The 53,924-nt window shown below is 45.0% G+C and carries 69 protein-coding genes, 2 tRNA genes and 7 pseudogenes; 42 read left to right on the forward strand and 36 right to left on the reverse strand.

Annotated elements, in window-relative coordinates:
• Window positions 1-3,011: 3,011 nt before the first annotated feature.
• Window positions 3,012-3,203 carry a chromatin protein Cren7 gene (locus JCM16161_RS06875; protein WP_054855400.1) on the reverse strand — a complete coding sequence of 64 codons (192 nt, stop codon included), beginning with the start codon at window positions 3,201-3,203 and terminating at the stop codon, window positions 3,012-3,014.
• Between the two features lie 156 nt (window positions 3,204-3,359).
• On the opposite strand from JCM16161_RS06875, the gene JCM16161_RS06880 reads away from it, so the two are divergent.
• The 3 genes from JCM16161_RS06880 (at window position 3,360) to JCM16161_RS16555 (ending at window position 4,918) form a co-directional block, all read left to right on the forward strand.
• Window positions 3,360-3,435: transfer RNA gene (locus JCM16161_RS06880), tRNA-Gln, on the forward strand.
• 135 nt (window positions 3,436-3,570) lie between these two features.
• Window positions 3,571-4,461, forward strand: a complete 891-nt coding sequence (locus JCM16161_RS06885; RefSeq protein ID WP_243670273.1) for an MFS transporter — start codon at window positions 3,571-3,573, stop codon at window positions 4,459-4,461.
• Between the two features lie 49 nt (window positions 4,462-4,510).
• On the forward strand, window positions 4,511-4,918 hold the full coding sequence (locus tag JCM16161_RS16555; RefSeq protein WP_243670274.1) for a hypothetical protein: 408 nt from the start codon (window positions 4,511-4,513) through the stop codon (window positions 4,916-4,918).
• Between the two features lie 269 nt (window positions 4,919-5,187).
• Here the strand turns inward: JCM16161_RS16555 and JCM16161_RS16560 are convergent, their stop codons facing one another.
• Both JCM16161_RS16560 and iorA read right to left on the reverse strand, forming a co-directional pair.
• On the reverse strand, window positions 5,188-5,544 hold the full coding sequence (locus tag JCM16161_RS16560; RefSeq protein ID WP_243670275.1) for a 2-oxoacid:acceptor oxidoreductase family protein: 357 nt from the start codon (window positions 5,542-5,544) through the stop codon (window positions 5,188-5,190).
• Between the two features lie 4 nt (window positions 5,545-5,548).
• A pseudogene (gene iorA / locus JCM16161_RS06895) lies at window positions 5,549-7,397 on the reverse strand (indolepyruvate ferredoxin oxidoreductase subunit alpha).
• Window positions 7,398-7,676: 279 nt separating this feature from the next.
• Between iorA and JCM16161_RS16565 the strand changes: the two are divergent.
• From JCM16161_RS16565 to JCM16161_RS16580, 4 genes are all read left to right on the forward strand, one after another.
• Complete coding sequence (locus tag JCM16161_RS16565; RefSeq protein ID WP_243670276.1) at window positions 7,677-8,066, forward strand: hypothetical protein; 390 nt, start codon at window positions 7,677-7,679, stop codon at window positions 8,064-8,066.
• A gap of 14 nt (window positions 8,067-8,080) precedes the next feature.
• Window positions 8,081-8,335, forward strand: coding sequence for a hypothetical protein (locus tag JCM16161_RS16570; RefSeq protein WP_243670277.1), 255 nt, complete (start codon window positions 8,081-8,083; stop codon window positions 8,333-8,335).
• Window positions 8,336-8,510: 175 nt separating this feature from the next.
• The gene (locus JCM16161_RS16575) at window positions 8,511-9,002 is read left to right on the forward strand and encodes a hypothetical protein (protein WP_243670278.1); all 492 of its coding nucleotides are present in this window, start codon (window positions 8,511-8,513) and stop codon (window positions 9,000-9,002) included.
• A complete protein-coding gene (locus tag JCM16161_RS16580) occupies window positions 8,945-9,676 on the forward strand; it encodes a hypothetical protein (protein WP_243670279.1) in 732 nt (243 codons plus the stop codon). Before JCM16161_RS16575 ends, JCM16161_RS16580 begins: the two co-directional genes overlap by 58 nt.
• Window positions 9,677-9,727: 51 nt before the next feature.
• Here the strand turns inward: JCM16161_RS16580 and JCM16161_RS16585 are convergent, their stop codons facing one another.
• The 3 genes from JCM16161_RS16585 to JCM16161_RS06910 are packed head-to-tail and all read right to left on the reverse strand — an operon-like array spanning window position 9,728 to window position 10,568.
• A complete protein-coding gene (locus tag JCM16161_RS16585) occupies window positions 9,728-9,967 on the reverse strand; it encodes a hypothetical protein (RefSeq protein ID WP_243670280.1) in 240 nt (79 codons plus the stop codon).
• Entirely contained in the window at window positions 9,964-10,221 is a 258-nt protein-coding gene (locus tag JCM16161_RS16590) for a hypothetical protein (RefSeq protein WP_243670281.1), read from the reverse strand. Before JCM16161_RS16590 ends, JCM16161_RS16585 begins: the two co-directional genes overlap by 4 nt.
• Window positions 10,218-10,568, reverse strand: coding sequence for a hypothetical protein (locus tag JCM16161_RS06910; protein ID WP_054855401.1), 351 nt, complete (start codon window positions 10,566-10,568; stop codon window positions 10,218-10,220). The genes JCM16161_RS16590 and JCM16161_RS06910 overlap by 4 nt, the downstream gene beginning before the upstream one ends.
• Before the next feature lie 87 nt (window positions 10,569-10,655).
• On the opposite strand from JCM16161_RS06910, the gene JCM16161_RS16595 reads away from it, so the two are divergent.
• The 3 genes from JCM16161_RS16595 to JCM16161_RS06920 all read left to right on the forward strand — a co-directional run bounded on the left by JCM16161_RS16595 (window position 10,656) and on the right by JCM16161_RS06920 (window position 11,946).
• Entirely contained in the window at window positions 10,656-10,814 is a 159-nt protein-coding gene (locus JCM16161_RS16595) for a hypothetical protein (protein WP_243670282.1), read from the forward strand.
• A 109-nt stretch (window positions 10,815-10,923) separates the two neighbouring features.
• The gene (locus JCM16161_RS16600) at window positions 10,924-11,109 is read left to right on the forward strand and encodes a hypothetical protein (RefSeq protein WP_243670283.1); all 186 of its coding nucleotides are present in this window, start codon (window positions 10,924-10,926) and stop codon (window positions 11,107-11,109) included.
• Window positions 11,110-11,223: 114 nt separating this feature from the next.
• Window positions 11,224-11,946: a Gfo/Idh/MocA family oxidoreductase gene (locus JCM16161_RS06920; protein WP_054855402.1), complete on the forward strand. Its 723-nt coding sequence runs from the start codon at window positions 11,224-11,226 to the stop codon at window positions 11,944-11,946.
• 104 nt (window positions 11,947-12,050) lie between these two features.
• On the opposite strand, the gene JCM16161_RS06925 is transcribed toward JCM16161_RS06920, so the two are convergent.
• Together JCM16161_RS06925 and JCM16161_RS06930 are read right to left on the reverse strand one after the other, a co-directional pair.
• On the reverse strand, window positions 12,051-12,410 hold the full coding sequence (locus JCM16161_RS06925; RefSeq protein WP_054855403.1) for a hypothetical protein: 360 nt from the start codon (window positions 12,408-12,410) through the stop codon (window positions 12,051-12,053).
• Window positions 12,411-12,565: 155 nt separating this feature from the next.
• Window positions 12,566-12,658, reverse strand: a tRNA-Val gene (locus JCM16161_RS06930).
• A gap of 195 nt (window positions 12,659-12,853) precedes the next feature.
• On the opposite strand from JCM16161_RS06930, the gene JCM16161_RS06935 reads away from it, so the two are divergent.
• Window positions 12,854-13,180 carry a hypothetical protein gene (locus JCM16161_RS06935; RefSeq protein ID WP_054855553.1) on the forward strand — a complete coding sequence of 109 codons (327 nt, stop codon included), beginning with the start codon at window positions 12,854-12,856 and terminating at the stop codon, window positions 13,178-13,180.
• On the opposite strand, the gene JCM16161_RS06940 is transcribed toward JCM16161_RS06935, so the two are convergent.
• Genes JCM16161_RS06940 through JCM16161_RS06950 form a run of 5 tightly spaced genes read right to left on the reverse strand, consistent with a single transcriptional unit; the run spans window position 13,169 to window position 16,652 of the window.
• Window positions 13,169-13,630 carry a hypothetical protein gene (locus tag JCM16161_RS06940; protein WP_054855404.1) on the reverse strand — a complete coding sequence of 154 codons (462 nt, stop codon included), beginning with the start codon at window positions 13,628-13,630 and terminating at the stop codon, window positions 13,169-13,171. The genes JCM16161_RS06935 and JCM16161_RS06940 overlap by 12 nt on opposite strands.
• A gap of 40 nt (window positions 13,631-13,670) precedes the next feature.
• Window positions 13,671-13,859 (reverse strand): hypothetical protein, encoded by a 189-nt coding sequence (locus JCM16161_RS16605; RefSeq protein ID WP_243670284.1) that lies wholly within the window; start codon window positions 13,857-13,859, stop codon window positions 13,671-13,673.
• Window positions 13,847-14,128 carry a hypothetical protein gene (locus tag JCM16161_RS16610; RefSeq protein WP_243670285.1) on the reverse strand — a complete coding sequence of 94 codons (282 nt, stop codon included), beginning with the start codon at window positions 14,126-14,128 and terminating at the stop codon, window positions 13,847-13,849. Before JCM16161_RS16610 ends, JCM16161_RS16605 begins: the two co-directional genes overlap by 13 nt.
• A gap of 8 nt (window positions 14,129-14,136) precedes the next feature.
• Window positions 14,137-14,781: an NAD(P)-binding domain-containing protein gene (locus JCM16161_RS16615; protein WP_243670286.1), complete on the reverse strand. Its 645-nt coding sequence runs from the start codon at window positions 14,779-14,781 to the stop codon at window positions 14,137-14,139.
• Window positions 14,782-14,819: 38 nt separating this feature from the next.
• The gene (locus tag JCM16161_RS06950; protein ID WP_054855405.1) at window positions 14,820-16,652 is read right to left on the reverse strand and encodes a ribosome biogenesis/translation initiation ATPase RLI; all 1,833 of its coding nucleotides are present in this window, start codon (window positions 16,650-16,652) and stop codon (window positions 14,820-14,822) included.
• A 97-nt stretch (window positions 16,653-16,749) separates the two neighbouring features.
• On the opposite strand from JCM16161_RS06950, the gene JCM16161_RS06955 reads away from it, so the two are divergent.
• Window positions 16,750-17,430, forward strand: a complete 681-nt coding sequence (locus JCM16161_RS06955) for a phosphatase PAP2 family protein (RefSeq protein ID WP_054855406.1) — start codon at window positions 16,750-16,752, stop codon at window positions 17,428-17,430.
• Here JCM16161_RS06955 and JCM16161_RS06960 read toward each other — a convergent pair.
• From JCM16161_RS06960 to psmA, 3 genes are read right to left on the reverse strand one after another with little or no spacing between them, the layout of a single operon-like run.
• On the reverse strand, window positions 17,383-18,147 hold the full coding sequence (locus JCM16161_RS06960; RefSeq protein WP_243670287.1) for a tRNA (adenine-N1)-methyltransferase: 765 nt from the start codon (window positions 18,145-18,147) through the stop codon (window positions 17,383-17,385). The two genes, JCM16161_RS06955 and JCM16161_RS06960, sit on opposite strands and share 48 nt — an antisense overlap.
• Window positions 18,148-18,196: 49 nt before the next feature.
• Window positions 18,197-18,808, reverse strand: a complete 612-nt coding sequence (locus JCM16161_RS06965; RefSeq protein ID WP_243670288.1) for a YkgJ family cysteine cluster protein — start codon at window positions 18,806-18,808, stop codon at window positions 18,197-18,199.
• 34 nt (window positions 18,809-18,842) lie between these two features.
• Window positions 18,843-19,586: an archaeal proteasome endopeptidase complex subunit alpha gene (psmA, locus tag JCM16161_RS06970; protein WP_054855408.1), complete on the reverse strand. Its 744-nt coding sequence runs from the start codon at window positions 19,584-19,586 to the stop codon at window positions 18,843-18,845.
• Window positions 19,587-19,706: 120 nt separating this feature from the next.
• Between psmA and JCM16161_RS06975 the strand changes: the two genes are divergently transcribed.
• The 4 genes from JCM16161_RS06975 (at window position 19,707) to JCM16161_RS06985 (ending at window position 22,025) form a co-directional block, all read left to right on the forward strand.
• Window positions 19,707-20,576, forward strand: coding sequence for a methyltransferase domain-containing protein (locus JCM16161_RS06975; protein WP_054855409.1), 870 nt, complete (start codon window positions 19,707-19,709; stop codon window positions 20,574-20,576).
• Window positions 20,577-20,699: 123 nt separating this feature from the next.
• Complete coding sequence (locus JCM16161_RS06980) at window positions 20,700-21,308, forward strand: hypothetical protein (protein ID WP_243670289.1); 609 nt, start codon at window positions 20,700-20,702, stop codon at window positions 21,306-21,308.
• A gap of 35 nt (window positions 21,309-21,343) precedes the next feature.
• Window positions 21,344-21,484 (forward strand): hypothetical protein, encoded by a 141-nt coding sequence (locus tag JCM16161_RS16620; protein ID WP_243670290.1) that lies wholly within the window; start codon window positions 21,344-21,346, stop codon window positions 21,482-21,484.
• 208 nt (window positions 21,485-21,692) lie between these two features.
• The gene (locus JCM16161_RS06985) at window positions 21,693-22,025 is read left to right on the forward strand and encodes an HAD hydrolase family protein (RefSeq protein ID WP_054855411.1); all 333 of its coding nucleotides are present in this window, start codon (window positions 21,693-21,695) and stop codon (window positions 22,023-22,025) included.
• Between the two features lie 16 nt (window positions 22,026-22,041).
• On the opposite strand, the gene JCM16161_RS06990 is transcribed toward JCM16161_RS06985, so the two are convergent.
• Window positions 22,042-22,698 (reverse strand): hypothetical protein, encoded by a 657-nt coding sequence (locus JCM16161_RS06990; protein WP_243670291.1) that lies wholly within the window; start codon window positions 22,696-22,698, stop codon window positions 22,042-22,044.
• 176 nt (window positions 22,699-22,874) lie between these two features.
• Between JCM16161_RS06990 and JCM16161_RS06995 the strand changes: the two are divergent.
• A pseudogene (locus tag JCM16161_RS06995) lies at window positions 22,875-24,508 on the forward strand (B12-binding domain-containing radical SAM protein).
• 11 nt (window positions 24,509-24,519) lie between these two features.
• On the opposite strand, the gene JCM16161_RS07000 reads toward JCM16161_RS06995, so the two are convergent.
• Complete coding sequence (locus tag JCM16161_RS07000) at window positions 24,520-25,062, reverse strand: phosphoribosyltransferase (protein WP_054855413.1); 543 nt, start codon at window positions 25,060-25,062, stop codon at window positions 24,520-24,522.
• Window positions 25,063-25,438: 376 nt separating this feature from the next.
• Here JCM16161_RS07000 and JCM16161_RS07005 point away from each other — a divergent pair, with 376 nt between their 5' ends.
• The 6 genes and pseudogenes from JCM16161_RS07005 (at window position 25,439) to JCM16161_RS07030 (ending at window position 30,274) form a co-directional block, all read left to right on the forward strand.
• Window positions 25,439-25,699 (forward strand): hypothetical protein, encoded by a 261-nt coding sequence (locus tag JCM16161_RS07005; protein ID WP_243670292.1) that lies wholly within the window; start codon window positions 25,439-25,441, stop codon window positions 25,697-25,699.
• Between the two features lie 74 nt (window positions 25,700-25,773).
• A complete protein-coding gene (locus tag JCM16161_RS07010) occupies window positions 25,774-26,601 on the forward strand; it encodes a slipin family protein (protein ID WP_054855415.1) in 828 nt (275 codons plus the stop codon).
• 60 nt (window positions 26,602-26,661) lie between these two features.
• Complete coding sequence (locus tag JCM16161_RS07015) at window positions 26,662-27,930, forward strand: ATP-dependent Clp protease proteolytic subunit (RefSeq protein WP_243670293.1); 1,269 nt, start codon at window positions 26,662-26,664, stop codon at window positions 27,928-27,930.
• Window positions 27,931-27,982: 52 nt separating this feature from the next.
• Window positions 27,983-28,714: a DUF1614 domain-containing protein gene (locus tag JCM16161_RS07020; RefSeq protein ID WP_054855416.1), complete on the forward strand. Its 732-nt coding sequence runs from the start codon at window positions 27,983-27,985 to the stop codon at window positions 28,712-28,714.
• A 138-nt stretch (window positions 28,715-28,852) separates the two neighbouring features.
• Window positions 28,853-29,442 (forward strand): annotated as a pseudogene (locus tag JCM16161_RS07025) (HAD family hydrolase).
• Between the two features lie 31 nt (window positions 29,443-29,473).
• Window positions 29,474-30,274 carry a hypothetical protein gene (locus JCM16161_RS07030; protein WP_054855417.1) on the forward strand — a complete coding sequence of 267 codons (801 nt, stop codon included), beginning with the start codon at window positions 29,474-29,476 and terminating at the stop codon, window positions 30,272-30,274.
• On the opposite strand, the gene JCM16161_RS07035 is transcribed toward JCM16161_RS07030, so the two are convergent.
• From JCM16161_RS07035 to JCM16161_RS07055, 5 genes are read right to left on the reverse strand one after another with little or no spacing between them, the layout of a single operon-like run.
• On the reverse strand, window positions 30,258-30,956 hold the full coding sequence (locus JCM16161_RS07035; RefSeq protein ID WP_243670294.1) for a PHP domain-containing protein: 699 nt from the start codon (window positions 30,954-30,956) through the stop codon (window positions 30,258-30,260). The two genes, JCM16161_RS07030 and JCM16161_RS07035, sit on opposite strands and share 17 nt — an antisense overlap.
• The gene (locus tag JCM16161_RS07040) at window positions 30,934-31,605 is read right to left on the reverse strand and encodes a TIGR00296 family protein (protein ID WP_054855419.1); all 672 of its coding nucleotides are present in this window, start codon (window positions 31,603-31,605) and stop codon (window positions 30,934-30,936) included. Before JCM16161_RS07040 ends, JCM16161_RS07035 begins: the two co-directional genes overlap by 23 nt.
• Window positions 31,583-31,816, reverse strand: coding sequence for a hypothetical protein (locus JCM16161_RS07045; protein WP_054855420.1), 234 nt, complete (start codon window positions 31,814-31,816; stop codon window positions 31,583-31,585). Before JCM16161_RS07045 ends, JCM16161_RS07040 begins: the two co-directional genes overlap by 23 nt.
• Window positions 31,817-31,867: 51 nt before the next feature.
• Window positions 31,868-32,125, reverse strand: a complete 258-nt coding sequence (locus JCM16161_RS07050) for a hypothetical protein (protein WP_054855421.1) — start codon at window positions 32,123-32,125, stop codon at window positions 31,868-31,870.
• Window positions 32,126-32,142: 17 nt separating this feature from the next.
• Entirely contained in the window at window positions 32,143-32,427 is a 285-nt protein-coding gene (locus tag JCM16161_RS07055) for a hypothetical protein (RefSeq protein ID WP_054855422.1), read from the reverse strand.
• Between the two features lie 144 nt (window positions 32,428-32,571).
• Here JCM16161_RS07055 and JCM16161_RS07060 point away from each other — a divergent pair, with 144 nt between their 5' ends.
• The 7 genes from JCM16161_RS07060 to JCM16161_RS07080 all read left to right on the forward strand — a co-directional run bounded on the left by JCM16161_RS07060 (window position 32,572) and on the right by JCM16161_RS07080 (window position 37,484).
• The gene (locus tag JCM16161_RS07060) at window positions 32,572-32,760 is read left to right on the forward strand and encodes a hypothetical protein (RefSeq protein ID WP_243670295.1); all 189 of its coding nucleotides are present in this window, start codon (window positions 32,572-32,574) and stop codon (window positions 32,758-32,760) included.
• Window positions 32,761-32,802: 42 nt separating this feature from the next.
• Window positions 32,803-33,849 carry an FAD-dependent oxidoreductase gene (locus JCM16161_RS16625; protein WP_243670296.1) on the forward strand — a complete coding sequence of 349 codons (1,047 nt, stop codon included), beginning with the start codon at window positions 32,803-32,805 and terminating at the stop codon, window positions 33,847-33,849.
• Entirely contained in the window at window positions 33,849-34,040 is a 192-nt protein-coding gene (locus JCM16161_RS16630) for a hypothetical protein (RefSeq protein WP_243670297.1), read from the forward strand. Before JCM16161_RS16625 ends, JCM16161_RS16630 begins: the two co-directional genes overlap by 1 nt.
• Window positions 34,016-34,603 carry a hypothetical protein gene (locus JCM16161_RS16635; RefSeq protein WP_243670298.1) on the forward strand — a complete coding sequence of 196 codons (588 nt, stop codon included), beginning with the start codon at window positions 34,016-34,018 and terminating at the stop codon, window positions 34,601-34,603. Before JCM16161_RS16630 ends, JCM16161_RS16635 begins: the two co-directional genes overlap by 25 nt.
• Window positions 34,603-35,772 (forward strand): FAD-binding oxidoreductase, encoded by a 1,170-nt coding sequence (locus JCM16161_RS07070; protein WP_054855555.1) that lies wholly within the window; start codon window positions 34,603-34,605, stop codon window positions 35,770-35,772. The genes JCM16161_RS16635 and JCM16161_RS07070 overlap by 1 nt, the downstream gene beginning before the upstream one ends.
• Window positions 35,773-35,894: 122 nt before the next feature.
• Window positions 35,895-36,326 carry an Hsp20/alpha crystallin family protein gene (locus JCM16161_RS07075; protein WP_054855424.1) on the forward strand — a complete coding sequence of 144 codons (432 nt, stop codon included), beginning with the start codon at window positions 35,895-35,897 and terminating at the stop codon, window positions 36,324-36,326.
• 102 nt (window positions 36,327-36,428) lie between these two features.
• Window positions 36,429-37,484 (forward strand): phosphate uptake regulator PhoU, encoded by a 1,056-nt coding sequence (locus JCM16161_RS07080; RefSeq protein ID WP_054855425.1) that lies wholly within the window; start codon window positions 36,429-36,431, stop codon window positions 37,482-37,484.
• 12 nt (window positions 37,485-37,496) lie between these two features.
• Here the strand turns inward: JCM16161_RS07080 and JCM16161_RS07085 are convergent, their stop codons facing one another.
• Both JCM16161_RS07085 and JCM16161_RS07090 read right to left on the reverse strand, forming a co-directional pair.
• A complete protein-coding gene (locus JCM16161_RS07085) occupies window positions 37,497-38,096 on the reverse strand; it encodes a methyltransferase (RefSeq protein WP_054855426.1) in 600 nt (199 codons plus the stop codon).
• Between the two features lie 2 nt (window positions 38,097-38,098).
• Window positions 38,099-38,917, reverse strand: coding sequence for an ArsR family transcriptional regulator (locus JCM16161_RS07090; RefSeq protein ID WP_054855427.1), 819 nt, complete (start codon window positions 38,915-38,917; stop codon window positions 38,099-38,101).
• A 53-nt stretch (window positions 38,918-38,970) separates the two neighbouring features.
• Between JCM16161_RS07090 and JCM16161_RS07095 the strand changes: the two genes are divergently transcribed.
• Window positions 38,971-39,690, forward strand: a complete 720-nt coding sequence (locus tag JCM16161_RS07095) for a hypothetical protein (protein ID WP_243670299.1) — start codon at window positions 38,971-38,973, stop codon at window positions 39,688-39,690.
• Window positions 39,691-39,877: 187 nt separating this feature from the next.
• Here the strand turns inward: JCM16161_RS07095 and JCM16161_RS07100 are convergent, their stop codons facing one another.
• The gene (locus JCM16161_RS07100; protein ID WP_054855428.1) at window positions 39,878-40,231 is read right to left on the reverse strand and encodes a 30S ribosomal protein S25e; all 354 of its coding nucleotides are present in this window, start codon (window positions 40,229-40,231) and stop codon (window positions 39,878-39,880) included.
• Window positions 40,232-40,356: 125 nt separating this feature from the next.
• On the opposite strand from JCM16161_RS07100, the gene JCM16161_RS07105 reads away from it, so the two are divergent.
• From JCM16161_RS07105 to JCM16161_RS16650, 8 genes and pseudogenes are all read left to right on the forward strand, one after another.
• The gene (locus tag JCM16161_RS07105; protein WP_054855429.1) at window positions 40,357-40,935 is read left to right on the forward strand and encodes a TATA-box-binding protein; all 579 of its coding nucleotides are present in this window, start codon (window positions 40,357-40,359) and stop codon (window positions 40,933-40,935) included.
• 5 nt (window positions 40,936-40,940) lie between these two features.
• Complete coding sequence (locus tag JCM16161_RS07110) at window positions 40,941-41,585, forward strand: hypothetical protein (protein ID WP_054855430.1); 645 nt, start codon at window positions 40,941-40,943, stop codon at window positions 41,583-41,585.
• 126 nt (window positions 41,586-41,711) lie between these two features.
• Complete coding sequence (locus JCM16161_RS07115) at window positions 41,712-42,068, forward strand: Holliday junction resolvase (RefSeq protein ID WP_243670300.1); 357 nt, start codon at window positions 41,712-41,714, stop codon at window positions 42,066-42,068.
• Window positions 42,069-42,111: 43 nt separating this feature from the next.
• Window positions 42,112-42,390, forward strand: coding sequence for a hypothetical protein (locus JCM16161_RS07120; RefSeq protein WP_054855431.1), 279 nt, complete (start codon window positions 42,112-42,114; stop codon window positions 42,388-42,390).
• A gap of 43 nt (window positions 42,391-42,433) precedes the next feature.
• Window positions 42,434-43,122: pseudogene (locus JCM16161_RS07125) on the forward strand (metal-dependent hydrolase).
• Between the two features lie 217 nt (window positions 43,123-43,339).
• Window positions 43,340-43,540: a hypothetical protein gene (locus JCM16161_RS16640; protein ID WP_243670301.1), complete on the forward strand. Its 201-nt coding sequence runs from the start codon at window positions 43,340-43,342 to the stop codon at window positions 43,538-43,540.
• A 29-nt stretch (window positions 43,541-43,569) separates the two neighbouring features.
• Window positions 43,570-44,343 (forward strand): hypothetical protein, encoded by a 774-nt coding sequence (locus JCM16161_RS16645; RefSeq protein WP_243670302.1) that lies wholly within the window; start codon window positions 43,570-43,572, stop codon window positions 44,341-44,343.
• A 17-nt stretch (window positions 44,344-44,360) separates the two neighbouring features.
• The gene (locus tag JCM16161_RS16650) at window positions 44,361-44,549 is read left to right on the forward strand and encodes a hypothetical protein (RefSeq protein WP_243670303.1); all 189 of its coding nucleotides are present in this window, start codon (window positions 44,361-44,363) and stop codon (window positions 44,547-44,549) included.
• On the opposite strand, the pseudogene JCM16161_RS07135 reads toward JCM16161_RS16650, so the two are convergent.
• From JCM16161_RS07135 to rrp41, 5 genes and pseudogenes are all read right to left on the reverse strand, one after another.
• Window positions 44,535-45,634, reverse strand: a pseudogene (locus JCM16161_RS07135) (S-methyl-5-thioribose-1-phosphate isomerase). The gene JCM16161_RS16650 and the pseudogene JCM16161_RS07135 sit on opposite strands and share 15 nt — an antisense overlap.
• A 47-nt stretch (window positions 45,635-45,681) precedes the next feature.
• A pseudogene (locus JCM16161_RS07140) lies at window positions 45,682-47,143 on the reverse strand (carboxypeptidase M32).
• Between the two features lie 25 nt (window positions 47,144-47,168).
• On the reverse strand, window positions 47,169-47,825 hold the full coding sequence (locus JCM16161_RS07145; RefSeq protein WP_054855432.1) for a restriction endonuclease: 657 nt from the start codon (window positions 47,823-47,825) through the stop codon (window positions 47,169-47,171).
• A 102-nt stretch (window positions 47,826-47,927) separates the two neighbouring features.
• Window positions 47,928-48,779, reverse strand: coding sequence for an exosome complex protein Rrp42 (rrp42, locus tag JCM16161_RS07150; RefSeq protein ID WP_054855433.1), 852 nt, complete (start codon window positions 48,777-48,779; stop codon window positions 47,928-47,930).
• Between the two features lie 65 nt (window positions 48,780-48,844).
• Window positions 48,845-49,584 (reverse strand): annotated as a pseudogene (rrp41, locus tag JCM16161_RS07155) (exosome complex exonuclease Rrp41).
• Window positions 49,585-49,649: 65 nt separating this feature from the next.
• On the opposite strand from rrp41, the gene JCM16161_RS07160 reads away from it, so the two are divergent.
• Window positions 49,650-50,117 carry a GNAT family N-acetyltransferase gene (locus JCM16161_RS07160; protein WP_054855434.1) on the forward strand — a complete coding sequence of 156 codons (468 nt, stop codon included), beginning with the start codon at window positions 49,650-49,652 and terminating at the stop codon, window positions 50,115-50,117.
• A 1-nt stretch (window position 50,118) separates the two neighbouring features.
• Here JCM16161_RS07160 and JCM16161_RS16655 read toward each other — a convergent pair whose 3' ends face one another.
• Together JCM16161_RS16655 and JCM16161_RS07165 are read right to left on the reverse strand one after the other, a co-directional pair.
• On the reverse strand, window positions 50,119-50,259 hold the full coding sequence (locus JCM16161_RS16655; protein WP_243670304.1) for a hypothetical protein: 141 nt from the start codon (window positions 50,257-50,259) through the stop codon (window positions 50,119-50,121).
• A gap of 8 nt (window positions 50,260-50,267) precedes the next feature.
• Window positions 50,268-51,203, reverse strand: coding sequence for a hypothetical protein (locus JCM16161_RS07165; RefSeq protein WP_243670305.1), 936 nt, complete (start codon window positions 51,201-51,203; stop codon window positions 50,268-50,270).
• Between the two features lie 139 nt (window positions 51,204-51,342).
• Here JCM16161_RS07165 and JCM16161_RS07170 point away from each other — a divergent pair, with 139 nt between their 5' ends.
• Window positions 51,343-52,179 carry a glycosyltransferase gene (locus tag JCM16161_RS07170; protein ID WP_243670306.1) on the forward strand — a complete coding sequence of 279 codons (837 nt, stop codon included), beginning with the start codon at window positions 51,343-51,345 and terminating at the stop codon, window positions 52,177-52,179.
• A 41-nt stretch (window positions 52,180-52,220) separates the two neighbouring features.
• On the forward strand, window positions 52,221-52,526 hold the full coding sequence (locus tag JCM16161_RS16660; RefSeq protein ID WP_243670307.1) for a hypothetical protein: 306 nt from the start codon (window positions 52,221-52,223) through the stop codon (window positions 52,524-52,526).
• On the opposite strand, the gene JCM16161_RS07175 is transcribed toward JCM16161_RS16660, so the two are convergent.
• From JCM16161_RS07175 to JCM16161_RS07185, 3 genes are read right to left on the reverse strand one after another with little or no spacing between them, the layout of a single operon-like run.
• A complete protein-coding gene (locus tag JCM16161_RS07175; RefSeq protein WP_054855435.1) occupies window positions 52,523-53,158 on the reverse strand; it encodes an ATP-binding protein in 636 nt (211 codons plus the stop codon). The two genes, JCM16161_RS16660 and JCM16161_RS07175, sit on opposite strands and share 4 nt — an antisense overlap.
• The gene (locus JCM16161_RS07180) at window positions 53,155-53,592 is read right to left on the reverse strand and encodes an AAA family ATPase (protein ID WP_054855436.1); all 438 of its coding nucleotides are present in this window, start codon (window positions 53,590-53,592) and stop codon (window positions 53,155-53,157) included. Before JCM16161_RS07180 ends, JCM16161_RS07175 begins: the two co-directional genes overlap by 4 nt.
• Window positions 53,564-53,836 (reverse strand): hypothetical protein, encoded by a 273-nt coding sequence (locus JCM16161_RS07185; RefSeq protein ID WP_054855556.1) that lies wholly within the window; start codon window positions 53,834-53,836, stop codon window positions 53,564-53,566. Before JCM16161_RS07185 ends, JCM16161_RS07180 begins: the two co-directional genes overlap by 29 nt.
• Between the last annotated feature and the right edge of the window lie 88 nt (window positions 53,837-53,924).

The following is a 53,924-nucleotide window of genomic DNA, read 5'->3' on the forward strand; positions in this document are numbered from 1 at the left end:
CCCGCCGGGAGCCCCCCTACGAAGGGGGCCTCCGGCTCTTCGCTCGAGAGGAGCGGGGGAGGGAGGGCGGCAGGGAAGGAGGGGCTCGCAGAGGAGTGGGGGAGAGGGAGGATGAAGAGAGGCAGGGAGGGCAAACGCATTTTAATAGTTGCGTCGCTAAATGGCTGAGTTATTTCATAGTTGTTGATATTATTTTGGCGTTATTGTGGCTTCATCTGCGCAGTCTATGATGTTTGGTTGTTGTCCACGGGACGTGGGGAGGTTGGATCACCCACTGAGCATCCGCCCCGGCTATACCGGGGTGGTTTGCTCAGGGGCTCATTACCTTATTTATTTAATTGTTTTGGGTTATATATAGGCTTCTCGTTATTGTAATCGAGTCTTACAAGCTTTATATTATGAATGAGAAGCGTTCTAATGTTTGTTGCAAGGGTCCTTTATTGTTCCATAAATTGTCATGTAGTCTTTGTATCCTCCTTTAAGTAACTGAAGATGAACTCGTTGATATTTATTTTAGAAATATTTTGCAATTTTGTTAATTTATTGGCATAGTTAATAAAAAATTTTTGCTTTACTGCTTTCTCTAATGCCTAGAGCAAGGAATGAATTTAGTATATTGATGTGATTCTAGCTATTTTATTTTTCATTTTTCATCAATTGTTTTACACTATTTACATAAAAGCATCTTTTAATCACTAATTTCAACATGTCCGTCCACCTCGTCTTCGGCAATGGTGGCTTAACTACTATCACTATTAACAATATTAACAATTAAGTTCCTAAGTTCCTCCTTAATATTTTTATTAATAAAGAGTGTAAATAATGAATATATTCGATAATGTTGCGAAACTTTCGTTTATTCTTATCAATACTAATGGCTATGTTTTTCCAGTCTTCACCTATACTCACTCTGAATCTTAATGGGATCATGGCTGCATTTTCACATTCGACAAAGACCTCAATGATGTGTTCACCCCTCGTTAGACAGTACTTACTTACATCGTTGTGTTAACATAGCGCCTTTATTGCATCGCTTGAGGCAAATAATGCGCAGCACTCCTTATTCTGACTTAATGAAATTAGCTTTTCCTTATCACTTACTGCGGTGATAATTAGATTAATAAATTTGTTATAGCCTGATTCTATGTCGGTTATAATCTTTTGCTTATCCCAAGGCCATTCCTTTTTATTCATTTCATACCAGGTTAAGTTAATCCAATCGCTACAAGTATTGCTACTGCATATTCTGGCCCATGCCTTGCAATTTTTTAGCATCAGAAAAGCCATAATTATGTATATTAAGCCAAATTATTCCGAGTTTTTGATATTTACAGCCAGCAGAATTCTTTAATTTTTTTTATTTGTCGAGACAAAAATTAATTTAGGCAATGCTTGCTCACATATATACCATCTTTTCCCCGTGAAAAATCCTATGAATCTATCAGCAAATGATGAATATAGTTCGACTTCTACGTCTCTATTCCGGTTATTTAGTAGTCCGCAGTTCTCGATTGTGCTTAGTGGTGTTATTACATTAAATGGGCTGATATTGCTTCCGCTTAATTCAATGTTGAACTCTGTTCTTTCCTTAATGTCGATTTTCTGTGGGTTGTCAAATCCTTTATATTGCATGGCTTCACATAGAGGTAGAAATCCATCTTTATCGGATCCAGGTTGTTTTAATTTTATACTATTACAGCAACGTATATTATTGCCTGCTATATTGAATAAAAAGATGTCTGCTTCGGGTGATGAGGTTATGAATGGTGATTGCCCTTTGATGTTTATTCCTGCGAATGGCGTGTAGTTATTGTGTACGGTTATGTCTCTTTCATTCTTATTTTCCTTTTTGATTATGACCCTTAGGTATGCTGATACGTCCTGCCCAAAGACTGAGCTTAAGTATTCTCTAAATCTGACTCTTACGTGAACATCGCCACTTTTTTGTTCTTATTATGTGCGTTGGTATGCCATACCTGTAATGTGATTGCGTTAGCACTACGAAGAATGCCGAGATGAATGGAGTTAATATAACGGAGGCTAGGCTAATCCAGGTAAGTGATGTTGCACTAATAAGCCATGTTATGAAAATAAAAAGAGCAAGACCGACGAAGGGTATTATGAACGGCCAATGCCTAAATCTGGGGATGTTAAGGTATACGGCACCAACAATCTCAGCTTTGATGAATAAATATTTAATATATAGTATTGCAATTATTATTAAAATAAAGTCAAGATATAAAATAATATTAATGAATTTATGAATAAAAAAAATAATTATTAAATTAATTATAATAATTATAGCAAGAACTATTAAGATGATTAATTTAGATAATGATTTATAAGGTATGTGGTAAAGAATTAATGCCATCAAAATAAGTGGAATCATAAAAATAATATAAAGAAGAATAAGAAGAAATGACGAAAATGATAAAGATGACCAAGATGTGCGTATGTGAGTATATGTTAAAAGTAGATCTATACATGCCAAAATAATATATAACGATACAAATCCATAAAAGATCGATTTAAAAATTGTTTTTAGTTTAAATAACATTGTAAAAAAATATAATTATTAAAAGAATTACTATAGCTAGGAATATTCCTGCGGCAAGTGTATATATCTTTTCTGGTAATTTATATGATAGTAATAGTTCTTGCATTATTGTATAAGCTATGGGGGCCATGAGCGCTAGCCAGAAGTTACGATCGAGTATTTGTCAGATTGTTTTTGGAGTCATGGACACTCATTGCTAATTTTATATAAGTTTATTAACTTATCGTTATGTTAGCCCTGAGAACTACTGATTGAAGAGTCTTACGCAGCCCAGATTTTACTTAGCCGTGGAGCTAACATTCGTTGAATATTTTAATGCGCATTTTCATAAATAGTAAGGTAGATCGTGGTTATTTTTGTTTAGTGGTGTTTTGTGAAAGTTTTGTTTGTGTGGTGGAGGAAGGGAAAGGGGAGAAATTGGTGTTTTGATTTTGAGTTTTTGTTTTGTTTGGTCTTAGGTTATTATGTTTCCTTGTTCGTCTACTTTGGCTATTACCTTCCTGACTGTTTTTCCGTCTGGTGTCTTGAACAACGCCATCACAAAGCCCTTCCTACCCTTAGGCTGAACCTTCCAAACCTTCGTTGGTTTTAGCTTTTTGCCTTCTACTTCGTATTCCTTCTTTGCTAGGTCTTCTAGTGTGACCATGTTGGTCGTTGTTTTCGTGGTTGTGGGGCTTAATATGGTAATTGGTTATTATGAGGGATTGCTTTATTAACTCCTTCGTTGTTTCAGTTTTACGTAATTCCGTGATGATCACCGCGATGCGTAGCGCTTTTAAACTGGTTCCTTCTCATTGTTATTAGCCGGGTCGTCTAGCGGCCAAGGATGGCGGGCTCTGGACCCGTTGACCCCGGTTCGAATCCGGGCCCGGCTACCATGTTATTATTTTTAATCATATTAAGATATATTTTAGTGATTTTTAGGGTTCTATCATGGTCCTCTGCATTTTAGTTGCTTTATTTTTATTACTTAGGATAATCTTTTAATAATTGTTCTTTGTGACGTTTTTTGTATGGTTAAGGTTCAGTGGGCTCCGGAGCACTATAGGTGGCCGCCCAGGTCGGGTAGTGCAATTGCTTCGCAATTCATTGGTTTTATGCTTGATGCCTATGACCTTACGTTTGTCACCGCGATGACGCCCATCCTAGCTGCGGTGTTGATGCCTCCAACCCTGTCTAAGTCCGTTGTTGGTTACTACCTGACTCTACTTGGTTACGCCTTCACGATGATTGCTAGGCCGGTGGGTAGTGCTATTTTTGGTAACTTTGCCGATAAGATTGGTAGGAGGGATACGTTGATGATTACGATACTCGGCTATGGAATAATGAGCGCAGTAACGGCTGCGATACCCACATACGCCCAGGTTGGGTGGGCAGCCTTTTGGGTATACGCCTTAATTAGGTTTATACTCGGTGTGTTCGTTGGTGGTGAATACGCGGCTGGTCATCCATTCGCCATGGAGTACTCCGCGCCAAGGTGGAGGGGCCTGGTCAGTGGCATTGTCCAGGGTGGCTTCTCCTGGGGCGTGGCGTTGGGTGGCTTAGTGGTCTCGGCATTCACGGCAGTGTTTGGTGTTAAGGCCATGTATGCCTATGCATGGCGTTATGTATTCCTTACAGGCCTCATACCGGCCGCGGTGGCATTCATAATTAGGTACACAATGCCCGACACACCGATTTTCCAGGAGGCTAAGGAGAGGGGTCAGCTTGAGAGGATACCATTCTTCAGCATCTTTAAGCCTCCAGCCCTATGGACGTTCCTACAGGTCTTGGTGTTCATGACAGGCCTCTTCTTCAGTTCATACTCAATGTTTGACTTTGCCGTTGGTATTTACACAAGGCTGGTCTACCCGAGGGGTTGGCGAGCTTTTACTATGGCATCATGGGGATATTCGCAGCTATAGCGGCTACGCTGTGGGGATTCGCCAGCGACTTCCTCGGTAGGAGCGCGCATTGATAATTTCGGCCATAGTCTCGGCAGTACTTGCAGTACCTGCGTATTACGTGGTTTATTATAGCGCCGTTGTTAGGAGCGTGCCGTTACTCATCCTTGGCGCCCTCTTAATGGGTTGGTTGTCGCAGTGGCCCTGGGGATTAGTCCCCGTTTACTTGTCAGAGCGCTTCGCAACGCAGAGGAGGGGTTCTGGCGTTGGTTTTGGCTATAGTTCAGGAATATTCATCAGTGCCTGGATGCCTCTATACTCAATACCACTTTACGGCGCCTTCGCGGCTATTGAGGGTACCAACATATGGTTCACGGCAGCCTTCTGGCTTATCCTCGCCGGTGTTGTTTATGGAATTGCGGCTGCGATAGGGCCTGAGACAATAGGCGTTGACCTGAGGATTGTTAGGGAGAGGTGATAGTCCCTTAACTCAGTACTTGAATTTTAAATTTCAATTTCTCTTTTATTACCATACCTTAGGCCCATCGTGAATGCCTTAGGTTCTTATCCACATCCCTTCTAATGTTGGACTTTATCGACTCCTCAATTATGCTTTGCGGTATATACTGATTCAGCCCATTATTGAGTAAAGCGCGCCGAGTATTACCATGTTTTCATAAATCACGTTGCCCAATTTAATGGCATCATCATAGGCACTCACCATGTAAACACTCCTAATGCTGTTCCTCAACGCGCTCTCCAACTCATTAATACTTGGTATTCTCTGCTTCGTGGCCGGCGGCTTATTAACCTTCTATTAACTATGAATACCGTGTTCTCATTGGCATAGCCAATGGCCCTAAACGCCTCAAGTATTTCGAAGGCCACTATTACGTCAGCACCACCCCTGGGTATTAATGGTGCATCAACATCCCCAATCCTGACATGTACATCGATAGAGCCACCCCTCTGGCTTAATCCGTGGGTCTCGGCAACCAGGGCCTTATAGCCAGCCCTTATGGCCGCGTCACCGAGTACTGTGGCGAATGTGACGAGTCCCTGGCCACCAACGCCAGCTAGGTATATGTTGAGTCTCATGCCCATCACCCTACATCTCACCCCACTTCTTCAGCCAATCCTTAACATTACCCTCGGGTTTAATGGCGTTGTACGGGCATACCTGGGCGCAGACGGAGCATCCAACGCACATGTTGGGGTCGATCCAAGCCTTTCTATTCTCAAGGGGCACAATCGCTGGGCATGCAATTAGGTTATAGCATATTCCACAGGCCCTGCAGGCGTCTGGGTCAACGTAGTAACGCGTGACGTACACCCTAAACAGCCTCGCAGCCTCTAACGCGCAGCCCCTCTTCATAACCACCACGGCGATACCACCCTTCTTAACTACGTTCATGGCCTCCATCATCACATCCTGGGCGTTCTTAACATCGAATGGGTCTATTGTCCTTACGTAATCAACCCCAACCGCCTTGGCTATGCTCTCTATGTTGATAATGCTTGTTGGGTTTGGCTGACCACCCGTCATTGCGGTGACCCTATTGTCAAGTATTAATATTAGCATTGGCGTCTTATTATAAACGGCATTAACCAGGGCAGGTAAACCTGTGTGGAAGAATGTCGAGTCCCCAATTATTGATATTATCATCACCCTACCGTTGGTGCCGTGGTAAAGACCCATGCCTAGGCCCAGGGAACTACCCATGTTCGTGAGCAGGTCCTGCTCATTAAATGGATTATTAATGCCTAGGCTATAACAACCAATGTCACCACTGAATATAGGCCTAACGCCGGACTTGGCCATGGCGACCTTTAACTCATAAAATGACGCCGCGTGCGGGCAACCAGGGCAGAAGACAGGCGGTCTTGGCGGTGGTGCATAGTTAATTTTTACCATATTTAATGATGTGAGTGGGTTTACAATATCGAGGGCCTTTGATAATCCATCCATTACAGAATTAATCGTTAACTCACCAACCCTATTAAAGATGTTTTCCATCTTGCCGAGTATCGGCACCCTAATGCCTCATCATAAAGCAATGCCTTCAATTGATACTCAAGCACTGGGTCACCCTCCTCAAGAACCACCACCTTATTGGCCCTAGTAACCGCGTCCATAATCACCTTCTTAGGTAATGGGACTGGGGTTGCCACGTTGAGAATACTCGCCTTCACGCCATAGTTCTTAACAGCTTCTAACGCATATGTGAAGCCACGCCACTCGTGATTATGAGGTTCTCACCACCATCAACATAGGCATGCGGTAATTCCTCAACGCCCCTATTAATGCTGTCCCATCTTTTTAGTAAGTCCTCCTTAAGTGCCCGTGCATTCGCAGGTATTAATGCATGCCTCCTTGGGTCCTTAACATACTCCCTTGAGTATTTGGGGGTTCCTGGCGAGCATATGGTTACGGGTCCCCTGACATGGGATACCCTAGTGACTGTCCTCATTATTACTGGGTGCCCATACTTCTCACTAAACTCAATGGCTAGTTTCGCAAAGTCCTTGGCGCTTTGTGGGTCATAAGGCTCAATAACCGGTATGTAGGCATGAAGCCCAACCCACCTATTATCCTGCTCATTCTGGCTGCTCCACATGTTTGGGTCGTCAGCCGTAACAATGACGAATCCTCCCCTCACACCTGTATAGGCGCTTGACATCAGTGGATCCATCGCCACATTAAGCCCCACGTGCTTCATCGTAACCATTGACCTAGCCCCAGCGAGGGCTGCTCCATAGGCCACCTCAAAGGCAACCTTCTCATTACTACTCCACTCAGCGTAAACACCGAACTCCCTACCATAATCAATGAGGTACTCAATGATTTCACTCGATGGTGTACCTGGATAGCCGGCGGCGACGGCTACACCGGCCTCTAGCGCTCCATGGGCAATCGCGTGATTACCAAGCATTAGCTTGATCGTACAGTTGCTCATCAACATTACCTAGGCATATGTAATTTAAAGCCTTTCTCCTAGAACTTGATAAATTAATTAGTGATATATTTGTTTTTAAATGAATATATAGTATATATTCAGCCTAGAATGGTTTCGTCATGCATCTGCACGTCTAGGCTCATCACGGGTGTTTTACTAGTAATACTAGTTTATATATCTGATGCACTCAAGCATAAATCGCGCGTTTCTAGGTATTGCATTAGTTATTTTAATTGCTTATTTAATATTACCTGGTCTCTAGTCGATTTCGTGAACAATATGAGGAGGAACTTGGCAATACTCCTGGCTGTACTGGCGGTAACAATCTCAGTGATAGCCCTGGCCGCCCAGTATCAGGTATCACCGAATGTGAATGCGCCATCAACAATAAACCAGCCGTACTACGCAATACTTGAGTACATTGATTATATAAACACCACAAGGACAGTAACCCTCGCGCCGGGTCAGTCAATTACGATTCAGGCGCCATTACCGCCCGGTCCGGGTTATGTACTTGATTATGTTGAGGTTAGTGTTAACCCGCCATCGCCGGCTATATTAATAAGTGGTAATAACGTGATGTATAGTAAGAATGAGGTTGGTGCAATAGTTAGTGCGTATACGACGAGCAATAGCTTATCAATAGCTAATTCAGGTAATCAGCCCTAAACGAGTCGATTTCGGTGACCTACGTATTCATTAATGAGGAGTACATCCCACTAAATACCTCGGCATCATCATTTACATTAAGTATTTCAATTCCAGACAGCACAATACAGTACGTGACGCAGCAGGTAGTTGAGCTATCAATACCGAACTACATGCCCTTCGAAATAGCCGGCGTAGCCCTACCAAACGGAACAACACTATCACAGCTAGTCTCCGCCTGGAGTCCCTTGGCTAATTACATAAAGGTTGAGCTAAGTACGTGGAGTTAATAGCTAATGAGCTACCGCCAGGCCAGTACCAGGTAACGATTAATTACGGTAGTGAATACGTAATGCCAAGCGCAATGCTGATTAAGGTACGGAGTTCTTAAACTACACCGTTAACCCGGGCCAGACCCTCGAGATAACCGGCTCAGAGTTTGGTGTCCCGCCAGGCTGGAACCTATTGGGTTACATAGTCGCCATTTACACGGTTCAGCCACTCGTTGTTGGTGAGCAGCCAGGTCACTTCGAGATAGTAGCCAACATGGTTTCACCAGCTTACCTCTACAGCGACTTAATACAGGTCAGCGGTATTAGCTACCTACTACCGCCGTTCATAAGGTTTGCGCCAATGATAGGGATTTACATAGTGTATGATAGGTACTTCGAAGTGGTTGATAACCTAAACGTGCCTCTAGTCGTGACGTTCATGCCAATTATCTATAAGCCAGTTGGGCAGTGGGTTAACGGTAATCTAGAGGCCACTGTAAGCGACGCAGATGTCTCTGGTGGCCTATGGACTGCCCTTGTTGTTCAACTACCCGAAATAGCCCACATATACAAGATAGTCACGCCAAGCGGTACGGTATACACAGGCTTGGTGAATTCAGAGATACCGTGGGGCTCAGCCGAGAGGTTAGTCTCAATAAGCCTGATGGTTCTCAGGCATACATAGCCGTCTCAACGCTGGGCGTTAGCGAGACCGGCACATACACAGTTTATGTCAATTGGACACCAATAACAATGCACTTCACAAATACGTTGAATGCACCAATAAGTGGTGTTAAGGTTGAGGCTTACATAAATGGATCTCTCATAACGAGTAGTGTCAGTGATGCAAATGGTAATGCATACATAGACATTAAGGAACCTACGCCATTCACAGCCGTGGTGTACTACGACAACGTACCCATATACTACATTAACGTGAACTCACTCATTAACCAACCAATAGGCGTGACCATAGGCCTGTACAACGTGACAGTGCTATTTGTTGGTGCGAGGAATCAGGCAATATCCAATGCCAAGATAACGCTATATAGGGTTGGCACCGGCCCAATATACAACGGCACAACTGGGAGTACGGGAACCACAGGGTTCGTTAATGTCCTTGGTGGAACATACCTAGTCACTGCCCAGTATGGTAATCTGAAGTACAGTGAGTTGGTGACGATAAATGGTAATGACGTAATAACGATTAAGTCAGACATACTAGCCATAATCGACGGATTCCCAATAACCACGATAGAGGCACTAATAGGTACGCTTGGGCTTGGCGGCGCGGCTGCCATAGCCTTCGCCTTCGCTGGTAGGAAGGGTGGTAAGGATTACGAGGTTGTGACGATGTAAGCCCTGGGTTAAAACCATAAAATTCAAATTCCAATTTCTTTCTTAAAACAATCACCGATTTCTTCTCTCATACTCAATCCTTAACTCCCTGGCGAGCTCCATCACCTTATTCAATAGTTCATGCCTAACATCGAAAATCTCATGCATGGAAACCAACCGCCTATACTCCCTATCAAACCTCAGGAACTCCCTCTTAACCCCCTCAATCCTTTGAGACCTAATCCTCCGGAGCAGGGACTCACCCCACGAAATTAGCCTCTGACTATCGCTTTCCAACTTCCTAACTATCATTGGCCTAATGGCTTAAACTGCTCATCCGTTAATTCGATAACGGCATACGCGAACTCACCCTCAAAGCCCCTCTCCATTACATCAATCAACTCCTCCTTAATTCCCAACAACCTCCTCTCTAAATCCTGCCTGGGTAACCAGGAAATAACCACGTTAGGTAGTATCATGAGCCCCGAATCAGCCAAATGCCTACTCACTAATCCCTGGACCTCGTCACTGCTCGCATATGTTAGTACTAACATGAATTGTTTCATGGGTCTTTCACGTATTTACTCAAGACATTAATTATTAACTCTTTAATTAATGAATCCTCGGCAATACCCCTCACCGAAATCCTCACGGATATTAACTCCCTGCGTGAGCCATCATCATAACCCACAAACTCCCACTCAAGGCCATTAATCACTTCCTTACGGTAAATCAGCTGTACATCACCAACCCTAAGCGATTCATCAATTGGTAAATTCCACGGGGCCACAACATCGATACTAAGCACCCTCTCTTCATTACCAAGGCTTAGGAGTCTTGCCAACGAAGTATTCCCACACGTATATTCCCTAATTTCCCCCCTATCGATTACATCAATGCTCTCGCACCTCATGGTTTAATGACTCGCCTATTCTTGATTTATTACTTTAACTCAAAGAAAGGCTTAAATACTAAGTAATACTTGAAATACTTGATTAACATGTCCAGCAGTTCAGGCAGTAGTGAGGAGAGTAGTGAGAGGAAGACTGTGACTATTAGGGGATTAAGCACGGACATTTATGATAGAGTAAGCAGGCTTGCTAGGGAGACTGGGACCACGATAGGTGAAATAGTCAATGAGGCGCTCAGGAGTACATAGCAACCCTGGAGAATATATCCAAGGCTATTGATAACATGATCAGGCTGGCGACGTAGTTGTAATTAGCGGTGTATCCTCATTAACCGTAACCAGGGCCGACCTCGAGGCTTTGGATAAGCCCGTGATTTTTAAGGACATGGATGAGCTCATCTTTGCTGACGATGTCAATAACGACATAATAAAGAGTAAGGTTGCAAGGATAGTCAATGTCAACACGGTCTACGTGCCTAAGTCCGTGTCGACGCTATTAATAGCCTCGAAGAGCGAGCTTGTTAAGAAGATTGTTCCGAAGTGATTAACCTTTAATTAGGGGCGTACCTGCTTAAAATTACGTGAAGGTTCTTGTCGTTGGTATTGGTTCAATGGGCCTAAACCACATTAAGGTATTGGCACAATTAAAGAGGGAGGCTTGATTACCGAGGTTTATGCCGCCGACATTGATAAACAGAGACTTGAGATGGCCAAGGGGCAGGGCGCTGACCTGACATTCACGGATTATCACGATGCAATGACGCACAAGCCAGACCTGGGAATAATAGCCGTCCCCACGGCGCTTCATTACGTAGTCGCAAGCGAGTTAATAAACAGCATGGACTTACTAATAGAGAAGCCGGTCACGGAAAAGCTTGAGGAGGCCCTGGACCTATACCGTAAATCGAAAAACCTTGGCAGGAGGGTTTTCGTGGGCCATATCGAAAGGTTCAACCCCGTGTATAAGGCCTTAATTAATGATATTGACAATGAGAAGCCCATTTACATGGTATCGATGAGGATTAACAGGCTTAGGGGTAATCCACGGTCATACGGTAATGTACTTCTTGACCTTGGAATTCACGATATAGACCTCGCGCTTAACATAGTCAACGAGGATAGGGTAAGTATATTAAGTGCAGTCCTCAGGGGCGAACCAATCACGACGGCCTGGGCCTTATTAAGTATTGGCGATACTATATACTCTCTTCACGCTTCATGGGACTACGATGTTAGGGTCAGGAAGATCCACATGACATTAAGGAATAGGTATTACGAAGCTGACCTACTAAATAGGGTGTTGATTCGCGATGGGACTAAGCACGTAATAGAGGGGCCAGACCAACTAAGGCAGGAGTTAATACACGTAATAAATGCCTGAGGGGTGTTGAGAAGCCCATAATAGACATAACCGAAGGCATTAGGGCGTTAGCCGTAATCAACGGCATAATCACGAAAAGCCCAACCATAGACTTAGGCGAATTACTAACGTGAGAAGTCTATGATTGATTTAACCCTGACAACGTATTTGTTAGCCATGTCTTCAGCCCATTTAGGTAATTTTAATGTACTAATGACTTCATTGATGAGGACTTCGGCATCATCACAATTACCCAACCCCTGATCCCTACAAATCTTAACCAGGTACTTGCTCCTAGTCTCAAATAAATCCCTATCCATGGCAACCCTATTACAGTCATGGTCGTAAGTCCAACCCCTCCTTAAATCCCTTAGGTGTAGAAGGAGATGTGCAGCAATTCTACCCAGGTCCATTGGCCCTGGTGCCACGTAGATGCCCTCATTAATTGCGTAACAACTATTGCGTCCCATGTAGATGTTTGCCATTAAATGATACTGTTGGTATTGATAAATAAGGATATCATTTTTAATAACCAAGAGCCATTAGAGTCATAATGCCAATAGGCTGTATGAAATCCATGTCGGGATTAAAAACGTAAACTCGTCGATTTTTAGGTACGTAAATTAATGGACGAAAAACGTGGTGGGCCCGCCGGGATTCGAACCCGGGATTTCGGGCGCTTACGCGACTCCCGCGCGTGAGGCGGGCATCCTAACCGCTAGACTACGGGCCGTTGATTCCTTAATTATGTTATTTTTAAAGTATTTTTCCCTCCTGGATCTACTTAATGCATCGCCTCATTTGAATTACCTGTTATGTTGCTATTTCCGCGTATGTTTCCCTAGTCTTTTGCTCCTTACCTTATTTCGTAAGTTATGTTAACTAGATGGAATGTCTTATATTTGAAACTGTTTTTTTGCTGATTGTTATGAATAGGAGGATTAGGGTTGATGGGCTTCCCTACAGGACTCGTGTCTATGTTAATAACCAGGTCCTGATACCGTCCGAGTTGGTTAAGCTTCTTGGTATTGAGAGGAGTATTTTTGCTAACGTGGTTATTAGGCATGAGGGTAAGGTAATCAGCATTAACGGTGTTAAGCTTCTCCATAACAGGCGTGCAACCTCTAGGCAGTTCACGATACCCAGGGAGGTTAGGGAGGCCTACGGCATTAAGCCCCTCGATGAGATTGAGATCATAAGTATAGAACCCATTGAAATAGCCAGTAATAGGAGGAATGCCGTATTAAGTTCCTAGTTTAATTCGCCCCTCCCTCTCCATGATCTTAACAGCGCTTATGTAGAGTATTATCGCGGCCGGTATATAATATAGTGGTAATCCTCCATGTATCGGTATTGTTGGGTATGTGAACATGTGTAGGCTCCTAATGTAGCCCCAGGAATGCGGTATACGACCACTAAACAACCAAAACATTGCATCCTCGCTCCACACGGCAACATCGGCTGCAAATAACCACTGCCAGAAGTCGCCAAAGGCTATCCAGGGTATTGCGAGTACTATGGCCACACCAATCCTGTAAAGCCACATGCCGAGCCATGGGTGGTAATGAACCAGGGCCAGGTACCAGGAGTTTGTTGGGTCGTGGTGGAACGCGTATACGAGCTCAGGTAATATCATGGCCTCAATCATCGCATAACCCACGCCAGTCATTAGTGGTGGTATCGTTAATTTAGCCCAATTAACCATTTTCAATTATCTAGGGAAGGAAAGGCCCTTATTAACCTTGCTATCCTATCGTTGTCTTTGTTTTATAGATCTTTATGCCCTCCCTCCTTAGTGCGTTTGTTACTTGGTTTAGTATGGCCTTGTTTCTCATATATGCTTCTTCTATTGGTGTTAGTCCTTCGCCCTTGATCTCGCCCCTGGCCACTAGGTCTGCCACGATTGCGGCTGTGAAGCCCGTTAGCCTGGCCATTGACGTGAAACCACCCTGGCATAGTCAACACCCTCAAACCTAACAATGGCCCTATCACCGCCTAATTCACCCCTCGCCTCAACAACCATTATTGAGAGGTCATTGGTCCCCGGCCTCAATAACCTGGAGAATATGTACTTAGCAGTCTCAAAATCACTCAAAAGCCCTAATTCCCTGAGAGTCCTCACCAAATCCAAGTGCCTCCTCCACCTAATAGTCCTCTCGTAAGCGCTCCTCAAGGCCCTGAAGTACCTGGGCAATGTAACCAATAATGTGCTTAGACCATCAGTGTAGAATTCTGCGAAGTCCCCATCAACAAGCCAAGTCCTGAATTCGAAGACCTCGGCAAGGGCTCAACATTAACCACCCTACCATCCCTAATGATTGTTGCTGGCCTAACGTACTCATCAACAGTACTCTCAAGGGAGAAGAGGAGTTCGTAGTAAAGTGGTGGCCTTGGATTGACCGGGTTACCACCAACGTGAATACCAACCTCCTCAACCCCATCCAACTCGTTGGCTGCAGCCATGGCGAGTAGGTTCGTTAGGCCGGGGGCCCAGCCCATGGCCGGAATAACGAGGGAACCACCGCCCAATTTACTGGCTAATGCCTCATCATACCTCCACATGAATATTAGGTCAATCACAGGCTTACCGAGTTCATGGAACTTAAGGACGACTTGATCAGCTATTGACTGGGGGACGGCGCTAACTATTACATCATTCTCACCGGCAATGCGCCTAATTACATCCTCACTCCTAACATCAGCCTTAACGGCACTGTTAACGCCAACCCTCCTCGCCTCATTAACCGCCTCCTCACTAACATCATAACCATTAACAACATGGCCGGTGTGCTTAACCAAGTAGTAGGCAATTGCACGACCCATAGGACCCAAACCAACAACACCAACCGAGACCACAGGAGCTAGGATTAACCCGCCCTTATTAAGTTCTTAGTTTATTGATTACCTGCATCCTCACTCTCCTCAGTACTTAAGTAGTAGTAATACTCACCAATACTCCTCTGAAGTCTGTCCAGGTATGAATTCCTCTTATTAATCCTAGGCCTACCCACCTGAGGCTCCCTCCTAAATGTCACGTCCTGGCTCCTCAGGAATTCATTCATACCAGTCCTTAGGTCAGTGGGTGGTTGGGCGATGCCGTGCTTTCCCGGCTCGCCCAAAAATACCATGACTGACGTACTTAGGTAATCGATCATCGTTATATCATGCTCAATAACCAGGGCCACGACATCCCTCTCCTCAATTATCCTCCTAATGACCGACGCCACCCTAACCCTCTGCTCAATGTCCAGGTAGGCCATTGGCTCATCAAGCAGGTAAACCTCCGCATCCTTAAGTAATGACCCAGCCACGACGACCCTCTGAAGCTCACCACCGCTAAGGCTTGATAGCTCCTTATCCATTAGGGGCGTTAATGATAATCCATTAGCCAGGTCAGGCCATATGATCTTTGACGTAAAGTCACTACCAACAGTAATTGCTAGGTACTCCCTGACGGTCTTATCACCGTACTTAACAGCCAAGTCCCTAACGTATTGAGGCTTATAGCTGATCCTGACCTCACCATGTGGTATGACAACCCCTGAGTCGGGCTCCAGCTCATTAACGAGGAGTCTGGCGAATGTTGTTTTGCCAATTCCATTAGGGCCTAAAACACCAATAACCTCACCCCTATGTATAACGCCAGCCTTGACCTCAAGTTCAAAATCCCCAAGTTTCTTCAACAGGTCTGTCCACTCAAGAAGCACCTTCTCCCTCTGTACAGGCCTTGGGGCCGGCTTAACCCTAAACTTAATGGGTTCCTTCCTAATCAGCATATTCTCGCTTGTTAGGTAACCATTAAGATACTCATTGATACCCTCCCTCGCACCCCTCATGTGGGATACAATGCCATAGGCGCCAGGCTTCCCATAGAGGATAACCACCTGATCAGCCAAGTAATCCAGTACCGCTAAATCATGGTCAATCACAATCACGTACTTATCACCACTGGCGATATCCTTAATGGCCTCGGCAACTCTCAATCTCTCAACAATGTCAAGGTGCGTCGTTGGCTCATCAAATATGTAGGTGTCGGCATTCCTAAGGAGTGCTGCCGCAATGGCGAGTCTCTGAAGCTCACCACCGCTCAACTTACTCACATCCCTACTAAGTAGGTGTGTGAGGTTTAGTTTTTCCGCAACTTTCGTGACACTCTCCTCATTACCACCAATCTTCATTAGAACATCCTTAACCGTTCCCTTGACATACATGGGTATTAACTCTATGTATTGGGGCTTATGAACAACCTTAATCTCCCCCTTATAAAGTCTCGATAGGTATGGCTGTAATTCCGTACCCCTGAAGAACCTTATTATATCTTCCGTACCTACCTGCGAGTTTGTGCATAGGTTGGGTCTTAATTCACCAGCGAGTATCTTAGCTATTGTTGTCTTACCCATTGCATTTTGGCCTATTATCCCGAGCACCCTCCCCAACTTGGGCATGGGTAGCCTAAACAGCTTGAAGCCGCTGGGGCCGTATTGATGAACACAGTCCTCACCCAACTCACTTGGTAAATTAACAATTGTTATTGCCTCGAATGGGCACTTCCTAATGCATATACCGCAGGCAGTGCATAGGTCCGTTATGACTGGGTGCCCTAATTGTTCATCCATGTATATTGCCCTCTTACCACCCCTGACGATGGGGCAAAATCTAATGCATTCCTGGCTGCACTTCCTTGGTTGGCATAGGTCCTTATCCACAACGGCTACCCTAACAGGCATTATTGACGGCTTGTGGAATTAAGTGAAATTAAACCTTATGCCCTGGGCGATTATGCTGAGAGTAATACTAATAAGACTTCGCGGCACGGCGTGTTTAATGAATTTTAGGGTTGAGCGTAGGCACTTCTATACCGCATTAACGCTGTACCTACTCTACATTCTATTAACGATTTACGTGGTTACGAATGGCGAGAACAACCCATTAAATACCCACCTATTCTTCGCGATTTTTAATAATAAGTTACCCCAATTAACGCCGTTATTCACGGTAATCAGCATTGATGATTATGGTAGGGCGTTCTTCTGGATACCCGTGGCCCTGATACTGTGGTACTTCGGCGGTAGGTACAGGAGGGCTAGCGTTCTCATGGTTTCAGCTTTCGTGATTAGCCTAGTACTTGGTGAGGTTATGAAGCACGTGCTGTATGAACCAAGACCATTCCTAGTACTGCACATAACGCCATTAATCCATGAGCAGCCGGATTCCTCATACCCCTCAGGCCATGCGTTAATCGTCAGTACTGGCGCGTATTCAGCAATAATAGCATTGCCTTGGTACATATCACTACCTCTAACGGTGGAGGCATTACTTGTTTCCTACGGTAGGGTATACGTTGGTGTTCACTGGCCATTAGACGTTATTGCGGGTTGGTTATTGGGGATGGCCAATGTTGAACTCGCACTTGCACTACCCTGGTATTACGAACTCGTTTATATAATAATGAAGAAATTACTTGGCTGGCTTACCTATAGGCGTGAGGGTCCTCCGCCCAATTAATATATAGCCGGTATGGGCATTAACCCAGGTCTGGGGCCTGACCTCGCTCGGTTCGGTCTTCCACTCCCTAACCATGACATCAAACATCCGGACATCAACATAGCCATGATCACGCATTGCCGTGAGCACCCTAATCACCTGGTTTACCGTGGGTACGTAGATCACGAGGACGCCATCAGGCCTCAGGGCCTCCGTTGCCCTAGGTATTGCGTTCCAGGGATCTCCCATATCTAGAATAACTGCGTCTAAATCCCTCTCGGCGAATCCGTCAGTGATTACATCCCTTAGCTTTAACTCGACCCACTCAAGAAGCCCAAGCATTTCAAGGTTCTTCCTTGCAATGTTTATCGCGTCCTCCCTCTTATCATAACCATAAACCTTACCGTTAGGTCTCACGTAATAGGCAAGTACGGCAGTCATAAACCCACTCCCAACACCTGCCTCCGCAACCCTACTGCCGGGGCCAATCCCTGCATTAATTATTATTTGGGCTGCGTCCTTTGGATAAATAACCTGGGTAACCCTATCAGCCCTCTCGAGTAGGATATCCGTAATCAACGGCCTTAACACCACGAGGTCATAGCCTAGGTTCGTCTTTATCGAAGTGCCGTATTCATGGTTAATAATATCATCAGCATTCACAATACCCCTTATCGTACTTATCCTCGAACCTCTAACAACCTTAATCACCGACCTAACGCCATCGCCAACAATCAATACGTAATCCCCATCCTTAATGGCATATCAATCAATGAATATGTAGGGATTATTTATGGTTTTTACGGGAATACTCATCAACAACTGCCTCGATGTAGTTCATGAAATCCTCAACAGTACCATTAACTAACCCCCTCTTAAATTGTTCATTCCATTTTTCAATAACTTCCCTAAACTCGTTCTTCGCCCTAATAGAGTCCTCAATTGACGAGATTTCCACCTTGAAATTAGCATAACCTCCCCTACCAACTCCCGGGCAGTACCCGAGGGCCTTATCGTAAACCTCGAACTTAACCACGCCATTATCAAGCCAATAAATGAATGGGTAGTATCTACATACGTTGGGCTTAACGGGGTGTATTGAGCAAATAAGCTTGTCGCCGACCCACTTATTGAATATGCACGTGCCATCAAGCCTCTTCTTAAGCACGAGGTAGTACTCGCCATCCCTAAGCTTTATCACGGGTTCGTCCCAGTCAGCAGCCATGTCCTTTGGGAATAGGGCAAGGAATTCCCTAGGTCTCATACCTGTGTACTTAGTTATTCTAGCAACATCTCTATGCGTCACTGGTATCCAGTAACGTCTACAGCACTCACCACATAATACGCAGGTGAATCTAACTCTTGGAAATTCGGTTCTTATTACCGTGTTCATACTCATATTATTAAAATTTAATGAATTTTAGTTTGTTAAATTATGAGGATTGTGCTTGAGATGAGGATCCCTTAACCTCCTGTAAGTACTTGCTTACCTCATCCGTTGTTAACTTCCTAAATAGTTTCGTCTTAACGTCAACAACCCCAATCTCAAGCCTATCAGGCTCAGGGGCCTCAAGCACGAGGCTTAATGCTCTAATGGCAAGCTTTATACAGTCATCAAGGCTCATGTCATACTTATACTCCTTCTCGAGGAACTCCGTTATCCTAGATGACTCGGCGCCCATGGCAACTGCGTAAAAGCCGAAATAGATACCACCTGGATCTGTCTGGAATAGCCTTGGTCCATGTTTATCAACACCACCAACAATCAGGGCGGCTCCGAATGGTCTAACGCCGCCATACTGCGTGTGCATTTGCTTCAAATCGCTAATTCTCTTAGTTAGTAATTCCACATCGATGGGCTCATCGTAGAGCAGCTTATGCGTCTGTGCCTCCTGCCTCGCATACTCAATGAGTACCCTAGCATCTGATAATAGGCCCGACGCTGCGATCCCAATGTGGTCATCGATCATGTACACCTTCTCAATACTGCTTAAATCAATTAACGCACTAACCTTCCTCTTCTCGGCGGCTAGCACAACACCATCAACGCATTTAATACCAACCGTTGCCCAACCCCTCTTGACAGCCTCACCAGCATACCTAACTTGGTATAGTTCGCCCTCTGGGCTGAATATTGTTATGGCCCTGTCGTACCCATAAACCTGTGGTGAGAACATACCCTTCGTTAGCGCCTTATCAAGTGGGCTTTTTAAATCAAACCTACTTAATTGTTTATTTTGTGGTTGTGGTTTGACGCGTAAGTTTTTTTAAGTTAGTAATCGGGTCCGATATCGGATATGAGGATAGCAATATCTGTGAGTAATGGCTTTGTCTCAGGACCTGGTGAGGGCGATGAGGTATGGATAATCGAGGTAAGGGATGATGGTACCTACGAAGTCATAGAACGTTATGAAAACCCGGCCAAGTACGCTCAACAGGTTAGAGGCATATTCATGCTGAGGAGCGTGCTCGAACGCGGAGTTAACACAGTAATACTATCTGAAATAGGTTCCCCAGCTTATAAGTGGGCTGTTGAGAAAGGTGTTAGGATCTACATATTTAAGGGGCGAATTGAGGATGCGATTAGGGCATTTATCGATGGTAAATTAACCGAGGCGCAGGGACCAACGCATGGCGAGCATCACGGCCACCATGGACACCATAGGCATATCGAGGGTCTTGGGGAATACGACTTTCTTAAGCCCTACGTGAGTAATGGTATGGTTATTGCAGACCTAGGCTGTGGTGATGGTTATTACTGCAACTTCTTTAAGGACTACGCATCGAGACTCTACTGCGTCGATATTGATGAGACAGCCATTGAGGAGGTTCGAAGAAGGTTTGGTAATTATCGTAACATAGTAGTACTTAATGAGGACGTATCGCATACATCAATACCGAGTAGTAGTGTTGATTTAGCCTTCATGTCCAATGTGTTTCACGATATTGAGGATAAGGAGACTGCCGTTAGGGAGGTTAGTAGGATATTAAAGCCCGGCGGTAGGTTATTAATAATTGAGTTTAAGGAGGACGTAGCATTTGGTCCACCATTTAAGCTAAGCCCTGAGAAGGTTGAGCAGTACTTTAGTAAAGAGGGCTTTATTAGGGAGGGTTATGCTGAGGTTTCTCCTTACCATTACATGCTCATTCTTAAAAAGGCAAGCTAAGGTGCAGGTTGGATATATTTTATTACTATGGTTTAAATATAGGTATCAATAGTTAAATCATGATGAGTAATGTCCCGTGAACCTAATTGGCTCTCCCAATACAGGGACATCATTAATAAATTAATGTTTGTCCTGTACGAATTCGAGAATGGCAATCTTAACTTTCAATCATTCATTAATGAGATAAATAAGTCATTAATCAATTGCGGGTATGACCCCATTAAGGTCCTAGTATCTGATGTAATGACGAGTTTCTTCGGAGCGTATGCCGTATATATTCCACGTAAACCAATACCCATTATGTACGTATCAACAGAGCTCATTGGTAAGCCCAGGCCATTTCTTGGCAGGGTATTGATGCACGAAGTATTTCACCACGTTCTTTACCAAAGGCCCCCATCATTACTATTTAAGCTAGCGCCAAGGAGGATTGAACCACTTATCCTCATAACTATGCCATTAATATTGGTCATTGCATTAACAATACCATTTAATAATACAATACATAATTTCCTGCCTTACATTGTCATTGTCCTGTCCGTGGTCACGACATCAATAATGGCTATACTAATAAAGGCGTTGAATGAGCATGAACTAATAGCCACCGCGCTTGTAATACACGTAATAACCGGTGAATGGGTTAGGGATTGGACGTACTATCATAATGAGGATGCATTAATGAGCATTAAATGGAGAAGGCAGGTCATGCCCGAGGAAGCTACCGCGGTGTAAAAAGGGTAAAAAGACCTTAGTAATTAAAGGGCTCGATGGTTAACCTCGTATTGCTTGATATCGATGGCACCTTAACTAGGGATAGGAGTACGGAGGCTCTTGATCCAGACGCGATCGCCGCTATTCAGGAGATTGCGGGCAATTACATTATTGGCCTTGTAACGGGCAATGCCTGATAGTTACCCAGGCCCTTTCACGATACATAGGTTTACCTAAGGGGTCGCCCCTCATTGCCGAGAATGGGTGTATTGTGGAGTATAGGGGTGAGGTTCATGAATTATGCGAGGATTTGAATTTGAAAGAGGTTGCGTTGAGGCTTATGAAGTTAATACCTGGTTTAAGACCCACTTATCAATTTAATTATAGGAAATTTGACATAACATTATGGGCGCCAGGGATCCACATGAGTTGGTGGGGGTTGTTATGGCGGAATTGAGGGAAATGGGCCTTGACAGTAAGGTGAGGGTTTCCCATAGTGGCTATGCGCTGCATCTACAGCCGGCTAACTCAAGTAAGGCTGTGGCCGTTAGGTACCTATGCGGTATAATGGGTGTATCCTGTAATGACGTTGTTTATATAGGTGATAGTGACACTGACGTGGACGTGATGGATGTGGTTGGTTATGGAGTTGCCGTTTCAAACGCAACCGATGAGCTCAAAAGGAGGGCTAGGATTGTACTTGATAAGCCCAGCGGCAGGGGTGTGCTGATTTCCTGAGAAATTACCTGCTAGGTTATGATTTCTTAAACATCATTAATAGATAATTGTAGGCATTCTCAACATTGAAGTTATTCCTAACGAAATCCCTGAAATCATCATACCTCTTAACAAAGTCATTATTTAAGTCCCTCACGACATCATTCCATAGAGATTTACCTAAACTAGAATTACCAGCTAATTCAATACTGAGTGGTACATCGAGTGCCAATACCGTTACTGCGCAATCAATGGCTGGCTTGCAGGAGATTATTATGTCCCTCAACTCAATCTTATTGAATGTGTTGACTAGGAATTGAATTAGTGATTGAGACCTGGCTATTACAAAATCTATCGTACGCCTTAACATGGCTAATGAAACCCTGTGCGCGATATTGTCATTCATACCCTGGGGAATGACCCACATGCTAATTAGTCCTGGATCATTCATTATTTTTATGATTGCGACTTCCCGCAATACCATGATCCTAACCTCATTCTCTGTTAATTGAGTTAGCTTATTTGGTATCACGGATATTACGTTTTGCCCCTCCACATCAATATACTTCACAGGCCACTCCTCATGAATCACCTTATCAATGCCAAGGGCCTCCCTTACCTTATTGTGGTCATCTGTTATGTACATGATTACGTCGTCGCTTGGTATTTCAAGTTCCTTTAGAGCCCATTCCACGATGCTTCTAACTTTATTTATTTCATTGTCTGAGGTACTTACTAATTGTATTAGTTCCACAATATTGCGTTGTTCGTTAAGGTTAATATTTCTTAATTTTAGTAGGGCAAAGATACAAGTGAGAATCTTAAACAGTGGTAAAAGTTTTTAAAGGAATTGTACCCCTGCTTTCATTAATGGTATTACCAAAGTACGATGTCGTATTAACCACAGACCGTTCAATGATGAGTAATTATCACGGTAAGGAGTTCCTAGGATTCGTGACGACTGGGCCACTATTCATAACGGTAGGCCCATTTAAGAAGCTTGGTGAGTGGATTCATGAATACATAGCGATGCCTAAGATGAAGGTCGATAAGTACGGCAGACCTTATCAAGCGCCCTATGGCATGAGGAAGATAGAGGCTGCATTGCTTGACGCTGGCATTAACGCGGCAATAATAGACCCAGACCATGTGCATAAGTACATACCCAACGCCAGGATACTCATGCTTAGCCACCATGACTATTTCGGGCTTAACCCGCCATCATCGACTTGGTCAGCCATCGTGGGTAGGGAACCACTTAACGCATACTCATTCAGGAGATTCATGATGAGGATTAGGCATACATAATGGATGCCAAGAGTAGGAATGGCCTTAAGGTTGTTGTTGGTGGCCCAGCAGCATGGCAGTGGTTATACCTACCGGAGTTAATGGACTTTTTTTGGCATCGACACCGTGTTCGATGGCGAGGGTGAGAAGCTAGTTGTTGACTTTGTTAAGAGGATTCTTAACAACGAGCCTGTGCCTCGGTACGTATACGTCGGCGTGAATGACGCACCAGGTATCGACGAAATACCAATAATAAAGTACCCGGCCATCAATGGTTTTGTCGAGATAGGCAGAGGTTGTCCAAGGGGCTGCGCCTTTTGTCCAGTTACAATAAGGCCGCTTAGGTGGTACCCGCTTGAGAAGATTGAGGAGGAGTTGAAGCTTCATGTTAAGTACGGAGTTGTGCATGGCTTAATACATGCCGAGGATGTGCCACTGTATGGTTCAACGGGCGTTGAGCTTAATCCCGATAAGTTAATTAAGTTGCATCAGCTCGTTAAGAGATATTACCTAACAATGGCCTGGAGCCACACGACGCTAGCTTCAGTCCTACTGGCAGAGAGAAAGTACAACAAGCTGCTACGAAGATCGCCGAGATAATCGAGGATGAGCACCAGGACTGGTGGGGTGCGCAGGTGGGCCTTGAGACGGGGTCTAGGAGGTTAGCTAAGGCGATAATGCCTGGTAAGGCTGCTCCGTTTAAGATTGAGGATTGGTGGGACGTGGTTGAGGAGGCCCTGGGCGTTATGCATGACATTAAGCTGATACCTGCCCTAACGGCGATTATAGGATTGCCCGGGGAGACGGAGGATGACGTCATGGAGACCATAGAGCTCCTCGATAGGATAAGGCCGTATAGGAGCTTGGTTGTGCCCATGTTCTACGTACCAATGAACCACATCAGGGCTGAGAAGGATGGCTGGATAATCAAGTACAACCTAATGCCTGAGCATATTGAGTTATTGAAGAAGATGTTTGAGCACAGTATTTACTGGGCTAAGGATATTGTGAACCACTTTTACCTGAGGGGTCCGCAGTACTGGCCCGTTAGGGTAGCCGTTAATTACTTCATGAATTACGTGGAGAAGAGGGTTAGGGCACTCTATGATAGGCTTGACCAAATAGCTGCGGAGATTAAGAATAGGAAGCTCGTTTCCAAGGTGGAGGCTCCTAAGCTCATGGAATTATACACATCATCTAGCAATGAAGAGGAGTGAGGAAGAGTAGGTTAGGGCTTCGTTAGTTCCTGCATTTTAATAAGTTCATGGCTTGTGAATATCATCCTAGCATCATTAATACTTACATTCTTGAAGGTTTCAAAGCTCTCCCACGGATATATAATGTAGACCCAATTAACCCACTTGTAGGCGTAGTAATCAGGTATGTACTTACTCGATATTGCCTTATAATCTAGAACGGCCGTCTTAACATCCCTAGCGCCAAGCCTAACCAACGCCTCTCTAGCCGTATTGAGTGTTTGCCCAGTATCGCTGACATCATCTATCAATAGCACTCTAAGGTCTTTAACGTCGATAGTTGGCCTATACTTAATGATGACGTTATCCCTGGCCTTACCAAAGCCCCAGTGGGATAATTGCATGAGGTCTGTGGGTATTCCAAGCATGTCCGACATCAATGATGCTATCACAACGCCACCCTTGGAAATGCCTATCAACACGTCTGGTTGATAACCGCTTTTAATAATGTCCTGGACCAATTTCACAACACCCTTCTCAATGTCTTCCCACCTATACCGGTGATAATCCGCCATTATGACTTGTGGTAGGGGTGTTTATAAACCAATCGTTTTACGTACTTAAATAAATACCGTAACTACGAAATCAGGATACCTAAATAATTTATGCATTAGCGCGGAATGGGTAATGAGGATCTATGATTAATAAGTACCAAGCAATAATGATCCTGGGGCATTATTAATAGTAATCGCATCAATACCAATCTACTACTCACACCAGGAATCAACTATTTCGTACAATCATATTAACGCAACAACATGTATAAGAGTCCTTAATAACATTACTAATGGACCCCTAACCAGCGATAGGATAGAGGAGGTTATAAGGTCTATGAGTCGGTCATTACTTATTTCGGTCGAGGTAAATATAGAGTATACTAATGGCACTAACATGACCTACGGCTATTACGTACCAATTGGAGCGAGTGGCGTGGCAATAGTGCCCATGGTCTCAGGCAATATTGAGATTTTCGGCAGGTCCCACTGTGCGTATGTGGGTAGTAATTACGTGATTAATGTATTCATTGGACAGTACGCACTGGCGCCATATCTATTTGGCGTTGGTATAGTACTTATGATAATGGGTTTTGCATTAATTGCATTGGGTGATTACTTAAGGGATAAATACGCGCGTCGTATTTCACGTGGTTAATAATTCATAGTTGAAGGTTGTAAAATTCGTGTTGATAAATAGGTTTATTAATAACCTCACCCTAACTCACTATAATGTATATGCAATTACTGCTTCAGGTGGGCACAATAATAGTGGCGGTTATCCTAGCAATAATATTATTGATAATTATTGTAGCGATACTAGTATACTCCATTAGGATAGTCCCTGAGTACCAGAGAATTGTTAAGCTTAGGCTTGGTAAGTATAAGGGCATTTATGGACCCGGCATTGTCTTCATAATACCAATCATTGATAGGCCAATAACGATGGACCTGAGGGTGATCTCAATTGATTTATCAAGTCAAAGAGCCCTTACCAAGGATAATGTTGAAGTCACGATAGACGCCGCGGTCTATATGAGGGTTATCGACGCAGCCAAGGCCGTGCTATCAGTAACTGATTACAGGAGCGCCACGGCTACGCTTGGCGCGGCTGTTCTGAGGGATGTCATCGGCATGGTTGACCTGGACACCCTGCTCACGCAGAGGGAGGAGGTTGCTAAGAAGATAGCGTCGATAATTGATGAGCATGTTAGCCCATGGGGCGTTAAGGTAACGGCGGTTGCGATAAAGGACATAAAGTTACCCGACACCCTGATTAGGGCCATGGCCGCCCAGGCGGAGGCTGAGAGAATGAGGAGGGCTAAGGTTATCCTAGCTCAGGCAGATTATGAGGCTTCACAGATGTACCTGAAGGCTGCCGAGACCTACAACAAGAATCCAATATCGTTAACGCTTAGGCAACTTGATACATTGCTTGAGGTTGCTAAGGAGCATAACCTAATACTTGTTGTGCCTAGTTCTCTGGAGGTCACGACATTGTCAACACTGGCTGCGGCGGCATTAAAGAGGCAGCAAGAGGGTTCAAGCGCCACGCAGTAGGGAGTAACCATGCAGTTGTGGCGTGGGTTATTAATCCTAATAATTATCGCTGTATTACTAGTGACCGCGCTAACTCATGTATTGATTGCTAATACTAATACGTACGTTATTCACGAGGTATACGTGTTTAACCTTAATGGTGAAATAACAGACTTAACATATGACGAGCTACAAAACGCATTGCAACTTGCTGAGTCAACCCCAAACTCAGCATTGTTGATAATCCTGAAGACGCCGGGTGGTGAGTTGGACGCCGCATTAAATATAGTATCAAGCATTGAGAATGCGAAAATACCGGTGATAGGCTTTGTGTATCCCACGGGCTCATATGCGTGGTCCGCAGGCACCCTCGTCCTCATGTCAACCACCATAGCCGCAATGGCGCCGGGCACGGTAATAGGCTCCTGCCAACCAGTTGAAATAAACCCAATAACTGGCCAGGAAATATTCATAAACGAGAGTAAGATACTCAATGCAATTAGCCAGTACTTCGTGGAGGTTGCTGAGTTCAGGGGTAGGAATGCGACCTTTGCACATGACTGCGTGTTCTACAACACAAACCTAGGGCCTAAGGAGGCGCTTAGGTATGGCGTTATAAACTTCATAGCCACAGACATAAACTCACTGCTTAATGAGATAAATGGTAGCGCGATAAATGGGGTTACGTACTACGTGATTAACCCCACAATTACGTACTATCAACCAGGCATTGGTTACCAGGTCTATGAGGTGCTTATTAATCCCACAATACAGGACCTGCTGGCTGGGTTGGGGCTCCTTCTCGCAATAATTGGCTTCGCCATAAGGCATTACTACCTGGCTGGGGTTGGTGTCATATTGATGCTCATACCCATGCTCACGGGACTATCAGTTAATTGGCTTGGTTTGGCATTACTAATTATTGGTTTAGCCGCAATAGCGATTGATGTGCATGCGGGCTTTACGACGCATGCATCATTATTCATAGCGGGCATAATACTTACGGCACTAGGCATAATACTCCTCCAACCCACCTACACGCCTCAGTCCTGGTTAATAGCAACAAACCAGGTTGAGGCGAGGATAGTCCTCTACACACTAGTGGCCTTCGTGGGTGGGTTTGGCGGTTTCATAGCGGCTAAGGCAATAGGCATAATAAGGACTAAGCCTCTCTCGGAGAGGCTTTACTGGCCTATCAATGATATTGGGGTCGCAGTTGATGACATTAGTAAGGGTGATATTGGTTATGTAAAGGTTAGGGGTGAGTATTGGAGGGCTAGAGCTCTCGAGAGTGTTAGGAGGGTTCCAAGGTCATTATTGTTGGTGTTGATGGAGATACACTGCTTGTGAAGCCTATTGGTTAGTTACGTTTATTAGGCTTAGCGATTATCATCACCAGGTAATGGCGATTAAGTACGACGTAAGACCAAGGCTTGGTATTAGGTTTTCACTACCTGTGAATATATTAATGTTCATAGGATTCCTCGTAATATCGCCCCTACTCCTATTTCTATTTCTCGTCCTAATCACCATAGGCGTTCAGCCATTACTCGCATTAACACTAACCCTGGGTTCCCTATTGACGAGCTACATCAACGTGGTTGTGGCCGAGGTTACCTACTACGTCCCATTTAACCCATTTACAGACTTCATGAAGCTATTCCCAATACCAATCATTATACAGAGGATTGATAAGTTATTTCTTGAGGTGAATATTGGCGGTGCCGTGATACCAACGATAATATCAATATATTTAATAAGTACGTATATAATTCACGGCACATTAATACTGATATCCTTCATGGCGTCGTTAATAATATCGTCATTGATAATATGGCAGAGCGCCAGGTTGATACCTGGCATTGGGATCACATTACCACCAGCATTGCCCGTTCTTCTAACGCTAATGTTCACATTAATATCCACGGCAATACTCCACGCAAACCCCCTCGCCTTCTCGTATAGCCTTGGTTCATTATCGACCCTACTCGGCGCTGATATACTCAATATTAGGAAGGTGATAAGGTCAATGAGGGGTTACGTATCGATTGGGGGTGCGGGCGTATTTGACGGTATATACATGACTGGGCTTATGTCATTAATACTGGCATCACTTTATAAGGTCCTTCTTTAAACCATAAGCAAGTTTTTAATTCCCATTGAATCAATCATTAATTGTGATGAGTTATAGGTCTGCGGATGGAAGTGACGATGCCTTGCTGGCTGATGTCAAGGGAATAAGGCTGTGATATTTGACCTAGACGGTACCCTGGTGGATACTGTACCACTGCATGCCCTGTCGTGGATAGAGACGTGTAAGCGACTTGGGCTTACCGTACCGACCATGGAGTACGTGAGTACGTTAATGGGCTTGAGGGCCCTAGACATAGCCAAGAAATTGTGCGGTGAGGAGATCGCCGAAAGGGCCCTCGAGATTAAGAATGATATATACCTTTCATTGCTGGGTAATGCCAAGGCAATTAACGGCGCACCCGAGTTATTGAGACTTCTTAAGGATAGGGGTTTCATGGTTGGTGTTGTTACGTCAAGTTCCAGGAGGGTTGCCACCAAGGTTCTTGAGGTGACGGGACTTCGCAAGTACGTTGATGCCTCATTACCGGGGATGACGTTAACAGGGGTAAGCCGGACCCTGAACCATTATTAAAAATCCTTAATCTCCTAGGGCTTAGTGTGGATGATGTTGTAGTTGTTGGCGACTCGAGATACGACGTTGAAATGGCGCTGAATGCCGGTGTTAGGGTAGTGTTTTTCCTGGGTAATTACGGCGATCCTCGGGTAGTAAGTATTAAGGGTTTATTAGATATTATTGGGTATCTCGATCAATTCCCAATTAAGCATTAATTTTATTAATTTTCCCTTAGTCTCTATCGTAATGCTAACCCTACAGGTTAATGTAGTAACGATTACGGTAATTGCGATAGTCGCGATTGCGGTAATCCTCGCCTTATTATATAGGCTGGGCTATCTTGGGGGTCGGCGTGGAGGGAAGGGTCAGGGCAAGGAGCTTGAGCAGGTGATTCCTCAGTACAAGCCGGAGCAGAAGGTTCAACAAATCCAACAACGCCAGAGGCAGGGACCGGTACCACCGGCGCAGGAGGTGACTGCTGGGCAGGGTAGCAGGGCGTTACTCGTTGAGAGTAGGCCTGTTGAGATTAGGCCCTTACAAAGCCCCGAAAGGCCCATTGATATTGAGAGAATTGAGAAGCTCATTAGGGGCATTGAGAATGAGCTTGTTCAGGCGCTTAGGCAGACGTCTGCCGATACCGTGGATGTCATTATTTCAAGGATTAACGAATTGAAGAATTACATAGATCAATTGGAAAGACAGTGCCTAGTTCAGAATCCACCGTTTATTCAAATGGGTTACGTACCGTCAAGCCTCTCGGAATTTAAGGAGTTGTTTAGGGCGTCTTTCGCGGGCCTCATGAAGGGTAACGACATGATTGAGTATACCGGGGAGTTGGGAGTTGATGAGGAGTTGGTGAGGTCGTTCATTAACTATAACACGGACTTCATGGTGATGTACAGCGGTAATAAGTATGTGTACTTAGTGAAGTATAATGACTACTCACTCATTCTATCAACGGAGGAGTACCTGGACCCCGTTAGTAGTGGTTTGGTGAGGTTATTATTCAGAAGGTTCATTGATGAGGTACTTAAACCGCAGAGCTAGTACTCCTTAATCTGCGCCTAATAGACCAGGAAAGCCTCTTAATGATTAGTCCCGGGCCGGGGTAGTGCGCGACGGCATTAACGTGATTGCTAAGTAGAGCCTTGAACACAGATTCTATGGTTAGGTTGTCGATATCAAACACGGTGTAGGCGATACCGACAAGGTCAGGCACATGGGCATCGCTATTCGCAAGGCCCGGTAAGCCAAGCTCACGCGCCGCCTTAGCGGCTCTCCAGTTGAAAATCGGTAACGCGCCTGCATTAAATATCTCCACTGCGTGCCACCTATAACTCCTTACCTTGTCGCCAATGCCGTGCCTCAGCACGTCATATGGATGGGCAGGCACAGCAATGCAATTATTCATGGAAGCCCAATCGAGTAATTCAGGTATTGACTTTGGCACATTGTCAGTGCCTGGGTACTCCATACATAGCACCAGCACATCACCATCAATCGTCCTAACCTCATTACCAACTATAAATATGAAGTCATTCTTACGAAGCAAATCATTACCCCTTATGAACTCCAATGCCTTTACCGAGCCTCTGAACGTGTCATGATCCGTTATTGATAATATTCCTATGCCCCTATTTAGGGCGTTTATTATTACATCCCTCGGTTCTCCCTTGCCATCACTATATATGGTGTGTGTATGTAGGTCAGCCCTCATTTTTATTGGCATTTTTACACCCTTTCAATTCCTCCATCAAATCCCTCTCAAAAACCTCTCCGTTAGGTTCAACCTCCTTAAATATCTGGGCTTCGTAAATAAGCACCGACGTGTCCTCATCAAGCCAGCAATCAGGTGGTAAAAACGCCTTCATGCAGCCCTCATTCAGGAAGGTCATTGAATCCCAGCAATACTCAACGGGGACCTGAGGAAGAAGCAACCCTGAGTAGTAGCCCTTCTGAATCACAATGCCGTGCCTACCAACCACGATCTTCTCGGGGTAACTCCTCGGATTACCTGGTTCAAGTAGTTCAAGTGGACTTAATATCGATACCTCAAACGTCACCTTACTCAACTCCTCAATCCTCATGGGCTCAAACCTCGGATCCTCAACGGCGGCGGCTATGGCGCTCCTAATAACGCCGTTCACGGTATTATAAACAGCCTGCGGAAAGCCAATGCAACCCCTGAGCTCACCCCTCCTATCCTTCCCCATGAATACCTCTATCGTTGTGAATACGCCATACTTATCCTTAAGTAACCTCGGCGGTGTGTCCGGCGGTGCCTGAATAATCTTACCACTACGTAGGTACTCCTCCACGGCCCTCCTAGCCAGTTTAACCAGGAACTTCCCCTCCTCAATACTGTACGGTCTGAACATTACCACCACTCTTCTCTACTTTAGAGCTAAATAAATACACTATGCCCGTGATAATCCCTGAAAGAATGACTAGAGAAAGCATTAAGGCGTCTAATGCCCTGTTCGTATTACCAATTAGGAATTGACCCTTATCCATAAAGACCGCGTAATAAATAAGTATCACGACAGTCGCTATGAATAATACCGTGGCTAATACGACGGTGTACCTCATTAATCCCAAAGTCATGATAATTAAAATATAAAGGTTACTACCTACGGGAGGTTACACATTTAATAACGTCCTTATCTTATCATTAACATTCCTAAACACATGCACATTACTTAGGAATATTAAGTGAGCAATGTACTTATTTAATTGATTAAGCATACCGATGAGTTCATTAACCTTATTGGCGGGTAAATCGTCATCGAGAAGCCTAACCGCAGTCCTCTCAGCCTCCCTAGCCTTAACCCTGAGCAGGTTCAGCAAGGCAGTAGTTTTATCATTGGGTATGAACCAGCCCAACTCCTTACTATCCAATTCACAGGCCTTGTTTATTATCTCCCTAACAGGCGTAAGCCAGCGATCATCCCAGTGGCTAGGTATGTATTTAACGCCGCGGTCATTGCGGCAATGGTCCTAAACTCATCACCACCAATTTCCTGAAGGCCCCACTCAGCTAATGCCTCAAGTTCGTCAAGCCTGCCCATTAGTTCAATGGCTGGGTGGTCCTTCCTAAGCTTAACATGTTTTCCGAACACGATTACCTCGCTAAACCCACCATCACCTGGACACCGTATTGACCCATCAATCCTCAGGCAATCAATGAATACATTGGTCATAACAAAACATGTAATTCATCATTGGGGAAATTAATATAGGTAGTACTTAATTTAATAACAAAATAATTAACAGCGGTTCAGCGGGGGTGGGCGAAAGTGAGCTTCACATGCAGCATATGTGGACGACGCGTATCATTTTGGGAGGTGGCTTACATAGGTAACTCACTTGTGATATGCAAGAAGTGCTATCCTGACTATTACGTGAAGCATTGCCCATTGGTAAGGAGAAGGCTGGCGGGTGAATTACCGCAATCATGCAATTACTGCCTATACCGCGGTAAATGCGATGAGTATGTCAAATCCTCACTGAAGAGTGGTGGTTCAACGCAGTAGAGTAGACAAAATTTATAACTATACTAGGTCTATAGGTCGTGAATGAGCGAGCGGCCATGGATCATTGAGGAGCTCAATCGCGGTAACTACGGCATTATGCGTAGTTCAAGGTATGGAGAGACTAGGGGCTTCCTATGCTGTGAGTGGTGGTGTGAGGGTTATTGGGCCTCATCCGGTTATTACAATCTATGCAGTGGGAGTCCAACAATACCAAGCAAACTCAGTAGCGTCCCCTCAATATTTAAGGGACTTGCGAGCCCATCATCATTCCCAAGAAGTAAATTGTTAATATCATTATGGCCATTAATACGTAGTATCGTGCGGAACTCCCTAAATAGGTCCTCAATTAATGAATTACCGAGCGTTCCTGAGAAGGCATCAAGGGTTAACATCAATACTGACGTACTTATTGTTGGAGGGGGCCCGGCAGGTCTCTCGGTGGCTCGGGAGTTGGGTAAGCTTGGTTTGAAGGTGGTGATTATCGAGGGCGAGCATTACCTTGGTGGGCATTTAATAATTGACGATACTGAGATTAAGGAGTTGGGTAGGGGCAGTGAGTTCGTTGGTAAGTTGAGTAAGGAGGTTAGCGATTCAGCCACAGTACTTACTGGGGCTGTCTTTGATGGGTTCCTTGAGGACGCGGCAATTGGCCACTCCAGGGATTACTCAAAATTGTACGTCTTCAATTATAAATACATAGTGCTGGCCCAGGGCTTTAGGGAGGTACCACTTGTCTTTCCAGGTAATAATACACCGCGCATGGTCACTGGACTAACAATTCTTAAGCTTATCAAGTGGTGGGGCTTTAAGCCGAGGAGGGTCTTGGTCTGGGGCAGCGATGATTGGGGTGTTAGGGTGGCTATGAACCTAGCCCAGCTGGGTATTAACACATACCTTGGCGATAATTCAGTCATCATAAGAAGCGACTTGTATAGGGATAGGGTTGGGTCTCTGGGTATTAAGACATTCATCGGAATGAATATAGTCGACGCTAGAGATTCGGGTGATGGATTAAGGCTTACGCTCGAGAACATAAGGGGTAAGAAAGCCAAGATACAGAGGAGGGAGGAGGTTGTCGTAGAGTTTTAGTGAGTGCCGTTAGGGTGCCTGTCATTGACCTGCCGGCTCAGTTGGGCGTGCCAATTGTCTATGCGCCGGAAATCGGTGGTCTCGTACCAGGAGGGGTTTCACGGGTGATCTCGGGCTTGGCAATGTTTATGTTGTTGGTGATGCTGGTGGATTACTTCCAGAGGCTTTGGTCGTTAGGCAGGCTAGGGTAACTGCATTAAGTATAGGCGTTAGGGAGGGTTTAGTTACGGGTGACGTCCTCGATAAGGAATTAGCCGAGTTTAAGAGAGATTTAGTCACTACTAACTCCTCGTACTACAACGTAATACTCAGGTTTGAACAGGGGCTTCAGGGCAGTGGTTATTATGCCGAGCCCAACGTAACTCACGTACCCATGTGGGCTGTCGCGGGGTCTATTGAGGATGTTGAGAATGCCCTAAGAAGCGCCGATAGGCAGTACCTATGTTTCTGTGAAGATGTTACCTTAGGCGATGTGTTGAGGGCTGTTAAGGTGTTGATGCATGGTAAGGAGATTAAGGTTAGGGTTCTTCATGGGGAGGAGGAGGAATATAAGTCATTGAGGTTACCAGGTATGGAGAGGGTAAAGAGGGTCGTCGGCCTAGGCACTGGTCCTTGCCAAGGTAAGTTCTGCCTAATTAATACGAACTTAATACTTAGCTTCATATACCAGAAGAAGCCTAATGAGTTTGGTTTGCCGAGGATTAGGTTCCCCGAGACTCCAATACCAATGGCTACACTCGCGGGTGGTGAGTGATGAGTGAGGGTCACGGATTAATCTCACTGACTGCGGATGCCGTGGTTGTTGGTGCCGGTATTGTTGGTTTGGCCATAGCCTACTACCTGGCTCGTAAGGGGCTCTCCGTAGTCGTCCTTGAGAGGGATTACGTTGGCTCGGGGAGTTCAACGAGGAACGCAGGTAGGTATAGGGTTCACTTTGGGAACAGGGAGAATACTGAGTTTGCAATAAGGGCTATTAGGAAATTGGAGTCCCTTAGTAGTGAGCTTGGTTGGAATGGGGTCTTTGAGAGGCAGGGTTATCTCTGGCTCGTTAGACGCAGGGAGGTTCTTGAGAATTACGAGAGACTTAACGAGGAGTTATGGAGGCCCATGGGCGTACCCGTTCAGATACTCACGGTGGAGGAGTTGAAGGATAGATTCCCATACATTAATACCCAGGGCGTAGTTGGCGCTGTCTATGGTCCTCAGGACGGCGCCTTCCACCATGATTACCTGGTGATGGGTTATTACGAGAGGGCGCTCGACCTAGGAGTTAGGGTTTATGAGTATTCCGAGGTCAAGAGCGTCGGCGTGGATGGTGGTAAGGTCGTCAGTGTGTCAAGCAGCAATGTATTTGTGAAAACGAAGAACGTGGTATTCGCAGCCGGTGCATGGACTGGCGACGTCATGAAGAAAACCCTCAATATTGATGTCCCAATTAGGCCCGTTAGGAGGGAGATTGGGATCACAGAGCCTGTAAAGCCTATTATTAATACCTACATAATAGATACCGAGACGAATCTATATCTTGGCCAAACAATGAGGGGTGAGATCCTGGGCAGTATAGAACTTGAGGGTGGTGAGGGTTTCCTACCTTATGGAAACACATTAACCTGGTTAACCGCCTGGGCCAGGGAGGCCGTAAAGTTGGTACCGAGTCTCAGGAGGATAAGGGTCATGAGGGTGTGGTCGGGTTATTACGAGATGACGCCTGACCATAGTCATATAATGGGTAGGTTAAGTGCATGGCCTGAGGGCGTTTATGTGCTGTCTGGCTTCTCAGGTCATGGCTTCATGTTCGGTCCATACGCAGCTGAGTTACTGGCTAATTACATAGTTAATGGTACTGTTGATCCTGTTATGAAGCCGTTCTTACCCGACAGATTTGTTACAGGGAATTTAATCAGGGAGTTATTAGTCATTTAAATACGCCTTCAAGATTATTAATGCGAATCTATTATTAGTTCCGTATTTATTCATGTGTAATTTATGAAGTACCATTTAATTAATGTGTTTGGGTAATTACTAATCGTAACTAGTTATTAATCATGACAATGGAGCAGAATACCACGGACATAGCGATGAGCGTGAATAAGGTGGAGGCTGGTGTAAATGAGTTGATAAGTAAGTTGGCCACTGTTGTTGATCCCAGGTTAGTGACTAGGGAACCGCCCATTGATATCTTTGATAATGGCGACTCAATAATAATACTGGCTGACCTACCCGGCGTTAAGAAGGAGAGTATTAAGGTTAGGGTTGGTAGTAACTACGTGGAGATAATGGCCGAGCCACAGCCACTGCCGACAGTTGGTAAGGTGGCTAGGATAGAGAGGTTGAGCAATTTCAGGATTTATAGGAAGGTGGAGCTTGGGGTGAGGTTTAAGGTCGATGGCGCTAAGGCGGTGTATAGGGATGGCGTATTACAGATAATTATACCTAAATTAGGTAGTATAGCTGAGACGGAGGTTTTAATAGAATAGTTATGAGAAAGAAATAGATATTTCATCTCTAAAATTCATGTTATTAATAATTATTGATTTATTAGGATAAGGTATTTATAGGGGTCTAATTATTAGGTCGTGATGTCTATAGTGAAATTTGAGCCGGAGACCAGGAGGGTTCAGTTAACGGGTGGGGCAACGCTAATAGTTTCCTTACCCAAGGAGTGGACTAGGCAGGTGGATCTTAAGCCAGGTGATGAGGTCCTCGTAATACCGCAGCCAGACCTCTCGCTACTTGTTGTACCTAAGAAGATGGTTAAGGCGCCTCTCCTTGAGTCATCGATAAACGTCACCCAGGACTTATCAAACATAGACCACCTCGAGAGGGTATTACTCGCCCACTACCTATCTGGTTATGACGTATTTAGGCTTAATTTCGACGTATCGACCCTAAACCTCAAGAAGCAGGTTAAGGACATAGTCCGGAGAAAGTTAACCGGTGTTGAGATTATTGAGGAGGGCAGGAACACACTCGTGATTCAAAACCTCGTTAATGTACCCGACATAAACATTAAGGACATCATAGCGAAGCTTGGTAAGACCGTCGTCGGCATGATCGATGACTTAAGAACACCAATAGAGAATGGCGATAAGGCGATAGCGATGGACATAATCGAGAGGGATAATGAGGTTGACAAATTCTACTGGCTCCTTAATAGGCAGTTGAAGAGGGTTCTCGTCAGTAAGCATGCCCTAAGTCTGTCAGGTATTCAAGATCCAAGGAGCATCATTGAGTATGCAATAATTAATAAGTCCCTAGAGAGGGCCGCTGATCACGCTGTTAAGATTGCCCGCGAGATCGTGAACCTCGGTGATAAATACGTCCTATTAATGCCGCAGGAGCTTAGGCAGAGGTTCAGTGAGCTTCTCGGTAAGGACTCCCTGATAATGAACAACGTCGGTAAGGCGATGACGGAGAAGATAGACATGAGGGAGGTCAACTACATAATCGACACTGTTAAGTATGAAATACGCTCGGCGGTAGATTCACTGGACTCATCCTTAGCAAATTACAACTTAACCACGCAGGCGGCTGCATCGGCTAGGCTAATACTGGATAGCATTTACAGGATAGCCGAGTATGTGTCGGACGTTGGTGAGGCCCTACTAAACCTTGCAATTGAACAGTTTGGATAGAAAACTGGGAATTTAGGTAATTCTTTCAAAAACCATCGTTATTATGTCCTCAAAGAAATAATGGGTTGCCTTAATCATGATAAGCTTAAAGCCACATCTACCTAGGTAATCAACCGATTCCTCCCAATTAGAGAGTGATGATTGGGTAAGGATAATGGTAGAGACACTGCTTGAGCATGCATGCCGTATTAACTGCTTAATTACTTCATTACCGCGTGGTCCGCCAAAGATCCTCCAATCCTCATCCCAATTACCTGGTAGGTAGGGAGGATTACTAACAAGAATGTCAATACGAAATCCAACCCTAATTGCATCCAGGAGGTTTGCGGTTATGACATCCGCATACTGATAAAGGTCATTATTAACTAGGTTTAGCCTCGTATTTACCGACGCATTGACATCATGATCGATGGGTAAAACCCATGCAATGCCGCCCCTATTCACGGCCTCCTCTAATGCGGTTAATGTCAATACGCCGGTCCCAGAACCAACATCAACTATGCGTAGTGCCTCATTACCAACGTGATTACTTACAACCCAACGAAGCAACTCGGCAGTTTGCCAGGAGTCCTCTGCGGGTGGGTAAACATTGCTTAATACTTTAATCTTCATATTTATTTAAATAGTATTATGTATATTATTACGGAGGGTATTAATAGGAGTAGAGTCTCGAAGAGCAGTGAATACTCCATGGGCTTTCCCGAGCTCATTGATAGTACTGTGGCGAGCATTATCAAGCTAATGAGTGGTAGTAATGCCTTAAGTAGGGCGTCGATTATTGAGAGTGGGTATGGCGGTAACCACGGCGTTAATAATGTCATTATTGTTGGGTATAATGATAATGGTATTAATGAAGTTAAAATGCCGCTCAGTAACTTAATATCCACAATCTCACTGCCAAGCAGGTACTTATAGATAAATAGGGCAATACCCATGTAGGCAAGTATTGAAATTATCGTTATACCTATCGGCATTGCATTCACACCCTCCACAAACACCAGTAATAGTAATTCATAATTTTGAATAAAGGCCGTGACTAAACCGAGCACTATAATCACCATTGAGTAAATAAGTAATGCATTTGGCCCAAGCCTATACATATTTATTGTTAATGGTCTCATTAGTAATATATTCGTTAACTCCTCAGTCCTATTACTTGAATCCTCAGTCTCCTGATCAGAACTTACTAATCCCTCGATTTTCTCGATTATTGTCCTCCCCTTACTCGTTATCTTTACGTACGGCCCATCCCTAATGATTAGGCCGTTGGCCCTTAAAATCTCGACATCGTAGTAAATGGATGATGCCGGCGCATTCAATGCCCTTCTTAGGTCTGATATTCTCATCGTGCCCTGGCTGAGTAATAACCTTAGTATTTGTATTCTCCTTGGCTTAAGGACAATATTGCTTATGTCGTCAATATCCCTACTCATTACAGCAATACTTATAGGGTAAGTATAAAAGAGTTCTTTCTTGGGAAGATTCTGTGGTTAGCTTTGATGATTTAAAGGTGTCATTAAGTACGTACATAATGAGGAACAGGCGGGTTACATACCAGGACCTATTAAAGTGGTCGTCAGGTAATAAGGTTGGTAATGCCCTACTATACCTATTAATTAGGGAGTTAATTCGTGAGAAGAGGTTTAGGGCATCTGGGGAGTACGTGATTGGGGTTCTCAAGGTTGGTAATAACGAGGTCAAGTTATCAATACCAATGTATGTGGAGGTACCTGGTGAGAGCGTTAAACAATCAATACAGGTTAAGCGCCAGGTTAGGCAGAGACGCGTTAGGAGCTCGAGCATCCTAGAGGCATTTAGTGAGGAAAGGAATGCTGAAGCTAAGCAGACAGCAGTGGAGAGTGGCGAGGTCGAGAGGAGAGAAGCAAGGGCTACAACCGTAGAGATTAGGCAGGAGGGGCAGAAGAAGCAGGAGTTGGGGGCTGTGGGGCATGAGGAGGTTGAGAGCGTTCATGAAAGCGGTAGGACTGAGACAAGCACTAAGGAGGGAAGGGAAGAGCCAACTAGTTCTCTTGGTATTGAGAATGCGGCAATCCCAACGGATTATTCTACAGTTACTATGGAGGATTTCACCGCAATGCTTAGGAGGCTATTGAGGAGGAATTGCCGCAGAATAGGGAGGAGGGTTATAAGGTTGCTATGGCAATGCTCAGTTACCTACAGAGGTATTGGAGCGTTGGTGAGCTAAGGCTTAAGCTCGACATAGCTAAGCAATTTGGCGGTGTTAATGAGAGCATCATGAGGATAGAGGACGGCGTTTTAAGGGCCTTAGAAAGCTCGGTATTGTGGAGATTATTGAGCCTGGCGTTATTAATAGGGTTAGGGAATTACCCAAGGACTTTATTAAGGTTAGGCTTGACTCACTATTCACGTGATTAGGCAGCCACCTGCTTAAGTCTTTCAGGCGTTGTATATACCTCAGTCCTATGACCCTTTGAGACAAGCACCAGCGTACCCTTACCCGCAAGCGCCCTCAGTATTTGATAGGCAACGCTTATCTTCGTGTTAAACCTGGTGGCTACAAGGTACGGCGTCACATACTCCCACTTAACCACCTCCTTCTCGACATCACTAAGGAGTTTTTGATCAATAAGTGATGCCTTAGCTGTAGGTCTTTCCTCAGCGGCGGCCTTCCTACCCTTTGCGGCTGGTTTAGCCTGGGCCTGCTGTTGTTGTTTCTCCTGCTTCTTAGCTAATTGCGATAATGTTGGTTTCTTCTTACCACCCATACAGGTCAATAACTCTGGCGCCATCCCCTTTATAAACTATTCCTCGCAGCACAAACGGAACTAGGTATTATGCCTATGATTGTGTCGGAAAGGTTTTTTTAAGTGCTTTTTTTAAATCATGAATAATGCCAAATCCCACTTATCGTATTGAGAATATTGTCGCCACGGTAAACCTCGGCATTGACCTAGATCTAGATAAACTCGCAGAAAGGCTTCCAGCCGCTGAGTATAATCCTGAGCAATTCCCCGGCCTAATCCTTAGGCTCCAGAGACCGAAGATATCAGCCTTAATTTTCAGGACAGGTAAGATGGTGTGTACAGGGGCTAAGAGTGAGAATGAGCTTAAGAGGGCAGTTAAGGAATTGGTGAGGCTGCTCAATGAGCATGGCGCCGACGTACCACTCACGCCGGAGATACAGGTGCAGAACATAGTGGCCTCCGGCAATCTGCATGCTGAGGTTGATATTGAGAAGTCAGCCTTAATGCTTGAGAATTCAATGTACGAGCCGGAACAATTCCCCGGTCTAATTTATAGAATGGATGATCCAAAGGTCGTCCTTCTAATATTTAGCTCGGGTAAGATTGTGTGCACGGGCGCTAAGAAGGAGCAGCAGGTTAAGGATGCAGTCTTTAAGATACACGATATCCTTAAGGACATAGGAGCTTTGTACGAGGAGGGAGGTAAGGAGGAAGAGGAGCTTTGATGACCATGTTTCCAGAGGCAGTACCCATAATAGACCAGGGAACTAAGCGCATATTGAGTTTAGTATTCACCAATAAATTAGCGATAGAATTGAGGAGCGATATAAACCCAGGAACCCTAAGGAGGTTAAGTACGTTAAATAAGGAAATAATAGGCATTGTTAGGGTTAATGATGAATTCAACGCAAAACTCCCGAATTCATTAGGTAAGTTCAATAAGGCAATTATAATCTTAGGACCTGAGGTTGGTGAGTCATGGCTTAAGTATGCAATGAGCCTTACGAATACCATAATTGGGTTCACGCTAGATTCATTAATAAGGTTCGTAAAGATAAGGCCGGGCCTGCTCAATATACCTAGCGAGTTATTCATAGACCCAGTAATCAGTAATAGCGACATGTCAGTACCACCTAAGGAGATACCTAAGGCTGTTATTGATTGGTTAATGGATTACGTAGACTCAGGGGGTGATTTATACGTACTGGTGCGCGGTGACTCCATTAATAGCATTGATGTACTTATGCATTCACGACTTATTTTTACCTACGACGTTAGATTGGCCGAGCTTTATAACGGCATTATTAAGGGTGGTTTCATGGCTAATGCTAAGATTAGTATTAAGCCGAGTGTAACTTCTGCCGTAACTCCCTAAATCCACTATGCCTATTGACCTGCCCCAACGTGGACCTGGTTAAGGAAATGGGGGTTGAGTAATTATGAGCCTGGCTAAGAGAAAGGGCTCGGCCCATGAAAGAGCCTGGCAAATAAGCTATGGGATATGGGGCTCGCGGTCCTTAGGGGGTGTTCCTCAGGTGGTGGTGTTAGGAAGAGGTTCGTGCCCGATATCGTGGCCATAGGCCCTGGGTTCGTATTAGTAATCGAGGCCAAGTATAGGTCTGAGAAGAGTTCCATAAGGATTGAGGGCGAGAAGGTGGAGAAATTACTGGAGTTTGCGCGTAGGGCTAGGGGTGATGCGTACATTGCCGTGAAATTTAGGGGCTATGATTGGCACTTCCTACCGATTACTGATAAGGGGGACATTATCGTGAGGCCAGACGACTTAAGTAATGCCTATACACTTGAGCAGTTGATTAATAAGTACATGAGTAGGTCCTTAACCGAATATCTGAAGTAGTTGGTGATTAACCTTTAATAATTTTTCAGGTTCTAGGTAATTAATGTCGTCGACAATACAGCGGGAAATAAAGTCGCTCGTTGATAAAATGCTCAAGACCTCAGAGACTAAGTCCTTGAAGTTTACACGGGTAAGCGTTAAGGCCTCTGATAAGGGTCTTGAGGTAAGCATAAAGATATACCTTGAGCACCCAATGCGGCTCAATAGTATTTATGAGTTGGTAAGGATTATGTCCAATAAGTACGGCGTTGCCACGGATGAGGTGACGATATACTCACCCCACTCAGGGGCCATTAGGCTATCCTTCATCATTAAAAAGTGACTTGTGGTAAAACTTATTTATTGCGAGACTACCTAGTTAATTAATGAGTACGCAGTCATACATTAAATGGCTTGGTCACGCAGCCTTTGAAATAATGCTAAGCGGTAAGAAAATCCTAATCGATCCCTGGATTTCCAACCCACTATCGCCCGTAACCCTCAATGAGATAACAAATGTCGACTACATACTCGTGACTCACGACCACTTCGACCACCTGGGCGAGACTGTGGACATAGCTAAAAAGACGAATGCCACCGTTGTCGGGGTTTTTGAACTCGTTAACTACCTCAGCGAGCAGGGTGTGAAGAATACCATAGGCATGAACGTTGGCGGCTCTGTGAAGTTAACGAGCGAGATTGAAGTCTACGTGACGCCAGCACTACATAGCTCGAGTAGGGGTGTGCCAGTGGGCTTCATAATAAAGGCTCCTGAGGCAACCATATACCACGCAGGCGACACGGGCCTCTTTAGTGAAATGGACCTACTCGGCAAGTTGTTTAAGATTGACGTGGCCATGCTACCAATAGGTAGCCTATTCACGATGGATCCAAGGCAGGCCGCCTACGCATTAACAATGTTGAGGCCTAGGCTGTTATACCCATGCATTATAATACATTCCCGGACATTAAGCAGGATCCGCAACAATTCAAGGAGCTTGCGGAGTCCATGCTTCCGGACGTTAAGGTGTTTATATTAAAGCCTGGCGAGATTTTACAATTGCCAATCAAATAACTAATTATTGCTAAGCCCTTAATATTTAAAATCCCTCAAGTACCTCGTTGTTGGTATGGTTAATTTCGACGTTATTGTCGTTGGCGCAGGCACGGCGGGTTCATACGCATCGTACCTATCGCTAAGGCAGGGCTTAACGTGGCTTTAATAGAGATGAAGAGGAGGGATAAGTCTTCAAGACTACTGCGACGCCATTGGTATTCATCACATCGAGCGAATGGTCATTAAACCACCGAGTGATGTATTTATGATTAGGTATGAAGGTGCCGAGTTGTTCAGTCCTGACCTATCGATTAGATATGTGGTGCTCGGTAAGGGATTCGGGCTTGACATGGCTAGGTGGGCTCAGTGGTTAATTAGTGAGGCTGAGAGGCTGGTGCGCACGTATTCGATGGTCATAAGGTCCAGGGACCGATAATAGAGAATGGCGCGGTTTCGGGGGTTAGGGTGTTAAAGCCCGATGGATCTACCGAGGAATTTAGGGCTAGGGTTGTCATCGATGCAAGTGGCGTTGGTGCTGTGGTTAGAAGTAGGCTACCACGTGAGTGGTGGGTTTCTGAGCCGTTATTACCCGAGGACGTCTCGAACGCGTATAGGGAGATTATCCAGGTTGATTATGAAATTGAGAAGCCTGAGTTCATAAAGATATACCTAGACGCCAATATAGCACCGGGAGGTTACTGGTGGTTGTTTCCAAAGAGCCGGAATACGATGAACATAGGGCTTGGCTTATGGGGTAAGTTAAGTGAGGAGCAGGGATTAAACCCTAGGCATAATTACGATAAGTACCTGGCCAATAGCCAGTACACGAGGGGTAGGAAGATAATACACGTGGGTGGTGGTATTGTGCCAACGCGTAGGCCATTACCGTCACTCGTGGCCAACGGCTTCCTAGCCGCCGGCGACGCCGCAGTCACCGTTAATCCAGTGCATGGCGGTGGCATAGGACCCGCATTGCTCTCGGCCGAGCTGGCGTCGAAGACCGTGATAGAGGCCTTCGAGAGGGGTGACTTCACCGAGAGGGGTTTGTGGAAGTACAATATTGAGTATTTGAGGGCTTATGGGATAAAACAGGCAATGCTTGATGTATTTAGACTTATGCTTCAGACCCTTACTAATGATCAATTAAATAGGGGGTTGAAGGCTAGGCTACTCACCGAGGATGAGGTGCTTGAGATATCCGAGAAGGGCTCATTGGAATTATCATTCTTGATAAGTTAAAGATTGGCCTACGCTTAATGAAGGTGCCTGACGTGGCGTCTAAGTTAAGGCTTGCATTGAGGTACATGAGTGAGGTTAAAAGGTTGTATGAGGCTTACCCAGGAGACCCAAGTGGTTTATCAAGTTGGTATAGGAGGTTAACAAGTACCTATCGTGAATATACAAATAAACTTGGCATTTCGATGAAATGGCTAAGTAATGCCTAATACCCTGGGTATGTTCTTATCAAAGGGCGGGTAGATAATACCCTTCTCAGTTATTAATGCAGTCACGTACTTGGGGGGTGTGACGTCAAAAACGGGGTTAAACACAGGAACACCCTCTGGAGCTATTGGTACGCCCCTTATCTTCCTAACCTCATCAGGATCCCTCTCCTCGATCTTCACATCCTCAACTCTACTCTTTAAGTCGAAGGTTGACGAAGGCGCTATTGCGTAGAATGGTATGCCTAATTCATGGGCAATCACCGCCTCCTTAAACGTCCCAATCTTATTGTAAACGTGCCCATCCTTAAGTATCCTATCCGCGCCAACCATTACGCTATTAACCATGCCCTTATACATTACGTATCCAACGGCCGTATCTGTTATTAACGTGACCGGTATCCCATCAGCCATTAACTCATAGACCGTTAGCCTAGCGCCCTGAAGCCACGGTCTCGTCTCTGGCGCAATAACCGATACCCTAATACCCAATGCGTGGGCAACCCTCACGGGCGCTGTGGCTGTCCCAATGCCAGTGCCTGTCGCCAATCCACCGGCATTGCACTGTGTCAATATTACGTCCCCTTCATTTATCTTCTCAAGTCCATAAATCCCCATCATCAACTCGGCATTGAACTCCTCATCAAAAATAGCCTTGGCCTCCCTCCTCAAAACCTCAACTAACTCCTTCACATTCTTGGCCTCGCCATCATTCACGGCATCCCTAGCCTATTGTACATCCTCTCTGTAGCCCAGAACAGGTTCTGCGCAGTCGGTCTCGCCGCATTAAGGATCTCCCTAGCCCTGGCTAATTCCCTGAGGGCCTCATCAAGTGTTGATACGTTGCTGTGGGCTATGGCTAGGACCATTCCGTAGGCCGCCGTTATGCCTATTGCTGGTGCTCCACGCACAATCATTTGTTTAATCGCGTCAGCAGTTGACGCAGGGTCCCTCAACTCTACATAAACCTCCTCAAAGGGTAATTTCCTCTGGTCAAGCAGTATTAATGTATTGTCCTCGTCGCGCCAAATTATCGGTCTCAACTTGGGCTTTATTTTACTTTTCAATTCCTCAATATTAATCCTCATACTTCACTGATAATAATTAACAACTTTTAAGCCTTTTCAGCAGTTCCTTAACCCAGGTACTTCTCACGTAAATAATTCAGTAAGTACGTTGGGTTATACGTGTCATTGAAGGACCTCATGAGTAACTCCTTGGGTGGGTATATGGCACCGTACTTACAAATCCTATCCCTAAGGAACTCCTTAATCTCATTGAATCTCCTTCCCGCAACCTTATCCTTAAGCCGGGGAGCTTCGCATAAATCATTCCAGCAATGACATTGCCCAATGTGTAGGTTGGGAAGTAGCCGAAGGATCCCTGGGACCAATGAATGTCTTGGAGAACGCCCTCAGTATCATTCCTAGCCTAACGCCTAGGTACTTATCCATGAAGTCATTCCAAAGCGATGGTAGGTCAGACACATCAAGCTTACCTGCTATCAGCCCCTTCTCAATCTCATAGCGAAGGGCTATGTGGAAATTATAGGTAACCTCATCAGCATCAACCCTGATAAGGCTTGGCCTAACTATATTGAAGTACCTATAAACCTCGTCCTCATCATAATCCCTTAGGAATGGCAGCCTCTCCCTGAGTAACGGGTATATCAGGTGCACAAACTCCCTACTCCTACCAATAACATTCTCCCAAAACCTTGACTGACTTTCATGAACGCCCATGGAGACCCCGCGGCCGACAGGCGTCATTTCCAGGGATGGATCAATCATTAACTCGTACATTGCGTGGCCGCTCTCATGAATCACGGAGAACATGGTTGATCTAAAGTCCTTACCTTCATACCTAGTGGTTATCCTTACATCATTTATGGACATACTCGTTGTGAAGGGATGCGCTGATACATCCATCCTAAACCTGGTGCCCACCGGCATTTCAAGTATCCTTAGTAGTTCCTCATTTATTGATTTCATGACATTAACGTCGTAGGGCACCTCCTCAAGCGGATGCTTACTTGGGTACCTACCCTCACTCAACACCTTCTCAAGTATTGACTTCAGGTTAGGGAGTAATGTGTTGAATACGTTATCCGCGTCATTAACCGTGAAGCCCTCCTCGTATAGGTCCAGTAGTGCATTGTATGGGTGGCCCTCATAACCAAGCTTATCGGTGATAATTCTCTCCAACTCCACAATCTTTGAAAGGTATGGCTTAAACTTCTCGAAGTTCGACTCCTTTTTCGCCTCCCTCCAAACCACGGCCGCCTTCGTGGTGGTTCTATTCAATTCCTCAATAATCTCCGGAGGAATCGACGTGTAATACTTCAGTTCCCTCTTTAGAACCCTAATGACGCCTTTCTCGAAATCCGTCAAGTCCTTAGCATCCTCATACTTATTGACCAAGTCCCTAAGCCTTAATAGGTACTCCCTACGTATAAGCGCTAAGTAAGCCAATGCCTCACCACGTGCTGATGCAGCCTCAATAGGCATGTTAACCTCAAGGTCCCATCCAAGCAATGAGTTTGCGTGGTCAATGGCCCACACAAATTTATACTCCCTAAGTAGGTCATCGATCTTCATTAACCCGTTAACCGTAGTTTTCTACTTAAGCATTTCCTTTATTGCACGAATTAATTAGTAAGGAGATGAGGTTATATAATCGAATGGCCGTCTTCAACTTACTAAGCGATAAATTACCAAGGCCCAACTCCCTCCTAACATCACTTATTAACGAGCCGCAATTATCCACATTAACCCCTAGTTTCTCACATACGCAACTCCAATCATTACACTCCATCACCGCGCCCATGATGTCCCTAACCCTAGAATTGCAGGACTTTGCGGCCAGTGTGAACACGGTATTTATTAGGTCGCCAACGGCCTCGTAAATCACGTTCTCGATCACTGTCCTCAACTCATCGATTGTTAAGACAACGGCCTCCTCAAGATTAATCACGGAAACCCCCAACTCATCAGCCAAGGCCCTACTCGAGTCATTACTAAAGCCTCTAGCCACGATCAGCGGCTTTGCATTTAGTACCTTAGCATTAACATATGCCTGCCTAATGGCGCTCACGTCTACCTTGCCGGACTTAACCTCAATGGCATACCTATTGCCCGAGCCGTCCTCAGCAACTATGTCAACCTCACCAACCTCAACGCCATTAACCGTGACCTTAACCCTCCTACCAAGGACCTTAAGCCCAAGCCTACTTAATAACTCTGCGACGTAATCCTCAAACTTAACACCTACATTAGCCACTGCAATTAACAATGCGCAAACCCTTTAATTAATTTTGATACATATTACCTAGTGATGATGGTTTGCAGCCCTGAATAATGACGAAACCGCTGAAGACTGAGCTCACAATTTAAGATCCGTCTGCGGATTTGCCATGGCACTCATTATGATGTTCCTAAGCTTCACGTATTGATTAACCGTGTTGCTAATTATATTATTCACTTCATCCTTCGTGAAGGCACCCGTAACCTTCTGAATAGCCACAACATTACCACCGGCGATGCCCGTTATATAAACGCCATCAGACAGATCCTCCTCCTCACGGGTTGGGTCAACGAGTAGGAAGTTACCTATCTTAACATAGGTTATCGTTAATGGCAACCTATCAGTATTGAGCTTAAGAGGTGATTTAACGCTTCGGTCTATCCTCAAAATATTGCCCGCGGGATCTAACTCAACCTTCGGCAGGGCAGTGCTCATAAGCGCAGTTACGGCGGCTATGGTCGACGCATCCACTAGGTTACCATCGTGGTTAAGCACGTATATGTCGACCCACAGGAACCATGCGTGCTTACCCGTAACTATCGATAATGACTTAAAGTCGAGAAAGCCGCTATGCCTTATAGCCCTATCCACAACCCTGGCTATCTCAATGGCATTCTCATCAGGTGGTCCAGGCTCTACATCTGGGGATGCCGTTGGTGCTATTTCCAGGTTCACTATTAATGCGCCCTCGTCTGGCGTATCCTCAAATGGCTTACCAACCTCCACCTTAACGCCAGCCATTACCTTAGTATTACCGAGGGATACCAGGGAGCTACCATCAGCTGTTTTCACCACGTTGACCCTGATACTTAATTCCCTGTAATCATTTAATCCCCTATTATCAATCCTAACGCCCTGCTCAATCATCTTCCTCATAACATCCTGCTTAAGCTTCGGAATAACACCCCTCTCCTGAGTTACGCTCAGCATTTAAGGGGCTATTACTTAAGCCCTTTTAACTTTATTCGCCACAGCAATTAATGATAGGTTTGAGGTTAAACTATCAGTGTCATTGACGGTTCAACATACCTACTCCTAAGAGTCTCCTTCTCTAACCTATAAATCTGCTCAGCAGCCTTAAAGGCAAGGTCAAGCGCCTGGTTAACCTCGGCGGGTGTCCACTCACCATCAGCCTGCATTAGTGTTATTAATCCACGGCCATACATTATGGCTAGGGGCATGTCGCCTTCACCATACTGATCCTCAAGTTGATTAAGGTCGACGACTATGGTCCCAGAGACCTTACCTATGGAGACGCCAACCAATAAATCCCTCATTGGTATTCCAGCATCGGCTAATGCCAATGAGGCCGCGGTTATGCCCGTGACCCTGGTACTACCATCGGCCTGGAGAACCTCGATGTAAACATCAATCGTGGTCCTTGGAAACCTCTCGAGGATAACCACGGGCTCCAATGCCGTCCTAATCACCTTAGAAATCTCTATCTCCCTCCTGGATGGCGTTGGGCTCTTCCTACCCTCAGAGGTGCTGAAGGGAGCCATGTGATACCTAACCCTTAATATGGCCTTGTCAGGCAGCTCAAGGTGTTTCTGCGGTACTTCCCTCGGTCCATAAACCGCGGCGAGTATCACGGTATTACCATAGGCAACTAACGCACTACCCTCGGCGTTATTTATCACGCGACCTCCATCCTGACCGGCCTATGCTCATTTGGTAGCCTGCCATCGCTCCTCTTACCATTAATAAGTAATGGCACTGGGGGTTGCTTACCCATTGGGTTCGGTTATTAACTTTTGGTATAAAAGCATTTTTAAGGGTGGGGCTTCTTTAATTACTTGTATGGTCACGATTAGGGAGGCCCGGGAGAACGACGTGGATGCACTGGTTGATTTGGTTGTTAGGTTGAAAAGGCTAAACAGCGAGTTCGATCCATTATTTAGTGCAAGGAATGACTGCGCAGAGCGTGCCAGGGATTACTTAATGAACGCATTGCGTGACAACAAGAACCACCTAATACTTGTTGCTGAGGATATGGGGAAGATTGTTGGTGTGTTGAAGGCGGACATTAGGGAGAGATTATTCTACTCACCAAGTATTGAGGGTGCCATTGTGGACTTCTACGTAATGCCTGAGTATAGGCGTAAGGGGTTGGGTAGGATGATGCTGGAGAGGGCCATAGCAATACTCCGTGAGAGGGGTGCCCAGTTAATAACTGCTGAGTTCCCAACGCAGAATCAAATAGCCGTGAACTTCTATAATAAGATGGGGTTTAGGTCACTCGTCAGTATTTACGCGAGGGAGACCTAGGTCAGGGTAGGTCAAAAACCCTCGCAATCCAATCTCCCATTTTATTACCAACCATTGCATAGACCTTCATCCTGGGGCACTCATCCATTATAATAATGGGCACAATGATCATACTAAACATAAGGTTTTCAGTCTTAATCACCTTCATAGCTATGGGCTCAAGCTATCCACAGTCTCCCTAGCTCTAGGCGCATAATTACTATTGGTGGTTATAACATCGCCTATTAGGGCGCCTATTGGCTTACCACCCTGGATTATCAATGCGTAGTCATTAATTGGCTGGGTATTAATTAGGCTTAGGTTTATCGTAACATCAACATCACTGAGAAGGTTCATTAAGTGAAAGCCCCTATTACTTACTAAATAATTAAATATTGTAATTATTTGATTCAGCACACAGCCTTTGGGTAAGTCAATCGCCATGAAGCACCCACCATTCCTCAGGTAATTATCTAATGCCTTCGAGTATTGAAGGCACCTAAACTCGTCACTGCCCATTATGATCTCCAGCAAATTACTCGTGTAATTGATCTCATCCCTCCTCGTGAGACCCAGGAGCTTTATCGCATCATCTATCGGTAAACCCTCAGCCAACTTCTCAATAACCTTCCTCAACACGCAGTTCCTACTGACTATTTTATACAGTAGGTTGGGTAGTTCAGGGCTACCACTAATTACGGCCTTACCCAACTCCTCGGCCTCCCTCGTCAATCTACCCTGCTTCCAAAGACCCAACGCCGACAATGTCGGTATGATAACCCTATAATTCGATCTACTAAGTCCATGGGAGTCCAGGTACTTCATTATGCCCTCCGTATCGTCACCCTGCCTATTCCTTACCAGGAATGCGATTATGTCGAGTAACTTACTGATTGGTAACCTAATGTACCAACCCCTCAGGGTGCACGGGCTCGACTTTAGGGCATCATCGCTTTCCCTAATCGTCAATAAGTCCTTAATTTCAGTACCTAATGAATTAATGAGTTCATTAATGGACTTAGCCTTAAGAATGCGTGTTACCCCATCGCCCTCAATAATTACCTGATACTCATCACTCTCCTGAATAATCCTAATGCTTAGGTCCACAGCCTATCAATGACCCGCCAATATTTAAAGCACTCATTCTAACCATAGCTGTAATACCCACTGTAATGTTAGCGGTTCATAATGCCAATGCACTGTGGATAAAAATGCTTTAAATGACTTAAATTTATATATTCGTAATATGGCAATTGGTGCGGTCACGATATTAGAGATACTAATAATAATGGGTACATCATTATGGGCAATACAATACCTAGTTTCAAGGAGGGTTCACGCATATGAGAAGCCCTCATTAAATAATACACAGGTTGAGAATTTACCAAAGGTCTCAATCATATTACCCGTCTATAAGGAGAAGAGACAAAGTATTGAGAAGACACTCGACAGCATATCATCACAGAACTACCCCAGGAACCTCCTCGAGGTCTTAATAGTCGTTGATAAGGACGACACGCACACACTCAATGAAGCATTAAAGGCTGCGGAGAAGTTCCTGAGCTCGCTCAACATTAAGATGATTATTAATGAGAACACTGGACGTAGGCTTAAGGCCGTGGCGATGAACACCGCGATGAAACACGCGGGGGGCTCGATAGTCGGCTTTTACGATGCTGATGACGTATTCCCAAGTGATCAAGTGCTTAATGCAGTTCTCCTATTGATGGAGAGGAATTACGCAGCCGTGGGCACCAGGGTGTATAGGTTTAGGAGCAGTGTACTTGGTGGTTTAATGTACCTGGAGTCAATAGTTTGGTATAACGCGGTGATACCATTCCTGAGGTCTACGATTAAGATAACGCCCTTGTCTGGTGAGGGTCTCTTCATAAGGAAGGACGTTGTTGACTCAATACCGCAGAGCATGGCTGAGGATGCATTATTATCGTTGAAGCTATCAAGCCGCGGATACTCGGTGGGGCTTCTTGACTCCTACGTGTATGAGTTGGCGCCTGTGAATATAATTAGCTTCATAAGGCAGAGGATTAGGTGGAATAGGGGCTATGCCCAGACTTCGTTTTAATACTTAGGCAGGGGATTCAACTGGATTACGCCCTCAGGGTATTGGCGCTATACGTATTAATAGCGCTGCCCTCGGCATTATTGCTGGTTTCCGTCATAGGCTTTATGGCTGTCGCGTACATGGCGGTGATAGTCAGGGTGTTCACGCTGGGATCCCTCTACCAATTAATACTTGCAATGGCTATATCGGAGGTCGTGGTTCTCTACCTAATGCGTGATTTCATAAGTGAGAGTATGAACATGGGCAGGGCAATCATACTATTACCAGCCTACTGGTTGTTGCTTGGTACGGTAACGATAACATCACCGTTAGTGCCGGTTAATAACTGGTTGAAGACGACCCGTTAAATACCCACAACCCTAACATTAGCTATTGGCGCCACCTTACTACTCATCACCACTTGATACCCAACCCTCCTGGCGATTCTATCAATTATATTAACCACGGTATTTAACTCGTCGTACGTAAGCCCTAGGTCAACACTATCTATGAGCAATACTGAGCCCGGTGGTGTAAGTATTAACTGAACGAGTATTGGCAGTAAGGCTCTCATCTTAAGACCTGCGTGGAACATGGGGACCCACTTACCACCAACCTTTATATACCCTGAAACCCTCTTTGGAGCCGTGAAACCTGCTTTAACACCCTCTATACCAAGCTCATTTACTAACCCAATCAACTCATTATAAACGCCCTCATACTCAGGCCTTGTCTGTATCACGGAGAGTTGATGCACGGTATACTGCCCGTCAGATCCCACTGAATTGTTTGGTAGGTCAACGGTGGTTTCATAATCCCTCTTCCACCAACAAACCCTGCCCTCACCAAGGTAGTAAAACTTGTTCTTAAGCATGTTCCTTAGAATGAACGCTAGGGAATACGCCTTCCTCGATGCATCCCCATCACACGCAATGAACGCATCCTCATGCATCACGTGGGTTGGCGCGATGCAAAGCTTAGCATCCACTGGGTGTTTCATGAACCCTCATTACCAACCTTCTCGACAGCAGCAACCAACTCATTGTTAAGATATAGTTCCTGGCGAACCCAATAATCCCTCAGCCTAAAACTATAGTGATAACCAATGATGGAGCCCCTGCTCAACTCAAGACCAATACTACGTCCAAGTTTTTCCCCATCCTCATCAACCTCGTAATAAACACCAATCGTTATAACCTCACCGGGGTCTAACCCATAGGCTAGGTCCTCGGGCTCGTGAATAATTAGTAGGTTTCCCTCGAGGACGAGCCACTCCTCACCCCTACTCTGCATTAGTAGGGCTAGGGCCTCCATTAGGCTCGTCTTCCCTGACCCACTGGGGCCTACGATTACCGTATTACCGTCAAAGTCTATGGTCAAACCCCTACCCAAGCCCTTGAAACCCTTAACCACCGCCCTTACGAGTCTCGTCATCCTCATCAACCAATGCGTAGGCTATTATTAATATTCCGCTGACATTACCAAGGCTTACATTGCTGATGTTAATACCGACCTGCCTAATATTGCGTGAACCAGCAATACTACTTAACTCATTAAGTGCCTTATTTAACGATTCATCAAGCCTATTCAATGCAACGTCAAATTCAACACCCCTGACTAACTGACCAACACTCACATTGAGTGGTATGAACTTCTTAACATGCAATATCCTAGTCATTAGAATCATTACTTATATTTAAGGTAAAATACCTTTCCACCTGGTAAGCCTTTTATTAATTGGAATGCGCATGTGCCTAAATGGAGGT

The organism is Vulcanisaeta sp. JCM 16161, assembly GCF_001316285.1.

What these genes read in the sequence shown, in the direction of transcription:
- JCM16161_RS07120 (WP_054855431.1), top strand. Translation starts at nt 42,112, where the DNA reads ATGTCGTCGACAATACAGCGGGAAATAAAGTCGCTCGTTGATAAAATG.
- JCM16161_RS07115 (WP_243670300.1), top strand. Translation starts at nt 41,712, where the DNA reads ATGGGGCTCGCGGTCCTTAGGGGGTGTTCCTCAGGTGGTGGTGTTAGG.
- JCM16161_RS16640 (WP_243670301.1), top strand. Translation starts at nt 43,340, where the DNA reads ATGGTCATTAAACCACCGAGTGATGTATTTATGATTAGGTATGAAGGT.
- JCM16161_RS16625 (WP_243670296.1), top strand. Translation starts at nt 32,803, where the DNA reads ATGAGCGAGCGGCCATGGATCATTGAGGAGCTCAATCGCGGTAACTAC.
- JCM16161_RS07045 (WP_054855420.1), bottom strand. Translation starts at nt 31,816, where the DNA reads ATGAGGTACACCGTCGTATTAGCCACGGTATTATTCATAGCGACTGTC.
- JCM16161_RS16560 (WP_243670275.1), bottom strand. Translation starts at nt 5,544, where the DNA reads ATGGGCATGAGACTCAACATATACCTAGCTGGCGTTGGTGGCCAGGGA.
- JCM16161_RS07005 (WP_243670292.1), top strand. Translation starts at nt 25,439, where the DNA reads ATGACCTACGGCTATTACGTACCAATTGGAGCGAGTGGCGTGGCAATA.
- JCM16161_RS07160 (WP_054855434.1), top strand. Translation starts at nt 49,650, where the DNA reads ATGGTCACGATTAGGGAGGCCCGGGAGAACGACGTGGATGCACTGGTT.
- JCM16161_RS06925 (WP_054855403.1), bottom strand. Translation starts at nt 12,410, where the DNA reads ATGGCAAACATCTACATGGGACGCAATAGTTGTTACGCAATTAATGAG.
- JCM16161_RS06955 (WP_054855406.1), top strand. Translation starts at nt 16,750, where the DNA reads ATGAATTTTAGGGTTGAGCGTAGGCACTTCTATACCGCATTAACGCTG.
- JCM16161_RS16565 (WP_243670276.1), top strand. Translation starts at nt 7,677, where the DNA reads ATGAGGAGGAACTTGGCAATACTCCTGGCTGTACTGGCGGTAACAATC.
- rrp42 (WP_054855433.1), bottom strand. Translation starts at nt 48,779, where the DNA reads ATGCTGAGCGTAACTCAGGAGAGGGGTGTTATTCCGAAGCTTAAGCAG.
- JCM16161_RS07110 (WP_054855430.1), top strand. Translation starts at nt 40,941, where the DNA reads ATGTTTCCAGAGGCAGTACCCATAATAGACCAGGGAACTAAGCGCATA.
- JCM16161_RS07170 (WP_243670306.1), top strand. Translation starts at nt 51,343, where the DNA reads ATGGCAATTGGTGCGGTCACGATATTAGAGATACTAATAATAATGGGT.
- JCM16161_RS06965 (WP_243670288.1), bottom strand. Translation starts at nt 18,808, where the DNA reads ATGAGTATGAACACGGTAATAAGAACCGAATTTCCAAGAGTTAGATTC.
- JCM16161_RS07185 (WP_054855556.1), bottom strand. Translation starts at nt 53,836, where the DNA reads ATGACTAGGATATTGCATGTTAAGAAGTTCATACCACTCAATGTGAGT.
- JCM16161_RS07055 (WP_054855422.1), bottom strand. Translation starts at nt 32,427, where the DNA reads ATGACCAATGTATTCATTGATTGCCTGAGGATTGATGGGTCAATACGG.
- JCM16161_RS06975 (WP_054855409.1), top strand. Translation starts at nt 19,707, where the DNA reads ATGAGGATAGCAATATCTGTGAGTAATGGCTTTGTCTCAGGACCTGGT.
- JCM16161_RS06980 (WP_243670289.1), top strand. Translation starts at nt 20,700, where the DNA reads ATGTTTGTCCTGTACGAATTCGAGAATGGCAATCTTAACTTTCAATCA.
- JCM16161_RS06875 (WP_054855400.1), bottom strand. Translation starts at nt 3,203, where the DNA reads ATGGTCACACTAGAAGACCTAGCAAAGAAGGAATACGAAGTAGAAGGC.
- JCM16161_RS07030 (WP_054855417.1), top strand. Translation starts at nt 29,474, where the DNA reads ATGCTAACCCTACAGGTTAATGTAGTAACGATTACGGTAATTGCGATA.
- JCM16161_RS07010 (WP_054855415.1), top strand. Translation starts at nt 25,774, where the DNA reads ATGTATATGCAATTACTGCTTCAGGTGGGCACAATAATAGTGGCGGTT.
- JCM16161_RS07175 (WP_054855435.1), bottom strand. Translation starts at nt 53,158, where the DNA reads ATGAAACACCCAGTGGATGCTAAGCTTTGCATCGCGCCAACCCACGTG.
- JCM16161_RS06885 (WP_243670273.1), top strand. Translation starts at nt 3,571, where the DNA reads ATGGTTAAGGTTCAGTGGGCTCCGGAGCACTATAGGTGGCCGCCCAGG.
- JCM16161_RS07105 (WP_054855429.1), top strand. Translation starts at nt 40,357, where the DNA reads ATGCCAAATCCCACTTATCGTATTGAGAATATTGTCGCCACGGTAAAC.
- JCM16161_RS16605 (WP_243670284.1), bottom strand. Translation starts at nt 13,859, where the DNA reads ATGGCCAGGCTAACGGGCTTCACAGCCGCAATCGTGGCAGACCTAGTG.
- JCM16161_RS07085 (WP_054855426.1), bottom strand. Translation starts at nt 38,096, where the DNA reads ATGAAGATTAAAGTATTAAGCAATGTTTACCCACCCGCAGAGGACTCC.
- JCM16161_RS16595 (WP_243670282.1), top strand. Translation starts at nt 10,656, where the DNA reads ATGTCCAGCAGTTCAGGCAGTAGTGAGGAGAGTAGTGAGAGGAAGACT.
- JCM16161_RS06940 (WP_054855404.1), bottom strand. Translation starts at nt 13,630, where the DNA reads ATGGTTAATTGGGCTAAATTAACGATACCACCACTAATGACTGGCGTG.
- JCM16161_RS07000 (WP_054855413.1), bottom strand. Translation starts at nt 25,062, where the DNA reads ATGGCGGATTATCACCGGTATAGGTGGGAAGACATTGAGAAGGGTGTT.
- JCM16161_RS07035 (WP_243670294.1), bottom strand. Translation starts at nt 30,956, where the DNA reads ATGCCAATAAAAATGAGGGCTGACCTACATACACACACCATATATAGT.
- JCM16161_RS07070 (WP_054855555.1), top strand. Translation starts at nt 34,603, where the DNA reads ATGAGTGAGGGTCACGGATTAATCTCACTGACTGCGGATGCCGTGGTT.
- JCM16161_RS07020 (WP_054855416.1), top strand. Translation starts at nt 27,983, where the DNA reads ATGGCGATTAAGTACGACGTAAGACCAAGGCTTGGTATTAGGTTTTCA.
- JCM16161_RS07090 (WP_054855427.1), bottom strand. Translation starts at nt 38,917, where the DNA reads ATGAGTAGGGATATTGACGACATAAGCAATATTGTCCTTAAGCCAAGG.
- JCM16161_RS06950 (WP_054855405.1), bottom strand. Translation starts at nt 16,652, where the DNA reads ATGCCTGTTAGGGTAGCCGTTGTGGATAAGGACCTATGCCAACCAAGG.
- JCM16161_RS06935 (WP_054855553.1), top strand. Translation starts at nt 12,854, where the DNA reads ATGAATAGGAGGATTAGGGTTGATGGGCTTCCCTACAGGACTCGTGTC.
- JCM16161_RS16650 (WP_243670303.1), top strand. Translation starts at nt 44,361, where the DNA reads ATGAAGGTGCCTGACGTGGCGTCTAAGTTAAGGCTTGCATTGAGGTAC.
- JCM16161_RS07180 (WP_054855436.1), bottom strand. Translation starts at nt 53,592, where the DNA reads ATGACGAGACTCGTAAGGGCGGTGGTTAAGGGTTTCAAGGGCTTGGGT.
- JCM16161_RS16585 (WP_243670280.1), bottom strand. Translation starts at nt 9,967, where the DNA reads ATGATAGTTAGGAAGTTGGAAAGCGATAGTCAGAGGCTAATTTCGTGG.
- psmA (WP_054855408.1), bottom strand. Translation starts at nt 19,586, where the DNA reads ATGTTCTCACCACAGGTTTATGGGTACGACAGGGCCATAACAATATTC.
- JCM16161_RS16590 (WP_243670281.1), bottom strand. Translation starts at nt 10,221, where the DNA reads ATGAAACAATTCATGTTAGTACTAACATATGCGAGCAGTGACGAGGTC.
- JCM16161_RS07040 (WP_054855419.1), bottom strand. Translation starts at nt 31,605, where the DNA reads ATGTTCAGACCGTACAGTATTGAGGAGGGGAAGTTCCTGGTTAAACTG.
- JCM16161_RS06985 (WP_054855411.1), top strand. Translation starts at nt 21,693, where the DNA reads ATGGGCGCCAGGGATCCACATGAGTTGGTGGGGGTTGTTATGGCGGAA.
- JCM16161_RS07080 (WP_054855425.1), top strand. Translation starts at nt 36,429, where the DNA reads ATGTCTATAGTGAAATTTGAGCCGGAGACCAGGAGGGTTCAGTTAACG.
- JCM16161_RS07075 (WP_054855424.1), top strand. Translation starts at nt 35,895, where the DNA reads ATGACAATGGAGCAGAATACCACGGACATAGCGATGAGCGTGAATAAG.
- JCM16161_RS07100 (WP_054855428.1), bottom strand. Translation starts at nt 40,231, where the DNA reads ATGGGTGGTAAGAAGAAACCAACATTATCGCAATTAGCTAAGAAGCAG.
- JCM16161_RS16620 (WP_243670290.1), top strand. Translation starts at nt 21,344, where the DNA reads ATGGTTAACCTCGTATTGCTTGATATCGATGGCACCTTAACTAGGGAT.
- JCM16161_RS06910 (WP_054855401.1), bottom strand. Translation starts at nt 10,568, where the DNA reads ATGAGGTGCGAGAGCATTGATGTAATCGATAGGGGGGAAATTAGGGAA.